This is a genomic window from Afipia massiliensis, assembly GCF_014203115.1.
GTDB classification, from domain to species: domain Bacteria; phylum Pseudomonadota; class Alphaproteobacteria; order Rhizobiales; family Xanthobacteraceae; genus Afipia; species Afipia massiliensis.
Window position 1 is genome coordinate 55,948 of sequence record NZ_JACHIJ010000006.1, and the last position, 56,681, is coordinate 112,628.

Annotated in this window: 54 protein-coding genes (2 of these 54 only partly in view); 42 read left to right on the top strand and 12 right to left on the bottom strand. The window is 61.5% G+C overall.

Annotated features, from left to right (window positions below; translation table 11 throughout):
* The 11 genes from HNQ36_RS19875 to HNQ36_RS19925 form a co-directional block, all read left to right on the top strand.
* On the top strand, positions 1–365 hold the final stretch of the coding sequence (locus tag HNQ36_RS19875; RefSeq protein ID WP_184087912.1) for an amidohydrolase. It extends 1,267 nt beyond the left edge of the window; 365 of the gene's 1,632 nt are visible here — the last part of the coding sequence; its start codon lies beyond the left edge, outside the window; its stop codon occupies positions 363–365.
* Positions 365–1,231, top strand: a complete 867-nt coding sequence (locus HNQ36_RS19880) for a branched-chain amino acid ABC transporter permease (protein ID WP_184087914.1) — start codon at positions 365–367, stop codon at positions 1,229–1,231. Before HNQ36_RS19875 ends, HNQ36_RS19880 begins: the two co-directional genes overlap by 1 nt.
* A 1-nt stretch (position 1,232) precedes the next feature.
* Entirely contained in the window at positions 1,233–2,234 is a 1,002-nt protein-coding gene (locus HNQ36_RS19885) for a branched-chain amino acid ABC transporter permease (RefSeq protein ID WP_184087916.1), read from the top strand.
* Positions 2,231–2,995, top strand: a complete 765-nt coding sequence (locus tag HNQ36_RS19890; RefSeq protein ID WP_184087918.1) for an ABC transporter ATP-binding protein — start codon at positions 2,231–2,233, stop codon at positions 2,993–2,995. The genes HNQ36_RS19885 and HNQ36_RS19890 overlap by 4 nt, the downstream gene beginning before the upstream one ends.
* A complete protein-coding gene (locus HNQ36_RS19895) occupies positions 2,976–3,689 on the top strand; it encodes an ABC transporter ATP-binding protein (protein WP_184087920.1) in 714 nt (237 codons plus the stop codon). Before HNQ36_RS19890 ends, HNQ36_RS19895 begins: the two co-directional genes overlap by 20 nt.
* Before the next feature lie 43 nt (positions 3,690–3,732).
* Entirely contained in the window at positions 3,733–4,434 is a 702-nt protein-coding gene (gene pcaH / locus HNQ36_RS19900; protein ID WP_184087922.1) for a protocatechuate 3,4-dioxygenase subunit beta, read from the top strand.
* The gene (gene pcaG, locus HNQ36_RS19905) at positions 4,434–5,021 is read left to right on the top strand and encodes a protocatechuate 3,4-dioxygenase subunit alpha (RefSeq protein ID WP_184087924.1); all 588 of its coding nucleotides are present in this window, start codon (positions 4,434–4,436) and stop codon (positions 5,019–5,021) included. Before pcaH ends, pcaG begins: the two co-directional genes overlap by 1 nt.
* A gap of 148 nt (positions 5,022–5,169) precedes the next feature.
* Entirely contained in the window at positions 5,170–6,093 is a 924-nt protein-coding gene (locus HNQ36_RS19910) for a helix-turn-helix transcriptional regulator (protein ID WP_184087926.1), read from the top strand.
* Positions 6,094–6,322: 229 nt separating this feature from the next.
* Positions 6,323–8,602 (top strand): TonB-dependent siderophore receptor, encoded by a 2,280-nt coding sequence (locus HNQ36_RS19915; protein ID WP_246395476.1) that lies wholly within the window; start codon positions 6,323–6,325, stop codon positions 8,600–8,602.
* 12 nt (positions 8,603–8,614) lie between these two features.
* On the top strand, positions 8,615–9,781 hold the full coding sequence (locus HNQ36_RS19920; protein WP_184087930.1) for a PepSY-associated TM helix domain-containing protein: 1,167 nt from the start codon (positions 8,615–8,617) through the stop codon (positions 9,779–9,781).
* Positions 9,778–9,969, top strand: a complete 192-nt coding sequence (locus HNQ36_RS19925; RefSeq protein ID WP_184087932.1) for a hypothetical protein — start codon at positions 9,778–9,780, stop codon at positions 9,967–9,969. The genes HNQ36_RS19920 and HNQ36_RS19925 overlap by 4 nt, the downstream gene beginning before the upstream one ends.
* A gap of 3 nt (positions 9,970–9,972) precedes the next feature.
* On the opposite strand, the gene HNQ36_RS19930 is transcribed toward HNQ36_RS19925, so the two are convergent.
* Positions 9,973–10,434: an Lrp/AsnC ligand binding domain-containing protein gene (locus tag HNQ36_RS19930; RefSeq protein WP_184087934.1), complete on the bottom strand. Its 462-nt coding sequence runs from the start codon at positions 10,432–10,434 to the stop codon at positions 9,973–9,975.
* A gap of 134 nt (positions 10,435–10,568) precedes the next feature.
* Between HNQ36_RS19930 and HNQ36_RS19935 the strand changes: the two genes are divergently transcribed.
* The 18 genes from HNQ36_RS19935 to HNQ36_RS20020 all read left to right on the top strand — a co-directional run bounded on the left by HNQ36_RS19935 (position 10,569) and on the right by HNQ36_RS20020 (position 30,574).
* Complete coding sequence (locus HNQ36_RS19935; RefSeq protein ID WP_184087936.1) at positions 10,569–12,929, top strand: transketolase; 2,361 nt, start codon at positions 10,569–10,571, stop codon at positions 12,927–12,929.
* 108 nt (positions 12,930–13,037) lie between these two features.
* Complete coding sequence (locus tag HNQ36_RS19940) at positions 13,038–13,829, top strand: DeoR/GlpR family DNA-binding transcription regulator (RefSeq protein WP_184087938.1); 792 nt, start codon at positions 13,038–13,040, stop codon at positions 13,827–13,829.
* Positions 13,830–14,076: 247 nt separating this feature from the next.
* Positions 14,077–15,621 (top strand): glycerol-3-phosphate dehydrogenase, encoded by a 1,545-nt coding sequence (glpD, locus tag HNQ36_RS19945; RefSeq protein WP_184087940.1) that lies wholly within the window; start codon positions 14,077–14,079, stop codon positions 15,619–15,621.
* Entirely contained in the window at positions 15,618–16,697 is a 1,080-nt protein-coding gene (locus HNQ36_RS19950; protein WP_184087942.1) for an ABC transporter ATP-binding protein, read from the top strand. Before glpD ends, HNQ36_RS19950 begins: the two co-directional genes overlap by 4 nt.
* A gap of 9 nt (positions 16,698–16,706) precedes the next feature.
* Positions 16,707–17,777, top strand: a complete 1,071-nt coding sequence (locus tag HNQ36_RS19955) for an ABC transporter ATP-binding protein (protein WP_184087944.1) — start codon at positions 16,707–16,709, stop codon at positions 17,775–17,777.
* Positions 17,777–18,679, top strand: a complete 903-nt coding sequence (locus HNQ36_RS19960; RefSeq protein WP_184087946.1) for a carbohydrate ABC transporter permease — start codon at positions 17,777–17,779, stop codon at positions 18,677–18,679. Before HNQ36_RS19955 ends, HNQ36_RS19960 begins: the two co-directional genes overlap by 1 nt.
* The gene (locus tag HNQ36_RS19965; RefSeq protein ID WP_046827206.1) at positions 18,679–19,485 is read left to right on the top strand and encodes a carbohydrate ABC transporter permease; all 807 of its coding nucleotides are present in this window, start codon (positions 18,679–18,681) and stop codon (positions 19,483–19,485) included. Before HNQ36_RS19960 ends, HNQ36_RS19965 begins: the two co-directional genes overlap by 1 nt.
* Before the next feature lie 2 nt (positions 19,486–19,487).
* Complete coding sequence (locus tag HNQ36_RS19970; RefSeq protein WP_184087948.1) at positions 19,488–19,814, top strand: DUF2160 domain-containing protein; 327 nt, start codon at positions 19,488–19,490, stop codon at positions 19,812–19,814.
* Positions 19,815–20,038: 224 nt separating this feature from the next.
* Positions 20,039–21,817, top strand: a complete 1,779-nt coding sequence (locus HNQ36_RS19975) for an ABC transporter substrate-binding protein (RefSeq protein WP_184087950.1) — start codon at positions 20,039–20,041, stop codon at positions 21,815–21,817.
* Positions 21,778–21,960 carry a hypothetical protein gene (locus tag HNQ36_RS19980; protein WP_184087952.1) on the top strand — a complete coding sequence of 61 codons (183 nt, stop codon included), beginning with the start codon at positions 21,778–21,780 and terminating at the stop codon, positions 21,958–21,960. Before HNQ36_RS19975 ends, HNQ36_RS19980 begins: the two co-directional genes overlap by 40 nt.
* Positions 21,961–22,164: 204 nt before the next feature.
* Positions 22,165–23,040, top strand: coding sequence for a branched-chain amino acid ABC transporter permease (locus HNQ36_RS19985; RefSeq protein ID WP_046827203.1), 876 nt, complete (start codon positions 22,165–22,167; stop codon positions 23,038–23,040).
* 9 nt (positions 23,041–23,049) lie between these two features.
* Complete coding sequence (locus HNQ36_RS19990) at positions 23,050–24,201, top strand: branched-chain amino acid ABC transporter permease (protein WP_184087954.1); 1,152 nt, start codon at positions 23,050–23,052, stop codon at positions 24,199–24,201.
* Positions 24,198–24,956 (top strand): ABC transporter ATP-binding protein, encoded by a 759-nt coding sequence (locus tag HNQ36_RS19995; RefSeq protein ID WP_184087956.1) that lies wholly within the window; start codon positions 24,198–24,200, stop codon positions 24,954–24,956. The genes HNQ36_RS19990 and HNQ36_RS19995 overlap by 4 nt, the downstream gene beginning before the upstream one ends.
* Before the next feature lie 10 nt (positions 24,957–24,966).
* On the top strand, positions 24,967–25,746 hold the full coding sequence (locus HNQ36_RS20000) for an ABC transporter ATP-binding protein (RefSeq protein ID WP_184087957.1): 780 nt from the start codon (positions 24,967–24,969) through the stop codon (positions 25,744–25,746).
* Between the two features lie 141 nt (positions 25,747–25,887).
* A complete protein-coding gene (locus HNQ36_RS20005; RefSeq protein WP_184087959.1) occupies positions 25,888–27,726 on the top strand; it encodes an AMP-dependent synthetase/ligase in 1,839 nt (612 codons plus the stop codon).
* 117 nt (positions 27,727–27,843) lie between these two features.
* Positions 27,844–29,043, top strand: coding sequence for an ABC transporter substrate-binding protein (locus HNQ36_RS20010; RefSeq protein WP_184087961.1), 1,200 nt, complete (start codon positions 27,844–27,846; stop codon positions 29,041–29,043).
* Positions 29,044–29,135: 92 nt separating this feature from the next.
* Positions 29,136–30,125: a phosphotransferase family protein gene (locus HNQ36_RS20015; RefSeq protein ID WP_184087963.1), complete on the top strand. Its 990-nt coding sequence runs from the start codon at positions 29,136–29,138 to the stop codon at positions 30,123–30,125.
* A gap of 77 nt (positions 30,126–30,202) precedes the next feature.
* Entirely contained in the window at positions 30,203–30,574 is a 372-nt protein-coding gene (locus HNQ36_RS20020; protein ID WP_184087965.1) for a DUF6285 domain-containing protein, read from the top strand.
* Here the strand turns inward: HNQ36_RS20020 and HNQ36_RS20025 are convergent, their stop codons facing one another.
* Positions 30,575–31,354, bottom strand: a complete 780-nt coding sequence (locus tag HNQ36_RS20025) for an enoyl-CoA hydratase-related protein (protein WP_184087967.1) — start codon at positions 31,352–31,354, stop codon at positions 30,575–30,577.
* A 199-nt stretch (positions 31,355–31,553) separates the two neighbouring features.
* Here HNQ36_RS20025 and HNQ36_RS20030 point away from each other — a divergent pair, with 199 nt between their 5' ends.
* Positions 31,554–32,849 carry an acyl-CoA dehydrogenase family protein gene (locus HNQ36_RS20030; RefSeq protein WP_184087970.1) on the top strand — a complete coding sequence of 432 codons (1,296 nt, stop codon included), beginning with the start codon at positions 31,554–31,556 and terminating at the stop codon, positions 32,847–32,849.
* 94 nt (positions 32,850–32,943) lie between these two features.
* A complete protein-coding gene (locus tag HNQ36_RS20035; protein WP_246395464.1) occupies positions 32,944–33,723 on the top strand; it encodes a helix-turn-helix domain-containing protein in 780 nt (259 codons plus the stop codon).
* Here the strand turns inward: HNQ36_RS20035 and HNQ36_RS20040 are convergent.
* The 3 genes from HNQ36_RS20040 to HNQ36_RS20050 are packed head-to-tail and all read right to left on the bottom strand — an operon-like array spanning position 33,720 to position 36,789.
* Positions 33,720–34,382 (bottom strand): glutathione S-transferase family protein, encoded by a 663-nt coding sequence (locus HNQ36_RS20040; RefSeq protein ID WP_184087974.1) that lies wholly within the window; start codon positions 34,380–34,382, stop codon positions 33,720–33,722. The genes HNQ36_RS20035 and HNQ36_RS20040 overlap by 4 nt on opposite strands.
* A gap of 60 nt (positions 34,383–34,442) precedes the next feature.
* A complete protein-coding gene (locus tag HNQ36_RS20045; RefSeq protein WP_184087976.1) occupies positions 34,443–35,594 on the bottom strand; it encodes an acyl-CoA dehydrogenase family protein in 1,152 nt (383 codons plus the stop codon).
* Between the two features lie 28 nt (positions 35,595–35,622).
* Positions 35,623–36,789, bottom strand: coding sequence for an acyl-CoA dehydrogenase family protein (locus tag HNQ36_RS20050; RefSeq protein ID WP_184087978.1), 1,167 nt, complete (start codon positions 36,787–36,789; stop codon positions 35,623–35,625).
* 182 nt (positions 36,790–36,971) lie between these two features.
* Between HNQ36_RS20050 and HNQ36_RS20055 the strand changes: the two genes are divergently transcribed.
* Genes HNQ36_RS20055 through HNQ36_RS26500 form a run of 7 tightly spaced genes read left to right on the top strand, consistent with a single transcriptional unit; the run spans position 36,972 to position 44,783 of the window.
* Positions 36,972–37,835 carry a beta-keto acid cleavage family enzyme gene (locus tag HNQ36_RS20055; protein WP_184087980.1) on the top strand — a complete coding sequence of 288 codons (864 nt, stop codon included), beginning with the start codon at positions 36,972–36,974 and terminating at the stop codon, positions 37,833–37,835.
* 50 nt (positions 37,836–37,885) lie between these two features.
* Positions 37,886–39,490, top strand: a complete 1,605-nt coding sequence (locus HNQ36_RS20060) for an AMP-binding protein (protein WP_184087982.1) — start codon at positions 37,886–37,888, stop codon at positions 39,488–39,490.
* Between the two features lie 14 nt (positions 39,491–39,504).
* A complete protein-coding gene (locus HNQ36_RS20065) occupies positions 39,505–41,124 on the top strand; it encodes an acyl-CoA carboxylase subunit beta (protein WP_184087984.1) in 1,620 nt (539 codons plus the stop codon).
* Positions 41,121–43,115, top strand: a complete 1,995-nt coding sequence (locus tag HNQ36_RS20070; protein ID WP_184087986.1) for an acetyl/propionyl/methylcrotonyl-CoA carboxylase subunit alpha — start codon at positions 41,121–41,123, stop codon at positions 43,113–43,115. Before HNQ36_RS20065 ends, HNQ36_RS20070 begins: the two co-directional genes overlap by 4 nt.
* A 10-nt stretch (positions 43,116–43,125) precedes the next feature.
* A complete protein-coding gene (locus HNQ36_RS20075; protein ID WP_184087988.1) occupies positions 43,126–43,902 on the top strand; it encodes an enoyl-CoA hydratase/isomerase family protein in 777 nt (258 codons plus the stop codon).
* Positions 43,903–43,905: 3 nt separating this feature from the next.
* The gene (locus tag HNQ36_RS26495) at positions 43,906–44,226 is read left to right on the top strand and encodes a 3-keto-5-aminohexanoate cleavage protein (RefSeq protein ID WP_283814048.1); all 321 of its coding nucleotides are present in this window, start codon (positions 43,906–43,908) and stop codon (positions 44,224–44,226) included.
* An 11-nt stretch (positions 44,227–44,237) separates the two neighbouring features.
* Complete coding sequence (locus tag HNQ36_RS26500) at positions 44,238–44,783, top strand: 3-keto-5-aminohexanoate cleavage protein (protein WP_347339991.1); 546 nt, start codon at positions 44,238–44,240, stop codon at positions 44,781–44,783.
* A gap of 151 nt (positions 44,784–44,934) precedes the next feature.
* Here the strand turns inward: HNQ36_RS26500 and HNQ36_RS20085 are convergent, their stop codons facing one another.
* From HNQ36_RS20085 to HNQ36_RS20105, 5 genes are all read right to left on the bottom strand, one after another.
* On the bottom strand, positions 44,935–45,726 hold the full coding sequence (locus tag HNQ36_RS20085) for an enoyl-CoA hydratase (protein WP_184087990.1): 792 nt from the start codon (positions 45,724–45,726) through the stop codon (positions 44,935–44,937).
* Between the two features lie 18 nt (positions 45,727–45,744).
* The gene (locus tag HNQ36_RS20090; protein ID WP_184087992.1) at positions 45,745–46,929 is read right to left on the bottom strand and encodes a CaiB/BaiF CoA transferase family protein; all 1,185 of its coding nucleotides are present in this window, start codon (positions 46,927–46,929) and stop codon (positions 45,745–45,747) included.
* A 17-nt stretch (positions 46,930–46,946) separates the two neighbouring features.
* On the bottom strand, positions 46,947–47,378 hold the full coding sequence (locus tag HNQ36_RS20095; protein ID WP_184087994.1) for a GlcG/HbpS family heme-binding protein: 432 nt from the start codon (positions 47,376–47,378) through the stop codon (positions 46,947–46,949).
* 24 nt (positions 47,379–47,402) lie between these two features.
* Complete coding sequence (locus HNQ36_RS20100) at positions 47,403–50,387, bottom strand: FAD-binding and (Fe-S)-binding domain-containing protein (RefSeq protein WP_184087995.1); 2,985 nt, start codon at positions 50,385–50,387, stop codon at positions 47,403–47,405.
* Positions 50,388–50,557: 170 nt separating this feature from the next.
* Positions 50,558–51,301, bottom strand: coding sequence for a GntR family transcriptional regulator (locus HNQ36_RS20105; protein WP_184087997.1), 744 nt, complete (start codon positions 51,299–51,301; stop codon positions 50,558–50,560).
* A gap of 194 nt (positions 51,302–51,495) precedes the next feature.
* Between HNQ36_RS20105 and HNQ36_RS20110 the strand changes: the two genes are divergently transcribed.
* The 4 genes from HNQ36_RS20110 (at position 51,496) to HNQ36_RS20125 (ending at position 55,955) form a co-directional block, all read left to right on the top strand.
* The gene (locus HNQ36_RS20110; RefSeq protein ID WP_184087999.1) at positions 51,496–52,707 is read left to right on the top strand and encodes a pyridoxal-phosphate-dependent aminotransferase family protein; all 1,212 of its coding nucleotides are present in this window, start codon (positions 51,496–51,498) and stop codon (positions 52,705–52,707) included.
* Between the two features lie 106 nt (positions 52,708–52,813).
* Positions 52,814–53,794: a Bug family tripartite tricarboxylate transporter substrate binding protein gene (locus tag HNQ36_RS20115; RefSeq protein ID WP_184088001.1), complete on the top strand. Its 981-nt coding sequence runs from the start codon at positions 52,814–52,816 to the stop codon at positions 53,792–53,794.
* An 85-nt stretch (positions 53,795–53,879) separates the two neighbouring features.
* Positions 53,880–54,419, top strand: a complete 540-nt coding sequence (locus HNQ36_RS20120; protein WP_184088003.1) for a tripartite tricarboxylate transporter TctB family protein — start codon at positions 53,880–53,882, stop codon at positions 54,417–54,419.
* A 21-nt stretch (positions 54,420–54,440) separates the two neighbouring features.
* Positions 54,441–55,955 carry a tripartite tricarboxylate transporter permease gene (locus HNQ36_RS20125; RefSeq protein ID WP_184088005.1) on the top strand — a complete coding sequence of 505 codons (1,515 nt, stop codon included), beginning with the start codon at positions 54,441–54,443 and terminating at the stop codon, positions 55,953–55,955.
* 216 nt (positions 55,956–56,171) lie between these two features.
* Here the strand turns inward: HNQ36_RS20125 and HNQ36_RS26265 are convergent, their stop codons facing one another.
* On the bottom strand, positions 56,172–56,429 hold the full coding sequence (locus tag HNQ36_RS26265) for a GIY-YIG nuclease family protein (protein WP_430641387.1): 258 nt from the start codon (positions 56,427–56,429) through the stop codon (positions 56,172–56,174).
* A gap of 53 nt (positions 56,430–56,482) precedes the next feature.
* Positions 56,483–56,681, bottom strand: partial view of a hypothetical protein gene (locus HNQ36_RS20130; protein WP_184088007.1) — the 3' portion only. It continues 167 nt past the right edge of the window; only the last 199 of its 366 coding nucleotides appear in the window; its start codon lies beyond the right edge, outside the window — the gene reads right to left on this strand; the stop codon is at positions 56,483–56,485.

Sequence of the window (56,681 nt, forward strand, 5' to 3'; positions counted from 1 at the left end):
GTGTCACTTACGTCGGCAGTTCCGATGCACCGACGGGGCATGTGTCGCCGTGGGTCGGGATGGCGAATGCGGTGGATCGCGGGGCATCGCTGGGCGCGCCGATCGGTGCGGATGAGGCGCTGACCCGCCGTCAGGCCGTCGGAAGTTATGTCCACGGCGGCGCCTTCGCGATGAAGCAGGAAGAGTGGCGCGGAATGCTCGCGCCGGGAATGGCGGCAGACTTTATCGCCCTCGACCGCGACCCGTTCGACGCCTCCACCGATCTGGCTGCGACCGAGGTGCTGATGACGGTGCTTCGTGGTGTCGTGCGTCATAATACGCTGTCGGCCTCTCAGCCAGCGAAGACAAAGGCAGAGGTTCACTGATGCTGACCGCGCTGAGCATTCTGCTGGACGCGATTTCCTACGGGATGGTGCTGTTCACGATTTCCATCGGCCTGTCGATCATGATGGGACTGATGCGCGTTGTGAACCTCGCCCATGGCGCGTTCGCCATGATCGGCGGCTATCTCGCGTCCTATGCGCTGAAGACGCTCGGCGTCAGCTATCCGATTGCCATTATAATGGCGGTGGTGGGGACGATCATCATCTCGATCCCGTTCGAAGTTCTGCTGTATCGGCGCATCTATCGCCACTCCGATGCGCTGACCCAGCTTCTGCTCACGATCGGCATCACATTCGTCATCATCGGTTTGGCGAATTTCACGCTCGGCCCGACATCGAAACCGATCCCGTTGCCGGTCGCACTCAGCGGCCCGTTCGATCTCGGCTTCCGCATGATCGCGACGCATCGGCTGCTGGTGATCGCCTGCGGGCTTGTGACCGCGCTGGCGCTATGGCTGCTGATCGACAAGACGGAGTTCGGCGTGCGGATGCGCGCGGCCGTCGATAACGGCGACATGGCGGAATCGCTCGGCATCCGTACGCAGTGGATCTATTCGGCGACGTTCGCTCTGGCGGTCGGTCTGGCGGCATTCGGCGGTGTGCTCGGCGCGGAGATGCTGCCGATCGAACCGTTCTATGCACTGCGCTACATGGTGACGTTCCTGGTCGTTGTGTCGGTGGGAGGCGCTGGATCGATCCTCGGCGCGCTGTCGGCGTCGCTGTTTCTGGGGCTTGCAGATACAACCGGAAAATATCTGGCGCCGGAGTTCGGCGAGTTTTTCTTCTATCTCGCGGTGATCCTGACTGTGTTCCTGTTTCCGCGCGGACTTCTGGGGCGGGTTCACTGAGATGGCCGAAGAGATCATCAAATACGATGTGCCGCGGCGCGGTTTCCCGCTCCAGCAGGAGGTTTTCGGCCTGCTGACAGTCGCGGTCGTGGGCGCGATAGGATACTTCGCGTTTCCCGACGATCTCGCGTTCCTGACGCGACTGATCAGCATTACGCTGCTCGTGCTTTCGCTCGATCTTGTCACCGGCTATTGCGGCGTCGCCACGCTGGGGCAGGCGGCCTTGTTCGGCGTCAGCGCCTATGCGGTCGGTAACGCCTGTATCGCCGGGATTACAAATCCGCTGGTCCTGCTCGCTATCGGCGCTTTCACCGGCTCCATCATGGGCCTGATTTCCGGCGCATTGATCACGCGCTTTCAGGGGCTGCCGCAGCTTGTGCTGTCCATTGCCATCGGCCAGCTCGTCAGTTCGCTGGCAAACAAGCTGTCATCGTTGACCGGCGGCAGCGACGGCCTGTCGGGCATTACGCCCGCGCCGATCTTTGGCGTATTCACATTCGATATGTACAGCCGGACGTCGTATGTCTTTTCGCTGGCGACGCTTGCGGTCGTCATGGTGCTGCTGCTCAGGTTCGTCCGGTCTCCGTTCGGCCTGTTGTGCCGGGGCATCAAGGACGACAGCCTGCGCGCGCTGATGATCGGCGCTTCGGCCTATCCGAGACTCGTCGTGATGTATGGCGTGTCGGGTATCGTCGCTGGCCTCGGCGGCGCGCTGATGGCGATCAACACCGGCGTCGTCGGGCTCGACAGCGTCAGTTTCGAGCGATCAGCCGAAGTTCTGGTCATGCTGGTCCTGGGTGGGGCCGGGAACCTGTGGGGCGCGCTGGCGGGCGCGGTGATCTTCCAGATCTTCGAGCATATCGTGTCGGCGGCAAATCCATTCCACTGGATGACGCTGGTCGGATTGCTTCTGATCCTGATCGTGATCTTCGCCCCGCGCGGGCTTGGGCACAGTATCGCTTCGCTCTGGTCATCCTTCTCGCAGCGGAGGCCGGGATCATGACTTCGCTGCTCGAACTGCGGAATGTGTCGAAGTCCTTCGGCGGCCTTCACGTCAACCGCGACGTATCCTTCAGTCTTGGCAAGGGCGACCGCGTGGCGCTGATCGGGCCGAACGGCGCAGGCAAGACCACGCTGGTGAACGTCATTTCCGGTGATCTGGCTCCGTCCGACGGGAATATCTTCTTCGAAGGCAACGACTTGACGGCAGTCTCCATCCCCGGCCGCGTCCGGCAGGGGCTGGCGCGAACCTTCCAGATCACACGCTTATTCACCAGTCTGACGGTCGCCGAAAACGTCGCGCTGGCCGTCATGCAGCGCAAGGGTCTCACGCGCCGGTTCTTCTCGGTGGAGACTTTCGCTCCGCGGGTTCGCGACGAATGGATGCACATTCTGGGCATGCTCGGCATCGCGCACCTGTCGCAGCTACCGGTCGCGAAGCTTGCCTACGGCCAGCAGCGGCTGCTCGATCTTGCGATCGGCCTCGCGCTCACGCCGAAGGTTTTGATGCTGGACGAGCCGGCAGCCGGCGTTCCGCACGACGAAGCGCCGAAAATCCTTGAAGCGATCAATCGCCTGCCGTCCGACATTGCTGTTCTCATGATCGAGCACGACATGGACCTCGTATTCCGGTTTGCAAAGCGCGTGCTTGTGCTTGCCAATGGCCGCCTGATCTTCGAGGGCAGTCCGGAGGACGTCACAAAGGACGACGAAGTCCGCCGCGCCTATCTGGGGAGCTATGCCGATGCCAGCCGCACGGCTTGAGGTCGAACGTCTCAGCGCGGGCTATGGCCCGACGCAGATCGTCTCGGAGATGTCGTTCGAGGTGCCGGCCGGCGGCCGCCTCGCGATCCTCGGACGCAACGGCGTCGGCAAGACCACGCTGCTTGCGACGCTGATGGGGCTGTCAACGCGGCATCACGGCAAAATTCTTGCCGACGGGCAGGACATCAGCGCGATGCGAACCTCGGCGCGGGCGTTGTGCGGCATGGGGTATGTGCCGCAGACGCGTGATATTTTCCGCTCGCTGACAGTGGAGGAGAACCTGTCGACCGGCTTCAAGACGCGGGAGCGGAATGGGCTGGAGGAAATCTACCAGATGTTTCCGCGTCTGGCGGAACGGCGCCGCCACCTTGGCCTGCAACTCTCCGGCGGCGAACAGCAGATGCTGTCGATGGCGCGGACGCTGCTTGGAAAGCCGTCGATCCTGCTGCTGGATGAACCTCTCGAAGGGCTCGCGCCGGTGATCTGCGACCAGTTGATGGAGACTATCTCCCGGCTCGCCACAAGCGGGGACATGACCATTATCCTTGTCGAACAGCAGATCGAGCGCGCGTTGAATTTCGCGGACCGAGTCATGGTGGTCGAACGTGGCCGCGCGGTCTGGGAAGGTGTGTCGGCGGATTTGAAATCGGACCGGTCGCTGGTCAACCGCTTGCTCGGTGTAGGCATTCACTGATCGAATTGGTATTGTATCCGGGTCAGCAACAAGAAGACGCCCCATGACGTTGATCTATCCGCGAGAAAGCAACGCCGCGCATGCGCCGCGCCTGTCGCCGGCTTACAAGAGCACGGTGCTCCGCTCGCCATCGAAGCCGCTGGTGATTATTCCGCATACGCTGTCGGAACTGACCGGGCCGGTCTACGGCCACGAGACGGTGCGCGAAAACGACAACGATCTAACGATTCAGCACAAGGGTGAGCCACTCGGCGAGCGCATCATCGTTCACGGTCATGTTCGCGACGAGGACGGCCGCGGCGTGCCGAACACGCTGCTTGAGGTCTGGCAGGCCAACGCCTGCGGGCGTTACATTCACGTCGTCGATCAGCATCCGGCGCCGCTCGATCCAAATTTTACTGGAGCCGGGCGCGCGCAGACCGACAGCAACGGCTATTACAGGTTCGTCACCATCAAGCCCGGTGCGTATCCGTGGGGCAATCACCCCAACGCGTGGCGGCCCGCCCACATCCACTTCTCGGTGTTCGGACACTCGTTCATTTCGCGCATTGTGACGCAGATGTATTTTCCCGGCGATCCGCTGTTCACTTACGATCCGATCTTCAATTCGGTGACCGACGAGAAGGCGCGGATGCGGATGGTGTCGAGCTTCGATATCGAGAACACCAAGCCGGACTGGGCGCTGTGCTATCGCTTCGACATCGTATTGCGCGGACGTAACGCTACGCCACTGGATAACGACTGATGAGCAACATTACGCCTTCGCAAACTGTCGGTCCCTATTTCAAGTATGGCCTGACGCCGGGCGACGACTACGCGTGGAATGACGCGTTCGGCAACGATCTGGTGACAGCGGATGTCTCCGGCGAACGTATCCGCATCGTCGGGCAGGTGTTCGACGGCGACGGCAAGATCATTCCCGATTCGATGCTCGAGATATGGCAGGCCGATGCGCAGGGGCGCTTTGCCGATCCGCAGGATACGCGCGCGATGCCGAATGCCGCGTTCAAGGGCTTTGGCCGCTGCGGCACCGATGCCAAGGGTGGCTTTGAATTCCGCACCATCAAGCCTGGTCCGGTACCCGGGCCGGGCGGTAAGCTGCAGGCCCCGCATATTCTTCTGGCGGTGTTCGCGCGCGGCATGACGCAGCAGGCGATCACGCGGATCTATTTCGAGGACGAGGCTGCGAACGCTGCTGATCCGATCCTCGCGCTGGTGCCAGCGGACCGCCGCGCGACGTTGATCGCGAAGCGAGAGCAGGGCGATATCGTGACCTACCGGTTCGACGTCCACCTGCAGGGCGACAGGGAAACTGTGTTCTTTGATGTGTAACGCGATCTGAGGTTGATCACCGCGCGCGGTGTTCCGGAAGCACTTCGGTTCGCACTGCTGCTACTTTCTAATAGCTCTAAATACGCCCGCAACCCGTTGAGCACGTGGGGCGAGGCCGTCATAGTGGCAAGCTGGAAAAATTTGCCGAATGACAAGTCTCTACAATCTGATTGTCGACGACTACCGGATTCTCGATAGCGAGAATCGTCCGGTCGAAGACACTTTCTCCCAAAGCATGATCTGGCTGGACAACCCCGGCTGCGTTCTTCAGCCGGGCAATTTTCAGCTGCCCGGCGATCTTCGCACCCACGGGATCATGAAGCCCGGTCTCTATATGACCATCGTGCTGGAGGGCACCGGCGAGAGTTGCACCAACGACGGCCCGGAAAGAGTCCGTTATTCCGAAAACCAGCTACTTGGAATGGCGATACGCGAGCCGACCCCGTGCAGCGGTGAAGCTCCCCGCGGCCCGATCCGCGCTGTCGGTATTGCTTTTCCCCGTACATCGATTACGGCGCTGGGCCTGGAGCAGGAATTTGTCGATCTGTTCAAGACTACGGAGCGGCCTGTTCTGGTCTTCTCTGTACAGGCGCCACCGCGAATTCAAGCGATTGCGGCGGAGATCCTGTCGCCGACATTCGATGGTACGGCAGGAAAATTGTTGATGAGCGCTCAGGCGACCGAAGTTCTGGCGCGGGGAATGCACGCGTTACGTCGCAACGCCGAACTGGGCACTCCCGTCGACAACAAGCGTGCGCGCCTTCAGGTCGCGAAAGACATGATGGACGCCGACTTGCGCTATCCATGGAGCATTTCCGAACTGGCGCACCGGGCGGGAACGAGTCGCCGATCGTTCAACCTGCGCTTTCGCGCGGCTTATGGTGTCAGCGCTATCGACTATCTCAGGGCCAGGCGGCTTGAGATCGCGCGCGAGGCGCTGGTGTATCAGAACATGACAGTCACCGAAGCTGCCGATCTCGTCGGCTATACCAATCCTGCTAACTTTGCGACTGCGTTCCGAAAGCACTTCGGCTCGGTTCCAAGCCACTATCGCAGTCAGTCGCTGTCCTGAACGCAAGCCTGAACTGCAAGGAGCGCGATGCACTGCGTCGTAAATGCCGCACGCGCGAGCCAATGCGGCTACCTTTGAGAACGTCAACATAAGATCAAAGGGTTTTTGCGCGCACGCAAAGGCGTCTGCTGCATAAATCTGCTTTCTCCATCGCGGGGGCTGAAAAGCCTAGCAAGATGGGGAACTTGAGATGGGGCGGCAGTTTTCGAAGGATGTTTTGCGCGTGACGATGAGAAGCGCGCTGGGTGCGGCGATTTTGGGCGGCGCCTGTCAGGCAACGCCTTCGTTCGCGCAATCTTCGGCACCGCCGTCGGAAAAGCAGTCGGCGACGACTCTCCCAGAGGTCAGGGTGGCAGGCCAGCGTGCACGTCCGCGCCGCGCCGCGCGTGTCGATCCAGCACCTGCACCCGCACAGCCTGTTCCAGCTCAGGTCGGCGAACGCGGCACTGGGCCGGTTGTCGGCTATTCCGCCCGGCAAAGCGTGACGGCGACGAAGACTGACACGCCGTTGTTGGAGACGCCGCAGTCCATCTCTGTCGTGACGAAAGACCAGATCAAGGATCAGGGTGCGCAGACGGTTCAGGACGCACTTCAGTACACGCCGGGTGTCTCGATCCAGGGCTACGGCGCCAACGCTTTCTTCGACGGTTTCAAGGTTCGGGGATTCGATGCCCCTCAGTATCTGGATGGTTTGCGGCTGCCCAAAGACGGCCTGCAGTTCGGGATGCCGAAGATCGAGCCATACGGCCTTGAACGGCTGGAGGTGTTGAAAGGCCCATCCTCGGGTCTTTATGGGCAGACTGACCCAGGCGGCTTCATCAACATGATCAGCAAGCGGCCGACTGCGACGCCGCACTTTGAAGCTGCAGGCACGTTTGGCTCGTTCAACCGCATCCAGGGTGCGTTCGATTTCGGCGGTCCGATCGACAAGAACGGCGAGTTTCTTTATCGCGTGGTGGGTCTTGCCCGCCAGAGCGACACACAGACCGATTTCGTGCAGGACAACAAGGTCTTCATTGCGCCGAGCTTCACATGGCGGCCGACGACAGACACTTCGTTCACGATCCTCTCGCACTATCAGAAGATCGACAACAAGGGTTACCAGCAGTACGTGCCCGGACAGGTATCATTCCTGCCGAATCCAAATGGGCGCGTCCCCTACAGCCGCTACATTGGTGAACCGAGCCTGGACGGCTACAAACTCGAGCAGGCCGCAATCGGCTATGCGTTAGAACATCGCTTCGACAACAATCTGCAGTTCCGCCAGAATGTGCGTTACATGGAGGTGACCAACAATTTGCAGAGCGTGCGTTCGGAGGGGATGTTTTCAACTACCTTTCCTCCAACGCCTGCGACGACGAGCAACTCGCTCGTGAGCCGCAGCTATAACTACGTCAGCTCAAAGGCGCAGAATCTCACCGCCGACAATCAGCTACAGGCAGATTTCCGAACCGGCGCGTTGACTCACAAGGTTCTCGTGGGCCTGGATTATCTGAACCAGACAGGAAGCTCGGACTATCGAAGTCGGGGGATCGATCCGATCAATGCATATAATCCGATTTACGGAGTGACTTTTGTCCCTCCTGCGAGTTCGCTATCTCCCTTCATGCTGTTGAACAACAAGATCGATCAGGTCGGCTTGTATGCTCAGGACCAGATCAAGCTGGATCGCTGGACATTGTCGCTGACCGGCCGACAGGACTTCGTGAACACCGAGTTGGAGAGCCTCGCAGCCTATCCGAAACCGGGTACTTATCGTCGCAGCGATTCAGCGCAAACCGGCCGCGTGGGTCTGAACTATCTGTTCGATTTCGGCCTGTCGCCGTATGCCAACTATTCGACATCATTTGTCCCGAACGCCAACGCGAGCCGGAACGGACAGGCATTCAAGCCGACGACCGGTGAGGGCTGGGAGGCCGGCGTGAAGTTCCAGCCTGTCGGCACCAATCTGATGCTGACTGCCGCCTATTTCGACATCAAGCAGAATGACGTGCTGACAGCGGATCCCGTCGACTTCCTCTTCAGTGTACAGACTGATGCGGTTCGCTCGCGCGGTGTCGAGTTGGAAGCGCGTGGCAACATCACACGCGAACTCGAAATCATCGCGGGCTACTCACATACGGACGCCAAGATCACCGCGAGTGCTATCGGCGCTCAAGGAAAATATGTGAATGGCGTGCCGATCGATCAGGCCTCGTTGTGGGCGAAGTACACCTGGTTCGATGGTCCGCTCGCGGGTCTCGGTCTGGGAGCAGGTGTTCGCTATGCCGGCGAGAGCTATGGCGATCTTTACAACACGTTTGTTCTTCCCGACTACACGCTGTTCGATGCGAGTGTGAGCTATGACTTCGGCTACGTGCGGCCGGAGATGAAAGGTTGGACCGCGCAGGTCACCGCAAAAAACCTGACGAACCGCTACTATGTCGCATCGTGTTTGACCGGCCTGGCCTATTGCGGCCTTGGAACCGCCCGCACGATTCTCGGAACTCTCAGATATTCCTGGAACTAAGGGAGCACCACATTGGCAGGCACAGGCAAGTCATTGCGTCGATGGGGCTGGACGCACAAGTGGTCCAGCATCATCTGCACCGTGTTCATGTTGATGCTCTGCATCACCGGCTTGCCGCTGATCTTCCATCACGAGATCGATCATCTGCTGCATGAGGAAGTGCAGGCGGCACCGGTGCCGGAAGGGACGCCGCGCGCCAACCTCGATCTCGTTGTAAAGAACAGTCTGACAAGAGATCCGGGAATGGTGCCGCATTTCCTGATCTGGGATCCGGATGATGCCAATGCGCTGATGGTGAGCATCGGCAAGACGCTGGAGGCCAGCCCGGTCGACAACCGCATCGTCCGTGTGGACGCTCACACCGCGGCCTATCTCGATGCACCGGACGTCACCGGGCGTTTCACCTACATCATGCTCAAGCTGCACACCGACATGTTCGCCGGTCTGCCCGGAAAACTGTTCCTCGGGCTGATGGGAATCCTGTTCTGTGTGGCGATCATTTCCGGCATCGTCGTCTACGCGCCGTCGATGCGGAAACTGAAGTTCGGAACCTACCGGCGTGACCGGCTGCGCGTGGTCCGCTGGCTCGACATTCACAATATTACCGGCATCGTGCTGGTGATGTGGATGCTGGTGGTCGGATTCACCGGCGTCATCAATACCTGGGCCGAACTCGTCATCAAGGTCTGGCAGTTCGGGCAACTCGCGGAAATGACCGCGCAATACAAGGACAAGCCGCTGCCGGCGAATCCGTCGTCGATAGACGCTGCGGTGCAGGTGGCGATCAAGGCCGAGCCGAACATGAAGCCGGCCTTCGTGGCGTTTCCCGGCACCATCTTCAGCAGCAAGAGTCACTACGCTGTGTTCATGCGCGGCAACACGCCGCTCACGGCGAAATTGCTCAAACCGGCGCTGATCGATGCGGACACCGGCGTTCTGACCGACAGTCGTCCCCTGCCGTGGTATGTCGCGACACTGCTGATCTCGCAGCCGCTGCACTTTGGTGACTACGGCGGCATGCCGCTGAAGATCATATGGGCGATCCTCGACATCATCACCATCGCTGTACTCATCACCGGCCTTTACCTCTGGCTGCGCCGGCGTCAGTCCGGTGTCAGCATCGAGCGGGTCGTCGTCGATGCCTCGGCGTCGGATCATCGCCCGGTCTATACGTCATGAAGTACAAGCCACAGCCACGCCGGCAGTCCAACGGTCAGATTTTCGCGATCCCGATCGTGCTCGGTGTGCTGAGTATCATCGGACTCGTATCGGCGCTGGTCGGAGACGGCGTGTGGGACGGTGTGTCCTGGGTCACGCTGGCGATTCCGATCCTGCTGTGCGGATACTTCTTTGTCAGGCGTAGCTGAACGTCACACCGGCAGCGCGATCGAATACTTCACCTGGCTGAGCGCGAAGCTCGACTCGATCGAGGCGATGCCGTCGAGCCGAGTCAGCTTGGTCTTGATGAAGTTTTCATAGGACGGAAGGTCGGCGGTGACCACGCGGAGCAGGTAATCCCGGTTGCCGGTCATCAGGTAACATTCCAGCACCTCCTTCCACTTCGAGATCGCCTTGGCGAAGCGGTCGAGATCTTCTTCCTTCTGCCGTTCCAGCTTGATCGAAATGAACACGCTGACCGGCAGCCCGACGGATGTCTGGTCGACCATCGCGATGTAGCGTGAGATCACGCCGCGCTCCTCGAGCAGTTTCACGCGGCGGTGGCAGGGCGACACCGACAGACCGACTTGATCGGCGAGGTCCTGCATGGTGACGCGGCTGTCTGTCTGCAGAATCGTCAGGATCTTGCGGTCGATGGCGTCGAGGGCGGCCACTGGAATGAAATCTCGTGAGGATTACAATTATTAGTATGGTATACTAATATCGGCCGGCCAGTCGAGAAGATTTGAGATTTTAAAGCGCGAGGCGAGGAATAGCATTGGTCCCGAACCCCTTGCCGGTGACCGTCATGCCCATCGAACCCTCGCGTCTGGAGACCCTGTCGGCCCTCACCAAGAAGGTGCTGTGGCTGTCGTCGTGGACCATTCACCACGCCAATCATGTCAGGCCGGATTCGGACGGGCTGAAAGTTGGCGGCCATCAGGCCTCATCAGCCTCGCTGGCGACGATCATGTCGGCGCTATATTTCGGCGTGCTCAAGCCGGAAGATCGCGTCGCGGTGAAGCCGCATGCCAGTCCGGTGTTTCATGCGATTCAATATCTGCTCGGGCAGCAGACCCGCGAGAAGCTGGAGAATTTTCGCGGCTTCAAGGGCGCGCAGTCCTATCCGTCGCGTACCAAGGATATCGACGACGTGGATTTCTCCACCGGCTCGGTCGGGCTCGGCGTGGCGCAGACGCTGTTTTCGTCGCTGGTGCAGGACTATGTGAAATCGCATGGCTGGATGAAGGACAGACCTGAGGGGCGCATGATCGCGCTGGTCGGCGATGCCGAACTCGATGAAGGCAATATCTTTGAAGCGTTGCTGGAAGGCTGGAAGCAAGGCCTGCGCAACACCTGGTGGGTCATCGACTACAACCGCCAGAGTCTCGACGCGGTGATCCGCGAGGGGCTTTGGGAAAAGCTTGAGACCATGTTCCGCAATTTCGGCTGGGACGTGGTGATCGTGAAATACGGCAAGTTGATGCAGGCCGCATTTGCTGAACCGGGCGGTGAAGCGCTGCGAAAGTGGATCGATGGCTGTCCGAACCAGATGTATGCGGCGCTGTGCTTTCAGGGCGGCGCGGCGTTCCGCAAGCATCTGCTCGATGACATCGGCGATCAGGGCCCGGCAACGAAACTGATCGAGAAGCGCAGCGACGACGAGCTGCTGGCACTGATGTCGAATCTCGGTGGCCATGACATGGCGAGCATGCTGGAAGCGTTCGAGTCGGTCGATCATGACCGGCCGGTGTGCTTCATTGCCTACACCATCAAGGGCGTCGGCTTGCCGTTCCAGGGTCACAAGGACAACCACGCCGGGCTGATGACCGTCGCGCAGATGGAAACCTTTCGCGCGGCGCAGAACATTCGTCCTGGCCACGAATGGGACCGGCTGGAAGGCCTGCCGCTCGATCACGCGCGCATCGAAGCGTTCCTGAAGAACGTGACGTTCGCGCGCGATGGTGCGCGGCGGCTGGATGCACCGAAGATCGAGGTGCCAGCGAGCCTTAACGTGACACTGACGCCGCGGATGGCCACGCAACAGGGCTTCGGACTGGTGCTGAATGAACTTGCGCGCAGCGACACCAAGCTCGCCGAGCGCATCGTCACCACATCGCCCGATGTGACGGTCTCGACAAATCTTGGTGCATGGGTCAACCGGCGCGGGCTGTTTGCGGTTGCCGAAAAGGCCGATCTATACCGCAAGGAGAAGATTCCCTCGACGTTTGCATGGGATTACTCGCCGAAAGGCCAGCATATGGAGCTCGGCATCGCGGAGATGAATCTCTTCATCATGCTCTCCGCGCTCGGCCTGTCACATTCCATCAACGGCGAGCGGCTGCTGCCGGTGGGCACATTGTATGATCCTTTCATAGAGCGCGGCCTCGATGCGCTGAATTACGCCTGCTATCAGGATGCGCGCTTCATGGTGGCGGCCACGCCGTCGGGCATCACGCTGGCGCCGGAAGGCGGCGCGCATCAGTCGATCGCAACGCCTTTGATCGGCATGGCGCAGGATGGTCTTTCGTCATTCGAGCCTGCGTTCGTGGACGAACTCGCGGTGATCATGCGCTGGGGTTTCGATCACATGCAGCGCGACGATGATGGCGGATCGGTCTACCTGCGCTTGTCGACGCGTACGCTGGATCAGCCGCAACGGACGATGACGCCCGAGCTTGAAAGCGACATCGCGGCGGGGGCGTACTGGCTGCGCAAGCCGGGTCCGAATGCTGAACTGGTGATTGCATATACCGGCGCTGTCGCGCCCGAAGCCATCGAGGCAACGGGATTGCTTGGGGAGTCGCGCCGGGACATTGGCCTGCTTGCGATTACATCCGCCGACCGTTTGCTTGCGGGTTGGACGACGTCGCGCAAACAGCGCCGTACGGGCGGCCCGCGCGAGCAAAGTCACATCGAGCGGTTGCTTGCGCCGCTGGCACGCGATTGCGGGCTTATCACTGTGATCGACGGACATCCGGCGACACTGGGATGGCTCGGAAGCGTCCATGGCCATCGCGTCGAAGCGCTCGGCGTCGAGAAGTTCGGCCAGACCGGCACCATCGGCGATCTCTATGGCCACTATGGTCTCGACACCAACACCATCATCGACGCCGCGGCGAGCCTGACCTTCGGCTCGCCGATCCGGCATCGCAAGATGGCGATGTAAACGCAGCTCGCGCGGCGGTTTTTAACCACGCGCAGCATCCAGTGAAATGCCGAGTTGACCGGAAGCGGGAACATCATCACCATTGGCTCATACGGGTTTAGGTGCTGAATGACCGAGCTTTCCAACCGCCAATCCGACATTCTGAACATCGCGCGCGCCTCCGGGCGGGTGACGGTGGAGGATCTGGCGCGACGCTTTGAAGTCTCGGCGCAGACCATCCGCAAGGATCTGAACGACCTGTGCGACCGCCGCTCGATGACGCGGGTTCACGGCGGCGCGATCATCGCCTCCGGCGTGGAAAACCTCGCCTACGAAGCCCGCCGGTTCGTCGCGGCGGAAGAAAAGAAAGCCATTGGCATCGCGGCGGCGGCGCAGATTCCCAACGGCTGCTCGCTGTTCATCAACATCGGCACCACGACGGAAGAAGTCGCGAGCGCTCTGACGGCGACGCATGAGGACCTGCTGGTCATCACCAACAATCTGAACGTAGCGATGCTGCTGTACCGCCATCCGCGCATCGAGGTCATCGTGGCCGGCGGCACGGTGCGGCGCGCCGACGGCGCTGTGATCGGCTCGACCGCGAACAACCTGATCACACAGTTCAAGGTCGATTACGCCATCATCGGCGCATCTGCGATCGACGAGGAGGGCGCGCTGCTCGACTTCGATTATCGCGAAGTGCAGGCCGCGCAGGCCATTATCGCCAATGCGCGCAGCGTGATGCTGGTGGCGGACAGCACCAAGTTAAGCCGCAACGCGCCGGTGCGGATCGCGCATCTGAGCCAGATCCATACGTTTGTGACCGACCTGCCATTGCCGGCCGGGCTTCAGGCCATCTGCAACAGCCGCGGCATCGAGGTGATTGCCGCGATGCCGGACAAGCCTGCGGACGTGGCCTGACGGCTGCTCTTCCGCGCGGGCGGAGAGGGTGCGTTAGCCTTTCAGGTTGATCGTGCTGCTCGGGGCCGCAAGTCAGTCGGTTCCGCTATTAACATCTTAATTATTTGATTTTATGTGATTTTCTGCGCGCGGGGATGCGCCTGCCTGTAAAATCGTCACATTGCTTGCTTTCGTTTATGGTTGTGATTTAATCACAATCGAAAGCGAAATCGCTATAAGCGAAAATAGCGGGCGCTGGGGAGACGCGGTGGGACAGGTTTTCGACCTCGCAATCATTGGCGGCGGGATCAACGGCTGCGGCATTGCCCGCGATGCCGTGGGCCGCGGAAATTCCGTCTTCCTTTGCGAAATGAACGATCTCGCCAGCGGCACCTCGTCCTGGTCGAGCAAGCTGATTCACGGCGGTCTGCGCTATCTCGAATATTACGAGTTCCGTCTGGTTCGCGAGGCACTGCTGGAGCGGGAAGTGCTCTGGCAGATCGCCCCGCACATCATCCGTCCGCTGCGCTTCGTGCTGCCGCATCATGCCGGGCTGCGTCCGGCCTGGCTGCTGCGTCTCGGCCTCTTCATGTACGACCATCTCGGCGGGCGGCGTCTGCTTCCGGCCACGCGCACGGTCGATCTCAGCCGCGATCCGGTCGGCCAGCCGCTAGCGTCGGGCCGCTTCACCAAGGGCTTCGAGTATTCGGACTGTTTCGTCGACGACGCGCGCCTTGTGGTCCTCAACGCGCGCGATGCGGCGGATCGCGGTGCGGTGATCCGCACGCGGACGCGCGCCGTCGAGGCGAAGCGTCAGGGCGATTGCTGGCAGGTTCTGCTGGAGGACACTGTCACCGGTGCGAAAAGCAGTATCCAGGCGCGGGCGCTGGTCAACGCGGGCGGGCCGTGGGTCGAGGACGTGCTGAACGGGCGCGCCGGAATCAACGCCAAGGCCAAGGTGCGTCTGGTGCAAGGTTCGCACATCGTGGTGCCGCGGCTTTACGATCACGATCGCGCCTACACATTCCAGAACGCCGACGGCCGCGTGGTCTTTGTCATTCCGTTCCAGAACGTTTTTTCGCTGATCGGCACCACCGATCGCGACTACGATGGCGATCCGTCCAAGGTGAAAGCCTCGGTGGAGGAAATCGCCTATCTGTGCCAGTCGGTGAACGATTATCTCGCCAGGTCCGTGAAGCCAGAAGACGTGGTGTGGGCCTATGCCGGCGTGCGTCCGCTGTATGACGACGGCGCCAGCGAAGCCAAGGCGGCCACGCGGGATTACGTGTTCGAATACGATGCGCCGGGCGGGCTGCCGCTGCTGTCGATTTTCGGCGGCAAGATCACGACCTACCGCCGCTTGTCCGAAGAGGCGCTGGAGCGGCTCGAGCAATATCTTCCGGGAAAAGCCAAGCCTGCGGGCTGGACCGGCACCACGCCGTTGCCCGGCGGCGATCTCGACGTGTCCGCGATTCCGGCGCTGGCGGATGAACTGGTCCGCGACAATTCGTTCCTGTCGCGCTCCCTCGCGCTCCGGCTTGCGCACGCCTATGGTACGCGGGCCAGCAAGGTTCTCGACAGGGCGTCATCCGCTGCGGACCTCGGACAGGTGTTCGGTGACACCCTGACGGAACGTGAAGTCCGCTACCTGATCGCGCACGAATTCGCGCGCACCGCCGAGGACATTGTCTGGCGACGATCCAAGCTGGGCTTGCGTCTCTCCGCCGATGAAGTGAAGGCGCTCGATGACTGGATCGCCACGCATCGCAGCGGCTTCGATACGCCGCTGAAGGAAGCCGGAGGCCGCGGATGAGCGTCACCCTCGACCAGGTTTCGCGCGAGGTTAACGGCGTTCCCTGGATTCGAGACGTGTCGCTGACGCTTGAGCGCGGAACTTTGAGCGTGCTGCTCGGGCCGACGCTGTCGGGCAAGACCTCGATCATGCGGCTGCTGGCGGGGCTCGATAAGCCGACCTCCGGCCGCATCCTTGTGGACGGCAAGGACGTCACCGGCTTCGATGTGCGCAAGCGCTCGGTGGCGATGGTCTATCAGCAGTTCATCAATTACCCGACGCTGTCGGTCTACGAAAATATCGCCTCGCCGCTGCGGGTGCAGGGCGTGGCGCGCGACGAGATCGAAACCCGCGTGCGGGACGCGGCGAAGTTGCTCAAGCTGGAGCCTTATCTCAACCGCACGCCGTTGCAGCTCTCCGGCGGCCAGCAGCAGCGCACGGCAATCGCGCGTGCGCTGGTCAAGGGCGCGGACCTTGTGCTGCTCGACGAACCGCTCGCCAATCTCGACTACAAGCTGCGCGAGGAATTGCGCACCGAATTGCCGCGCATCTTTGAAGAATCTGGCGCGATCTTTGTCTATGCCACCACCGAACCCTCCGAAGCCTTGCTGCTCGGCGGCCGCACGGTCTGCATGGGCGAGGGACAGGCGCTGCAGGTCGGCGAGACGCCACAGGTTTATCGGCGTCCCGATACGGTGGAAGTGGCCGAGGTGTTTTCCGATCCGCCGCTGAACACTGTCAGCATCGAGAAAAAGAACGGCTCGATCTTCTATTCCGGCGGCGAGCGCGCCTCGGTAGCGGGTCTTTATGAAGGCCTCAGCGACGGCGCCTACAAGGTTGGCTTTCGCGCGCACCAGCTCAACGTCGCCGGTGCATCGCCCGGCCGGCACGCGTTCGTCACCACCGTCAGTGTCACCGAGATTACCGGTTCAGAGAGCTTCGTGCATCTCAAGCGCGAGGGCTACAACTGGGTTGCGGTGCTGCCGGGCATTCACGAATTCCTGCCGGGGCAGGAACTGGACGCGGTGCTCGACCCGAACGATCTCTTTATCTTCGATCAAGCCGGCCGGCTCGTCGCCGCGCCGACGGCAATGTGAGGGATTAGCATGGCCCGCATCGACCTCGTCGATCTGGCCCATTCCTACGGCGGCGATGCCTATGCGCTGAAGCCAATGACCATGACGTGGCGGCAGGGCGGTGCCTACGCTCTGCTCGGTCCCTCAGGCTGCGGCAAGACCACGCTCCTTAACATCATATCCGGCATCGTCACGCCGTCGCACGGCAAGGTGCTGTTCGATGGTGCGGACATCACGCGCTCGACCACACGCGAGCGCAACATCGCGCAGGTGTTCCAGTTCCCGGTGATCTACGACACCATGACGGTCGGCGAAAACCTTGCGTTTCCGCTCAAGAACCGCGGCCAGCCGCGCAACGTGATTGATGCGCGAGTCGCCGAGATCGCCAAGCTGCTCGATCTCACGCCCTTTCTCGACCGCAAGGCGGTGCGGCTCAGCGCCGACGCCAAGCAGAAGATTTCGCTGGGCCGCGGGCTCGTGCGATCGGACGTCTCGGCGGTGCTGTTCGACGAGCCGCTCACAGTGATCGATCCGCATCTGAAGTGGGAACTGCGCTCCAAGCTCAAGGCGCTGCATCAGGCGCTCGACCTCACCATGATCTACGTCACCCACGACCAGACCGAGGCGTTGACTTTTGCCGACACGGTGGTGGTGATGCACGACGGCAGCGTCGTGCAGAGCGGCACGCCGGAAGAACTGTTCGCCAAGCCCGCGCACACGTTCGTCGGCTATTTCATCGGCTCGCCCGGCATGAACATCGTGCCGGCGCAGGTGAAAGGCAACGAGGCGAGGATTGACGGCCATACCATCCGGCTGAACCGGACCTACGACAGCCTGCCGCTCGGCGCGAAAATCGAAATCGGCGTGCGGCCGGAATTCGTCCATGTCGCGGCGTCTGCACCCGGCCTGTTGTCGGCCCAGATCGAACGGATCGATGACCTCGGCCGGGTGCGTTTCGCGCGCGTGCGCATCGGTGACGTGAAGTTCGCGGCGCGCGTACCGAACGGGTTCACTGTTCCGGACAAAACCGCCGGTCTCGTTTTCGATCCTGCTCATATCCACGTCTATGCGGACAGTCTTCTGGTCGAGGGGCGCGCCTGATGGACAAGACGATCAACAACAAGGCCTGGTTTCTCGTGCTGCCGGTGTTCCTGATCGTGGCGTTCTCCGCGATCCTGCCGCTGATGACGGTGGTCAATTACTCGGTGCAGGACACGTTCGGAAACAATCAGTTTTTCTGGAACGGCGTCGGCTGGTTCAAGGAACTGCTCGATCCCTCGACCGATCTCGGCGACCGGTTCCTGGCATCGCTCGGCCGAAATCTGCTGTTCTCAGCGATCATTCTCGCCATCCAAGTGCCGCTTGGTATTCTGGTCGCGCTGTCGATGCCGCGCGAAGGCTGGCGGGTCGCGGCGTGTCTCGTCATTCTGGCGCTGCCGCTGCTCATTCCTTGGAACGTGGTCGGCACCATCTGGCAGATCTTCGGGCGTCCCGACATCGGATTGCTTGGCTATACGCTGAACAAGATGGGGCTGGACTACAATTACGTGTCCAACAGCTTCGACGCCTGGGCGACCATCATCGTCATGGACGTCTGGCACTGGACCAGCCTTGTTGCGTTGCTGTGTTACGCGGGGCTGAAGTCCATCCCCGACGCCTACTATCAGGCGGCGCAGATCGACGGCGCCTCGCGCTGGGCGGTGTTCACCGCCATCCAGTTGCCGAAGATGAAGCGCGTGCTGCTGATCGCGGTGCTGCTGCGGTTCATGGACAGCTTCATGATCTATACCGAGCCGTTCGTCGTCACCGGCGGCGGTCCTGGTAATTCCACCACGTTCGTCTCGATCGAACTCGTCAAGATCGCGCTCGGCCAGTTCGATCTTGGCAAGGCCGCCGCGTTGTCGATCGTCTACAATCTGGTCATTCTGATCGTGTGCTGGGTGTTCTACACGGTGATGACGAACGCCGACAACGAGCGCCCACAAACGACGGGAGGTGCGTGATGCATACCATTCCCGGCCGCCGCATCATTATGGTCTTGTTCCTGACGTTCCTGCTGTTGCCGATCTACTGGCTCGTCAACATGAGCTTCAAGACCAACACGGAAATCGTCACGACGATGACGTTGTGGCCGAATAATCCAACGCTGGCTCATTACAAGCGCATCTTTACCGATTCGAGCTGGTATTCCGGATACATCAATTCGCTGCAGTACGTTGTCATCAACACCGTTATCTCGATTTCCTTCGCGCTGCCCGCAGCGTACGCGTTCTCGCGCTATCGGTTCCTCGGCGACAAGCACCTGTTTTTCTGGCTGCTGTCGAACCGCATGGCGCCGCCGGCGGTGTTCGCGCTTCCGTTCTTCAATCTGTATTCGGCGATCAACCTGTTCGATACGCCGTGGGCGGTCGCGCTCGCGCATTGCCTGTTCAATGTGCCGCTGGCGGTGTGGATTCTCGAAGGCTTCGTGTCCGGCGTGCCGAAGGAGATCGACGAGACCGCGTTCCTCGACGGCTATTCGTTCCCGCGCTTCTTCGTGAAGATCCTGATGCCGCTGATTGCGAGCGGCATCGGCGTCGCGGCGTTTTTCTGCTTCATGTTCTCATGGGTGGAACTGCTGTTGGCGCGGACGCTAACGTCGGTCAACGCCAAACCGATCGCAGCGACGATGACGCGCACGGTTTCGGCGTCCGGAATGGATTGGGGCCTGCTGGCCGCGGCCGGTGTCCTGACCATTATTCCCGGCGCGCTGGTGATCTGGTTTGTCCGCAACTACATCGCGCGCGGCTTCGCGCTCGGACGGGTGTAACCATGGAACACATCGCATGGATGGCCTGGACGGTGCCCACGGCGATCTTCTTCTGCCTGCTGGGTGGAACGCTCGCGACCATGACCTGGCTCGCGCTGCGTTACCCGGAAGCAGAGCGCGTCGGAGTTTTACGTATTCCCACCACCCGCGGCGATCGCCTGTTCATTTCGCTGATCGCGGCTGCGGTCATTCATCTGTTGTGGATTGCATTTGCGGGCACCAACCCGATTGCAACGCTCCCGATAGGAGAGGGAGTCGAAGTATCGAGTTTGTGGATCGCCACCGTCATTTCGCTCGTCTCGGCTGTTGTCATATTTCGCAACGTCTAGCCAGTGATCCGGTTCTGACATTCGTGTGAGATCTTTTGCAGGCACTTTTACGAATGTCAGAACCAAAGGATCACTGGAATCATAGTTTACTGGCGTCCTTTCGAATCCGGCATTCGCACCGAAGTTGCTGCAGAATGAAGCGAATGCCGGATTCGGGACACCAGTGAAAAAGAGGCAGATCCGGGATCAACCCGGACCTGGAGTTGTGTTCAACGGAGGAAATCATGCGACCAGCTACAAAGAGAAATCGTCTTCTGACGATGGCAAGTGCAGTGGCATTGATGGCGGCATCGGCGGTGGTCAGCGGACCTGCTTTCGCCGATGAAGCGGCGGCAAAGAAGTGGATCGATGCCGAGTTCCAGCCTTCGACCCTGTCGAAGGACGACCAGATGAAAGAGATGCAGTGGTTCATCAAGGCTGCTGAACCCTTCAAGGGCATGGAGATCAACGTCGTGTCGGAAACGATCACGACGCATGAGTATGAGGCCGGAACACTGGCCAAGGCCTTCTCCGAGATTACCGGCATCAAGCTCAAGCACGACCTCATCCAGGAAGGCGACGTGGTCGAAAAGATCCAGACCCAGATGCAGTCGGGCAAAAACGTCTATGACGGCTGGATCAACGACAGCGACCTGATCGGAACGCATTTCCGCTATGGGCAGGCCATCGCGCTGTCGGATTACATGGCGGGCGAAGGCAAGGACGTGACGTCGCCGACCCTGGATATCAATGACTTTATCGGACGCTCGTTCACGACCGCGCCCGACAAGAAGCTGTATCAGCTGCCTGACCAGCAGTTCGCGAACCTGTACTGGTTCCGGTACGACTGGTTCACCAATCCGGACTACAAGGCGAAGTTCAAGGCCAAATATGGCTACGAACTCGGCGTGCCGGTGAACTGGTCCGCCTATGAAGACATCGCGGACTTCTTCACCAACGACATCAAGGAAATCAACGGCGTCAAGGTCTATGGTCACATGGACTACGGCAAGAAGGATCCGTCGCTCGGCTGGCGGTTCACCGACGCCTGGCTTTCGATGGCGGGCAACGGCGACAGGGGCATTCCGAACGGCCTTCCTGTCGACGAGTGGGGCATCCGCATGGAAGGCTGCCGTCCGGTCGGCTCATCGGTTGAACGCGGCGGTGACACCAACGGACCTGCGTCGGTCTATTCGATCGTGAAATATCTCGACTGGCTGAAGAAGTATGCCCCGCCGCAGGCGCAAGGCATGACTTTCTCCGAGTCGGGCCCGGTGCCGGCGCAGGGCGCTATCGCCCAGCAGATGTTCTGGTACACGGCGTTCACTGCGGACATGGTCAAGCCCGGCCTGCCGGTGATGAACGCGGACGGTACGCCGAAGTGGCGTATGGCTCCTTCGCCGAAGGGTGCCTACTGGAAGGAAGGCATGAAGCTCGGGTATCAGGACGTGGGCTCGGGTACGCTGCTCAAGTCGACGCCGCCGGATCGCCGCAAGGCAGCCTGGCTCTATCTGCAGTTCATCACTTCGAAGTCGGTGTCGCTGAAGAAGAGCCACGTCGGTCTCACCTTCATTCGTGAATCCGACATCTGGGACAAGTCGTTCACCGAACGGGCGCCGAAGCTCGGCGGTCTGATCGAATTCTACCGCTCGCCTGCGCGCGTGCAGTGGTCTCCGACCGGAAACAACATCCCGGATTATCCGAAGCTGGCCCAGCTCTGGTGGCAGAACATCGGCGATGCCTCGTCCGGTGCGAAGACCGCGCAGGCTGCGATGGATTCGCTGGCTGCGGCCCAGGACTCGGTGCTTGAACGCCTCGAGAAATCGGGCGTGCAGGGCGCCTGCGGCCCGAAGCTCAACAAGAAAGAAACGGCCGAGTTCTGGTTCGCGAAGTCTGAGAAGGACGGCAACGTCGCGCCTCAGCGCAAACTGGCGAACGAAAAGCCAAAGGGCGAAACCGTCGACTACGACACGCTGATCAAGTCGTGGCCGGCATCGCCGCCGAAGCGCGCCGAGGCGAAATAAGCGGCATCGAACAGATCAATATGACAAAGGCCGGGAGCGATCCCGGCCTTCTTCTTTTGATGCAGCGCACTCTGTCGGGTGTTGTTGACAGGCCGTCGCTGTTTGGCTGTACTTCACGCACTGATGACTCCAAGATTTTCTGAATTCAGGAGCAAGGAGATCCAGCGGGCGGCACAGGGCCACAACGAGGCTGCGCATTTTCAAGGCAGCCGTTGGCTGTTGCCGAAACTGTTCAAGCAAAAACGCATAGCTAATCGACACAAGATATGAGCGAGGCGATCGGTAGGATCGCGACGTGACCAAGGCGATCGTTAGAATCGCGGCACGTTGGGGGAGGGATACCTGGAATGCTGGACTTCGTTCAGCAGTTGGTGAGCGGTATTGCGCTCGGCTGTGTTTATGGCCTGATCGCACTTGGCTTTGTCCTTGTTTACAAAGCCACCGAGGTCGTCAACTTCGCGCAAGGCGATCTGATGATGCTGGGCGGGTTCTTCGCCTTCACCTTCATCAGTCTGCTTGGCTTCAACTACTGGCTTGGATTTGTCGCGGCGGTCGGCGCCATGGCGCTGTTCGGCATGCTGGCCGAACGCCTCGTGGTGCGGCCGATCCTCGGCTATCCGCAGTTTTCCATCATCATGGCGACCATCGGGCTCGGCTTTTTCCTGCGCTCGGTCGCCGGAATGGTCTGGGGCACCGACGATCTCAAGATCGAAACGCCGTTCAGCCAGGGTGTGCTGCGGCTGGGGAGCCTGGTGCTGGCCTATGACAAGCTCTCGGTAATTGCCGCGACGATCATCCTCTGCGGCGTCCTGTATCTGTTTTTCAACAAGACCACGCTCGGCACCGCGATGCGTGCCAGTTCCGAGAACATGCTCGCGGCCTACTACATGGGCATTCCCGTCAAGCGCGTGGTGTCGATCGTCTGGGCGATCAGTGCCGCCGTCGCGACCTGCGCCGGCGTCCTGCTGGCGCCGATCACCTTCGTCCACTCCAACGTCGGCCTTGTGCTGGGACTGAAGGCATTCCCCGCGGCTGTGCTGGGTGGATTCGGGTCGATCCCGGGGGCTGTGGTCGGCGGAATCCTGATCGGCGTGATCGAAAGCATGGCCGGCTTTTATCTGCCTCAGGGATGGAAGGATGTCGCGCCCTACATCGTGCTGCTCGCGGTGCTGCTGCTGAAACCCGAAGGCATCTTCGGGCTTCACACGCGCAAGAAAGTCTGAGGGGCGCCGATGCGGTTTCTTTTCAAGACAGATTATAACGACGACATCCGGCTGATCCCGCATAGCGGATACATCTGGTCCTACGGCGCGCTGCTGGTGCTGCTGGTGATCGCGCCGTTCGTTCTGAGCAGCTATCTCGTCAGCCAGCTTGTCTTCGTCTGCATCTATGCCATCGTCGGCGTCGGGCTGATGATCCTGACAGGATTCACCGGGCAGGCCTCGCTGGGACACGCGGCGTTCCTTGCCATCGGTGCCTATACCGCCGCCTATCTTCAGCAGATGGGCGTACCCTTCATCGTCTACTTTCTGGCAGCGGGCGTGCTGACCGGATTGATCGGCGCGATGGTTGGATTTCCGGCGTTGCGGTTGCAGGGCATCTATCTTGTCATCGCCACCATCTCGTTCGCGCTGATCGTCGAAGAGATTCTGGCGCGCTGGGAGAGCGTCACGCACGGCAACGACGGCATGCGCGTCCGTGCGATCCAGATGCTCGGCGGCAGCATCACGCGCGACAGCCCGACCTTCTATTATATGTGCCTCGGTCTCTTGATCCTGGTCATTGTCGGCACGCTCAACCTGATGCGCTCGCCGACCGGGCGCGCGTTCGTCGCCATCCGTGACAGCGAGACGGCGGCCAAGAGCATGGGCATCAACGTCGCGCGCTACAAGGTGAAGTCGTTCGCCCTCAGCGCGGCGATCACCGGCCTCGCGGGCGTACTCTTTGCCCACAAGATGTCCTTCATCAGCCCGGAGATGTTCACACTCCAGCTATCCATCGAATTTATCATGGTGATCATCATCGGCGGCGTGATCAGCCTGCACGGCGCGGTACTCGGCGCGATCTTCATCGTCATGGTCGATCCGTTCCTGACCTTCCTGAAAGATGACATTCCGGGTGTAGTTGCGGGTCTTGCCGCCACGTTCGGCGCCGGCGTCGAGCAGGTGGCCAGCATCAAGAACAACGTCGCGGCGATCGCCTCGGCCAACGGCCTTAAGGGCGCGATCTACGGCCTGATCATCATGCTGTTCATCCTGTTCGAGCCCTACGGCATCTATGGCCGCTGGCTGAAGATCAAGCTCTTCTTCCAGCTCTTTCCGCTCTACAAGCGCGCGACCTTCAAGCGGCAGAAGATCTACGTCAAATCGGAGCGGAACCGATGAGCTGTTTCCGCGCCGAAAATCTCTCGCTTCATTTTGGCGGGCTGAAAGCGGTGGATTCCGTCAGCTTCGCGGTGGAGAAGGGTGAAATCCTTTCGATCATCGGTCCCAACGGGGCCGGCAAAAGCTCGATCTTCAACCTGATCTCGCGCCTCTATGAGCCGACTTCTGGCCGTCTCTATTTCGAGGATCAGGACATTACCGAGGAGCCCGCTTACGGTATCGCCAAGCTGGGCATCGCGCGCACCTTCCAGAACATCGAACTGTTCGAAAATGCCACCGTTCTCAGCAACCTTCTGGTCGGGCGGCACCGGCACTCCACCACCACCCTCTGGCAGGAGTTGCTATTCCTGCCGAACGTCCGCCGCGACGAAAAAGCGCATCGCCGCCGCGTCGAGCAGGTCATTGATTTCCTTGACCTTGCCGCCCATCGGGACAAGCTCATCTCCGGATTGCCCTATGGCGTACGCAAGGTGATCGAGCTGGCCCGCGCACTGTGCACGGAGCCGAAGCTGATCCTGCTCGACGAACCCTCGTCGGGCCTGAATGTGGAGGAGACCGACGACATGTCGTTCTGGATCCGCGACATGAAGACCGAGCTTGGCATCACCGTGTTGATGGTCGAGCACGACATGACACTGGTCAACCGCGTCTCCGACCGGGTGATCGCGCTGAACTACGGCAAAGTGCTGGCCATGGGCACGCCGGCCGAAGTGCAGGCGCATCCCGATGTCGTCGCAGCCTATCTCGGCACATGAGGACGATGTCATGAGCAGTCCCGACATCATTCTCAAGCTGAGCAACATCGAAAGTTTTTACGGGCCGATCATGGCGATCCGCGGCATCAGCCTCGAGGTGCCGCGCGGCAAGATCGTCACGTTGCTGGGCGCCAACGGCGCGGGCAAGACCACCGTGCTCAAGACGATTTCCGGCATTCTCGATCCGCAGAAAGGCTCCATCGAATTCAAGGGGCAGCCGATTCAGCGCATGGAGGCCGACAAGATCGTGCGGCTAGGCCTCAGTCATGTGCCCGAAGGCCGCGAGGTGTTCCCGTTCCTCAGCGTGCGTGAAAACCTGATGATGGGAGCATATCCGCGCAAGGATCACGACGGTGTCGCCGCCGATCTGGAGCGCGTCTACGGCTATTTTCCGCGCCTGCGCGAGCGCATCAACCAGCCTGCGGGGCAGCTTTCCGGCGGCGAACAGCAGATGCTGGCGATCGGCCGCGCGCTGATGAACCGCCCGGCACTGCTGCTGCTGGACGAGCCGTCACTCGGGCTGTCGCCTATTCTGGTGAAGGAAATTTTCACCATCATCAAGCGCGTCAACGCGGAGCAGGGCATGTCGATCCTGCTGGTCGAGCAGAACGCGAAGGTGGCGCTGGAGACCGCGGATTACGGATACGTGCTGGAAATCGGCCGTGTGGTGATGAACGACACCTGCGAGCGCCTGATGATGTCGCAGGATATTCAGGAGTTCTACCTCGGCGCCAAGGAAGACGGCGCGCGGGGCGAGCGGCGCTGGAAGAAGAAAAAGACCTGGCGGTAAGTAGCCGGCGATAAAAACAAGAACCTGGCGATAAGCCGGGCAACACAAGCAGGAGAAAAAGACCGGCGTTTCAAGCCGCGCGAGAGGAACGACATGAGGCCGCGTAGCCGCTGCGCGGATACGGCGGAAAGGGAGCGAGAAATGGCGAGACCCGCAGTGATCACCGTCGCGGACACGATCGCGAAGAGCTTTCTGCTCGCGGTTGAAACGCGCGGCGACAAGGCAGCGATCCGGGAAAAGCATCTCGGCGTCTGGCAGTCGACAAGCTGGCGTGAATGGCTCCAGACCGCAAGAGAGATCGCTTATGCGCTTCATGCGGTCAGCTTTAAGCCGGGCGACGTCGCTTCCATTGTCTCGAATGCGACGCCGCAATGGGTGTTCGCCGATATGGGCGTGCTCTGCGCGGGCGGCGTCTCGTCGGGCATCTACCCGACGGACTCGGCGACCCAGGTCGAATATCTCATCAATGACTCGCGGACGCGGGTGATCTTCGCTGAGGACGACGAGCAGCTCGACAAGGTGCTGTCGTGCCGCGCCCGCTGCCCGACGCTTGAGAAGATCGTCGTATTCGACATGGAGGGCCTCAGCGGCTTCAGCGATCCGATGGTGATGTCGCTTGACGAATTCATGGCGCTCGGGCGCAACCACATGAACGGCCGCGACGCGCTGTGGGACGAGATGATCGCCAGCCGCGGCACGAACGATCTGGCCATTCTCGTCTACACCTCGGGAACCACCGGGCCTCCGAAGGGCGCGATGCATTCCAATCGCAGCGTCACCCATCAGATGCGCTACGCCGATTACCTTCTGGTGCCGACGGATCATGAGGAGCGGCTGGTGTTCCTGCCGCTGTGCCATGTCGCCGAGCGGATCGGCGGCTACTATCTGTCCATCGCCGTTGGCTCCATAATGAATTTCGCGGAAAGTCCGGAAACCGTGCCGGACAATCTGCGCGAGGTGCAGCCGACCGCGTTTCTGGCGGTGCCGCGGATCTGGGAGAAATTCTACTCTGCCATCACGATTGCCCTGAAGGATGCAACGCCGCTCCAGCAGTGGATGTATCGCCAAGCGCTCGGCGTTGGCCAGCGTCTGACTGAGTACAGACTTGAGGGGGAAACGCCGCCGCTGTCGTTGCGGCTCGCGGGCAAGGCGGCCTACTGGCTGGTGTTCCGCAACATCCGCCGCATGCTCGGACTCGATCGCGTCCGCATCGCGTTCACGGGCGCCGCGCCGATCTCGCCCGATCTGATCCGCTGGTATCTCGCCATCGGCCTCGACATGCGCGAGGTCTATGGCCAGACCGAGAATTGTGGCGTGGCGACGCTGATGCCGAATGACCGCATCAAGCTCGGCTCGGTCGGAAAGGCGGCGCCTTGGGGCGAAGTCATGATCTGCCCGAAGGGGGAGATCCTCGTCAAAGGCGATTACCTGTTCATGGGCTATCTGAACCAGCCCGAAAAGACCGCCGAGACCATCGACGCCAAGGGCTGGCTGCACACCGGCGACGTCGGCACCATCGACAACGAAGGCTTCGTCAAGATCACCGACCGGATGAAGGACATCATCATCACGTCCGGCGGCAAGAACATCACGCCATCGGAAATCGAGAACCAGCTCAAGTTCTCGCCCTATATTTCGGACGCGGTGGTGATCGGCGACAAGCGGCCGTTCCTGACATGCCTGGTGATGATCGATCACGAGAACGTCGAGAAGTTCGCGCAGGACTACAACATTCCCTTCACGAACTATGCGAGCCTGTGCCGCGCGGCTGAAATCCAGGATCTCATCAAGCGCGAGATCGAGGTCGTTAACCAGAACTTCGCCCGCGTGGAAACCATCAAGAAATTCCACCTGATCGAGCGGCAACTGACGCCCGAAGACGAGGAATTGACACCGACCATGAAGCTGAAGCGGAGCTTCGTGAACAAATCCTACGCAGCCGAGATCGATGCAATGTACCGGGCGGGCGCCATGGCGTAAGCTCCCGGCGATATTGCGTCACAAGAAGCGCATTCCGCGGCCCGCAAAGGCCGCTCAGCGGCGAAGGTAACAAGGCCCGGCCTTCGCTGAATATGGGCCAACAGAGAGGAGACCGTTATGTCGAAATCGTTCAAGGCGTTTGGCCTTGCGGTGGGTGCGTTCGCGCTGACCCAGTCGCCGGCCTTCGCGCAGACCAAGGTGACCAACGAGGGCATCTCGCCGGCCGAGATCGTCATCGGCTCGCATCAGGATCTTTCGGGCCCCATCAAGGTCTGGGGCGTGCCGGTGTCCAACGGCATGAAGATGGCGGCCGATGAGATCAATGCCGCCGGCGGCATCAACGGGCGCAAGATCAAGCTGATCATCGAAGACAGCGGTTACGATCCGAAGCGCTCGGTGCTGGCCTCCCAGAAGCTGATCGAGAAGGACAAGATCTTCGCCATGGTCGGCCCGATGGGCTCGCCGACGGTGCTTGCCGCGCAGGACATCCTGTTCGACGCGGGCGTGCTGCAGCTCTTCCCGCTGACGGCGGCGGAGTTCACCTTCAAGTTCGATCCGGCGAAGCCGCAGGAGAGATTGAAGTTCAACAACATCCTGCCCTATGTCGAAAGCACGCGGGCGGCGGTGAAATACATGATCGAGACCAAGAAGTTCACCAAGCCCTGCATCATGCATCAGGACGACGAGTACGGCAAAAGTGTGCTCGATGGCTTCACCCAGCAGGCCACTGCGATGAAGCTGACGCCGGCCTCGGTCACGAGCTACAAGCGTGGCGCATCCGATTTCAGCGCGCAGGTCGCCAAGATGAAATCCGACGGCTGCGATCTTGTTGTGCTCGGAACGGTGATCCGCGAAACTATCGGCGCGATGGGCGAAGCCAAGAAGCTCGGCTGGGATGTGACGTTCCTCGGCGCGACGCCCACCAACGTGCTCGAAGTGCCCGCGCTCGGCAAGGATATGGTTGAAGGGCTCTATGCGGCGTCCGGGTTCGAAATTCCCTATGAGGACACCGCAAAGGGCAAGGTGAAGGACTGGCTTGTGAACTACAAAAAGGCGTTTGGTTCCGACGCCAATACGCAGGCGATCATCGGTTACAACGCGATGATGACCTTCGCCTACTACGCCAACAAGGCAGGCAAGGATCTGACCGGCGCCAAGATGCTGGCTTCGCTCGAGTCCGGTGACGTGTTCCAGGATATATTTAGTTCGCCGCCGACCAAATTCTCGAAAACGAACCACCTTGCCACCACGGTGACGCAGGTTCAGCAGGTCAAGAGCGGCCGCTGGGTTCTGGTGAAGGATGGCCTGATGTTCTGAGCGTTTCGTTCTGAGCGACATCGCGTGTGCGGGTTGCCCGCGCACGCGATTTTCTTTACGGTCCGGCTCCCAACCGAGAGCCGACATTCCATATGAGCATTGAAAGTCCGGTCAAGGCCAGCATCGCGCGCTGGTTTCCTGGAGCCACGGGTATCGATCGCCTGGCTCAGTTGTCCGGTGGCGCCAGCCAGGAAACCTGGTCGTTCGACGTCCTGCATCCATCCGGAAACATCGCCGTCATTCTGCGCCGCGCTCCGTCAGGCTATGGCGCTGCGCCGGGCCGTGCCGCTGGCCTCGAGGCCGAAGCGGTTCTGATGCAGCAGGCGTATGAAGCGGGGATACCGTCGCCGCGTGTGCGTTATGTTTTGCGCGCAGAAGACCAGCTTGGCAGCGGCTTCATCATGGACCGCGTCGACGGCGAGACCATCCCGCGCAAGATTCTGCGCGATGCTCAGTTCGCGCAGGCGCGCAATGTGCTGGCCAGCCAGCTCGGCAAGGTGATGGCCGAGATTCATGCACTTGACAAATCCCGGCTTCCAAAACTGCGGCTGATGACGGTCGCAGGCGAGATCGACGATCTCACAACAGAATACAAATCATTCGACTGGCCGCGTCCGGTGTTCGATCTGGCCCTGCGGTGGCTGCGCGACAACGCGCCCGCGCCGTCGGATGCCGTGATGCTGGTTCACGGCGATTTCCGCCACGGCAATCTCATTATCGGCCCCGAAGGTGTCCGCGCGGTGCTCGACTGGGAACTGGCGCATCTCGGTGACCCGATGGAAGATCTCGGCTGGATTTGCGTGAACTCGTGGCGGTTCGGCGAGATCGACAAGCCGGTCGGCGGTCTCGGCACGCGCGAGGATCTGTTCGCCGCGTATGAGGCGGCGTCAGGCCGCCCGGTGAATGTGCGGCGCGTCATGTTCTGGGAAACGCTCGGCACCTTGCGGTGGGGCATCATGTGTTGCGGCATGATGCAGCGGTTTCGCGCCGGTCCGGATCATTCGATGGAACGCGCCATGATCGGCCGCCGCGCCTCGGAAACCGAAATCGATCTGTTGCGGCTGCTGGCGCCGCGCGCATGATGCCGAAAAGTGCGAAGCGGTTTTCGGATAACATCATGCGCAATGGAGCATGACGCCGATGACAAAGGACATGTGAAATGCAGGATCAACCGACGCCGGTCGAACTGATCAACGCGGTCGCGGAGTTTCTTCGCGCAGATGTCGCGCCGCAATTGTCCGGCCACGCCGCATTCAAGCTGCGCGTGGGGCTCAACGCGCTCGATCTGGTCGTGCGACAGCTTACGCATGAAGCATCCGGCGATGCCGCCGAGGCCGAGCGGCTATCAAAGCTGCTCGGCGCGTCGGGCTCGCTGGAAGACCTCAACCGGCTGCTGTCAGCGCGTATCGCGAGCGGCGAGATGGGCTTCCAGACGCCGGGACTTACCGAACACGTCTGGCAGACCACGATGGACAAGCTGGCCATCGACCAGCCGAACTATGCGTCCTATCGCCGCGAGCGCGATACTTAGCTATCTGCCCTTCCACTGCGGCGGGCGTTTTTCCGCGAACGCCTTGGGACCTTCGATGTAATCCTCGGACGCGGCCAGCGCCTTGACGGCCGGATAGTCGAACTGTTCCGCCAGCGCCTGCTCCAGCGACACGCCGAGGCCGCGATGCATGGCCTGCTTCGAGGCGCGGATCGACATCGGGCCGTTCTGCAAAATGAGATTCGCCCAGCGCTCCGCACCCGCCAAAGCTTCGCCCTTCGGCACGACTTCGTTGACAAAGCCAAGTTCAAGTCCCTCGCGCGCGGGAACGTGGCGTCCGGTGAGGATCATGCCCATGGCGCGCTTGAGGCCGATCAGGCGCGGAAGGCGGTGCAACCCGCCGGCGAGCGCGGCGAGGCCGACACGCGGTTCCGGCAGTGCGAAGGTGGCGTTTTCTGCTGCGATGATGAGGTCGCACGCCAGCGCAATTTCGAAACCGCCGCCCATGGCGACGCCGTTGACGGCGGCGATGATCGGCTTGTCGCAATCGAAGCGGTGGGTCAGTCCGGCGAAGCCGCTGGTATCCCAGCCGCGCTGGCCGCCCTGGGCCTGCCATTTCAGGTCGTTGCCAGCGGAAAACGCCCGGTCACCTGCGCCCGTCACGATCGCGATCCATTGATCCGGATCCTTGTTGAACTCGTCGAAAACGCGATGCATTTCAAAGTGCATCGGGGAATGCACGGCGTTCATCACGTCGGGACGATTGAGTGTGACGATGGTGAGCGGACCTTTGCGGTCCACCTTGGCGAATTCATAGGCCATGAGCGATTTCCTTACGCTGCGTTGCAACACTTGAGCGATGTTGTCGTGCCTTAATTAGACAGCAAAGAAGCCGCTTCACAAATTAATTAAGCGCTTGACTAACGCCCTCAGCCTTATCTTAATTCCCACCCATCGTCGGCTCTCGCGAGCACCGTGGCGAAAACAAAAAACCAAGTCCGGGGATGCTGGGAGTCGCGCGTTGGATTTTTCGCTGCCTGACGATTTGACCGCCTATTTGTCCGAGCTCGATCGTTTCATCGATCAGAAAATCAAGCCGCTCGAGCAGCGCGACGACAACATCCGTTTCTTCGATCATCGCCGCGAGTGGGCGCGGACGGATTTCGACAAGGGCGGCCTTCCTCGCCACGAATGGGAAGACCTGCTGCGTCAGGCGAAAAATCTTGCCGATGAAGCCGGGCATCTGCGGTTTGCTATTCCTTCGCGCTACGGCGGCAAGGACGGTTCGAATCTCTGGATGGCGGTGATCCGCGAGCATTTCGCCGCCAAGGGTCTTGGCCTGCACAACGATTTGCAGAACGAACATTCGATCGTCGGGAACTTTCCGCTCGTTACCATGCTGGATCGCTATGGCCGCGACGACCAGAAGGCGATGATCGAAGGTTCCCTTACCGGAAAATACCGCATTACTTTCGGTCTCACCGAACCCGACCATGGGTCAGACGCCACCCACATGGAAACGCGCGCTGTTCAGGCCACGCGTGATGGCGTCAGCGGGTGGGTCATCAACGGCGAGAAGATGTGGACGACCGGCATGCATGTCGCCACCCACTGCGCGACGTTCGTGCGGACATCGGGCAACGACGGCGATGCGCGGGGCATCACATGTTTTCTCGTGCCGGCAAACGCCAAGGGCGTGAAGGTCGAGGAATATCTGTGGACCTTCAACATGCCGACCGATCATCCACGTGTCAGCTTCACGGATGTGTTCGTGCCGGACGATGCGCTGTTCGGCGAGGTCGGGCGCGGGCTGTCGCTGGCGCAATGCTTCGTGCATGAGAACCGGATTCGTCAGGCTGCCAGTTCGCTTGGGGCGGCCGTCTATTGCATCAACGAGAGCGTGCATTACGCGCGCGAGCGCAAGCCGTTCGGTCACGCGCTGGCCGAGAACCAGGCGATCCAGTGGCCGCTGGTGGAACTTGCGACCCAGGCCGAGATGCTGCGGCTCCTGATCCGCAAGACGGCGTGGGAAATGGACCGCATGACCCAGCCTGAGGTCGAGCAGCGGCTCTCCGACAAGGTGTCGATGTGCAATTTCTGGGCGAATCGGCTGTGCTGCGAAGCGGCGGACCGCGCGATGCAGGTGCACGGCGGCATGGGCTACTCGCGGCACAAGCCGTTCGAGCACATCTACCGCCATCACCGGCGCTATCGCATCACCGAGGGCAGCGAGGAAATCCAGAAGCGCAAGGTCGCTGGATTCCTGTTCGGCTACATGGGTGCGGGAAAATTAGAGACGACGGAGAAGAGCCGCTAATTCAGGTTTCACAAGAGGCGAACAATCGTCCGTGGAAAAAATGTTTCTGGAGGAAACGATGCGCAGGTGTACGTCTGGCCGGTCCGACCGGTTCATGCTGATCAGTTCGGAGCGGGTGTTTTACGCCGGGCTGCACGGCAAGCCATCAGTGCGCACGCTCGGCGCGCTCGCGGTCTGTGTGCCCTTGCATGGGACAGCGCGTCTCGAAATCGAGGGACAGCCGCCGCGCGTTAGCGAAATCCTCGCCGTTCCCGCCTACCTGCCGCACAAGATCACGTCGGAGTCCCGCGAAATTCTCGGACTTCTGATCGAGCCCGAGTCGGTCTGCGATGAAGATCTCGCGGAGATCCTTCGCCAATGCGACGATCCGGCGGCGGCGAGCCATCTCGCGGCCCGGTTTCGCGAGATCTATGCGACCATGGCGCTGAGCGGCACGAGCGGTTTCACGTCGGCCGATTTCGACCAGATATTTCTCCAGCGCCGCCTGAAGCAGCGGGAACTGGATACGCGCATATCGACCGTCGTGTCGCGTTTTCAGGCCAAGCCGTCGAGCAGTATTTCGGGTGACGATTGCGCCAGCGGCGTCAAGCTGTCGCTGTCGCGCTTCCTGCATCTGTTCAAGGACGAGACCAGCATGAACTTCAAGACTTTCCGCGCCTGGAAGCGCGCGCGGAATATCCTGCATCACGTCAATGTCGAGCGAAATCTCGCGCATTTCGCGCTCGATGCCGGCTATCCGGACTCGACGCATTTCAGCCACTCGCTGCGCCGTATTTACGGGCTGCAGCCGAGTGCGCTGTTTTCCGGCTCGCGGCGCCTGCAGATCATCAACGGCAGGGATGTTGCGAGCGACGCAACGGGAATGCGGGCTTAAGTAGCAGCAGGGACTCTTGGCGCGACGCCTTGTTCGGCGCCGGCTTTGTCCTGCGCCGCGATCGCCTTGCGGAATCCCTCGCGCTGCTTGAGCCGCTCCCAATAGGCTGCGACAGCCGGCGTGAACTGTGCGGACAGTCCGTTGGACTGCGCGAACATCAGCGCATAGCCGACTGAGATGTCCGCTGCGGTGAAGCGGCCCGCGCAAACCGTCTCCGATTCGGACACCGCGGTTTCGAGCGAGCGCAGCCGCGCCAGAAACCAGCGCGCGTAGTCGGTGGCGGCCTGCGGATTTCTGCGTTCCTCCGGCTCAAGCTGCGCATAGCGGAAATAGATGGTCTGCGGGAACGTCAGCGTCGCTTCGCCGAAGAACAGCCAGTTCAGATATGCGCCATAGGCGGGTTCATCGACAGTGACGTTGAGGGGCGTGGGGCCGTATTTTGTCACGAGATAATGGCAGATCGCGGAGGACTCGGTCATCCGGGTCTCGCCGTCGATCAGCAGCGGAATCGTGCCGAGCGGGTTCAACTCAAGATACTCACGCTTCAGGAAACGCGGCGGGAACGGCAGCATTTTCAGGTCGTAGGGAATACCGACTTCTTCCAGCGTCCAGAGCGGACGGAAGGAGCGCGCGCTGGCGCAGTGAAATAGCGTGAGCATATTGAACTCGTCCTTGCTTCTCGATGTTATACAGCGCGGATCGTTGATTGACGCAAGCGCTTACTGCTCCGGCAAGGTACCCATGTATTTACACAGCACGCTGAGCATCACTTCGTCCGCGCCGCCGCCGATCGAGGTCAGCCGCCGGTCACGGTAGGCACGGCTGACGCGGGTCTCGTTCATGAAGCCCATGCCGCCCCAGTATTGCAGGCAGGCGTCGGGAATCTCTCGCCCGAGGCGACCGGCCTTCAGTTTTCCCATGGTCGCCAGCGGGGTCACGTCGTTGCCGTTGATGTATTCCTCGCAGGCGCGATAGAGCAGGGAACGCAGCAGTTCGACTTCCGTTTTCAGTTCGGCGAGGCGGAAGTGGATCACCTGATTATCGAGCAGCGGTTTTCCGAACGCCTTGCGGGCGCGGGTATATTCGATGGTTTCGTCGATGGTCTTTTCGTGAGACTTCAGGCATGCGGCCACCGCCCACAGCCGCTCCTCCTGAAATTGCAGCATCTGGTAGGTGAAGCCCTTGCCTTCCTCGCCGATGCGGTTGCGCTTGGGCACGCGCACGTCGGTGAACTTGATTTCAGCCGTGTCCGAGCAATGCATGCCGAGTTTGTCCAGCTTGCGCAGAATCTCGACGCCCTTGGTCTTCATCGGCAGGCAGATCAGTGATTTGTTGCGGTGAACCGGCCCTTCGCCAGTGTTGGCCAGGAGGCACATCCAGTCAGCCTGCGTGCCGTTGGTGATCCACATCTTGCCGCCGTTGATGACGTAGTCGTCGCCGTCGGAGCGGGCCGTGGTCTTGATTGAGGCCACGTCCGATCCGGCGCCCGGTTCGGAGACACCGATGCAGGCGACGTAATCGCCTGCGATAGACGGCGCGAGAAACTCGCGCTTCATCTCGTCCGACCCGAACCGCGCCAGCGCCGGCGTCGCCATGTCGGTCTGCACGCCGATCGACATGCCGACGCCGCCGGCATTGATGGCGCCGAGTTCCTCCGCCATCACCATGCCGTAGCTGTAGTCGAGACCGGCGCCGCCGTATTCCACGGGCTTGCACAGGCCGAGCAGGCCGAGGTCGCCCATCTTCTTGAACACCTGATGCGCCGGATAGATCTCGTCGCGCTCCCATTCATCGACAAACGGGTTGATCTCGTTCTTGATGAACTGCTGCATGGTGCGGCGGATGGCGTCGTGCTCTTGCGTAAACTGCATTGCGTTTCCTGATGTTTTTTTATGTTTCTCAGAGACCCATCTGGCGGCTCGCCAGATCTTTCATGATTTCCTCGGTGCCGCCGCCGATGGCGTTGACCTTCGCCTCGCGGTAGATGCGCTCGACCTTCGGCCCGCGCATGAAGCCCGCGCCGCCGAAAATCTGCACGGCTTCGGACGCACAGAAGGCCATGGTCTGCGTCGCCTGGTTTTTGCACATGCAGACTTCGGCGACGGGATTGTCGCCTTGCTCCAGCCGCCAGATCAGCATTTCCAGCATCGCCTGTGTTGCCGCCACGCGCTGCGCCATGTCCACGATCTTGTGGCGGATCACCTGATGATCGGCGAGGCGCTTGCCGAAGGTCTTGCGTTCGCGGGCATAGGCGATGGCTTCCTCGACGCAGACCCGCGCGAAGCCGGTACAACCGGCCGCAAGGCCAAGCCGCTCGCTGTTGAAGTTCTTCATGATCAGCTTGAAGCCCGCGTTCTCGGTGCCGATCAGGTTGCCCGCAGGCACGCGGCAGTCGTCGAAATAGAGCGTCGCGGTATCGGAGGCCCACCAGCCCATTTTCTTGAGCGGAGTGCGTGAGAAGCCCGGCGTATCGCGTTCGATCAAAAGGAGGCTGACGCCGCTGGCGCCGTCGCCGCCGGTGCGCACCGCCACGGTGTAGTAATCCGCGCGCATGCCGGAGGTGATGAAGGTCTTCTCACCCCTGACCACATAGTGGTCGCCGTCGCGCCGCGCGGTGGTGCGCAGATTGGCGACGTCCGATCCGCCGCCGGGTTCGGTGATCGCCAGCGCGGAAATCTTCCGGCCTGCAAGAATGTCCGGCAGCACGCGCGCCTTCAACTCATCCGACCCGCCGTAGACGATGGGTGGCGCGCCGATGGTATGGCTTTTCAGGCTCGCGCTGATGCCGCCTGCGCCGGCGCGGGCCAGCTCCTGCGCTGCGATCATCGACATGAAGCGGTCGCAGGGCACGCCGCCATATTCTTCCGGGAAACCGAGCTGAAGCAGGCCGATGGAGGCTGCTTTCAGGTAGAGCTCGCGCGGAAATTCGCCAGCCTCATCCCATTGCGCTGCAAAAGGCTCGATCTCCGTCGCCACGAAGCGCCGCAACATATCGCGGAACGCCAAATGTTCTGCGTTGAGAAAGGGGCTGACCGGTTCATCGGCGAACCGTTCCGGGGCGTTCATTGCGATCCTCCTTGGCAGGAGATTTATGGCCCGTTTGTGGGGTCAAGACTTGCGTTAAGCCGCCAAGTCTTCTGAAATTGTGCTTCCGGAAATTGTGGCAAGCCCAGCTAGTTTTCACAAGACGCTGGCGGTCCCGTCCTCCTACCGTTCGGAGCAATTCGCGATGAACCTGAGGGCCCAAAATGGATAAAGCCGTCGTCACCTGCGCGCTCAACGGCGTCCTGACCAATCCCAAGCAGCACCATGTCCCGGTGACCCCGGAGGAAATGGCGCGGGAGGCCAAGGCCGCGTTCAACGCGGGCGCGTCGGTGATGCACATGCATCTGCGCCAGCAGGAACCCGACAAGGGGCATATGCCGTCGTGGGACGTGAACCTGTCGAAGGAAGTCCAGCAGGCGATCCGCGAGGCGTGCCCCGGCGTCATCATCAATCACACCACGGGCGTCAGCGGACCGAACTATCAGGGCGCGCTCGATTGTGTGCGCGAGACCAAGCCGGAAATGGCCGCCTGCAATGCCGGTTCGCTGAACTACCTGAAGGTCAAAGCCGATGGCTCCTGGGCCTGGCCGCCGCATGTGTTCGACAACGCGCCGGACAAGATCCAGAAATATCTCGACGTGATGAAGGTGGCGAAGTCGCTCCCGGAATTCGAATGTTTCGACGTCGGCATCGTGCGCAGCGTGGCGATGTACAAACAGAACGGGATGTATTCCGGGCCGCTCGAATACAATTTCGTCATGGGCGTCGCGTCGGGCATGCCCGCCGATCCCGATCTGCTGCCGATTTTGCTCAAGCTGAAACTGCCGGACGCCAACTGGAGCGTCACCGCGATTGGCCGCGAGGAGATCTGGCCGCTGCATCTGCGCTGCGCCGAGCTCGGCGGTCATCTGCGTACTGGCCTCGAAGATACGTTCTATCTCGGGGACGGCACCAAGGTGACCTCGAACGGACAGTTGATCGAAGGCATCGTCGCCTGCGCGCGCAAGGCCGGACGCGAGATTGCCTCGCCTGACGAAGCGCGGAAGATTCTCAAGCTGATGCACTAACGACAGCCGAAACGGACTGAGAGCCGTGGCTGAGGCAGGGAGGTAACGTCATGAGCGATCTGACTGCAACGGGCGGCGTGCCTGGTCCCGGACGTATCGGGCGCGTGGCTGTCGGCGATATCCTGCGTCGTGCCGCCTGCCGATTCCCGAACCGCATCGCGCTGACCGATGGCGCGCGGCAGGTCACGTTCACCGAGATCGAGCACGACGCCAATCGCTTCGCCAACTATCTGGTGGCGCGCGGGCTCAAGCCCGGCGAGAAGATCTCGACCATCTGCAACAACTCGGTCGAATTCGTCAAAGCGTTGTTCGGCATTCACCGCGCGGGGCTGGTCTGGGTGCCGATCAACACCATGCTCGGCCCGGCGGACATGGATTATATCCTCGACCATGCCGGGGTTCGTTTCGCCCTGATCGACGACAACCTTCACGCGCAGCCGGACCGGTGCGCCGCGTTGGAAAAGCGCGGCGTCGATCTGATCGCGATTGACCTCGCCGGCCACGCCCGGGAGCAGGGGCTCGAGAATTTCAACGACCTGATCAAGGGACAGTCCATTATCGAGCCCGAGATCGCGTTCGACGACCGCGATCTGGCGATGATCATCTACACGTCGGGTACGACGTCCCGGCCGAAAGGCGCGATGCACTGCCATCTTGCAGTGGTGATGGCGGCGATGAGCAACGTCATCGAAATGCATCTCGACCGCAACGACGGCATCACCGGCCAGTTTCCGCTATTCCATTGCGCCGCTCATGTCCTGCTGCTGACGTACCTCTCGGTCGGCGGCAAACTCGCCATCATGCGCGGCTTCGATCCGGTGGCCTGCATGGAGGCGATCCAGCGCGACAAGCTGACGGTGTTCATCGGATTGCCGGCGATGTATCAGGCGATCCTCGATCATCCGCGCCGCAAGGAATTCGATCTCACCAGCCTGCGCACCTGCGTCTACACCATGGCGCCGATGCCAAGGCCGTTGCTGGAGCGCTGCATTGCGGAGCTTTGCCCGACATTCGTTCAGCCGAGCGGGCAGACGGAAATGTATCCGGCGACGACGATGTCGCAGCCGGATCGCCAACTCGCGCGCTTCGGCAACTACTGGGGCGAGTCGATGATCGTCAACGAGACCGCGATCATGGACGACGAGGGAAATCTGCTGCCGCCCGGACAGATCGGTGAAATCGTGCACCGCGGGCCGAACGTCATGATGGGCTATTACAAGGACCCGGACGCCACCGCGGCGGCGCGCAAGTTCGGCTGGCATCACACCGGCGATCTGGCCCTGATCGATGAGCACGGCGAGGTGCTGTTCATCGACCGCAAGAAGGACATGATCAAGTCCGGTGGCGAGAACGTCGCCTCGGTCAAGATCGAGGAAACGCTGCTGGCGCATCCGGCAGTGCTGAACGCCGCAGTCGTCGGCCTGCCGCATCCGCAGTGGGGTGAGGCGGTGTCGGCCTTCGTCAAGCTGAAGCCCGGCGCACAGACCGGCGAGGCCGATATCATCGAGCATTGCCGCAAGTCGCTCGGCGGATTCCAGATCCCCAAGCTGGTGCGAATTCTCGACGAGATGCCGATGACCGCGACCGGCAAGCTGCGCAAGGTCGAACTGCGCCAGAAGTTCGTCGATCATTTCAACGCGACCACGGCGGCGTGAAAGCAAAACCATCCATGACGGTGATTGAGAACTCCATTTCCCACGCCAGCGAGACCTATCAGGCCAATCGCGCGGGCATGCTCGCGCAGATCGCACGGGTCAACGCCGTGGTGGGGCGCACCAGCGCGGCATCCGAACTGTCCAAGAAGAGATTCCACGAGCGCGGGCAGTTGCTGCCGCGCGAGCGCATCGCGCTGCTGCTCGATCCGGGCGCGCCGTTCCTCGAACTCTCCGCGCTGGCCGGATATTGTCTTGATACGCCGGACCCCGAGAAGAGCATTCCCGGCGGCGGGACCATCGCAGGCATCGGATTTGTGTCCGGCGTTCGCTGCATGGTAACCGCCAGCGATTCCGGCATCGAGGCCGGATCGCTGCAACCGATGGGGCTCGACAAGCGGCTTCGGTCGCAGGAGATCGCGCTGGAGAACAAGCTGCCGTCGGTGCAACTGGTGGAAAGCGCCGGCGCGAACCTGATGCGTTACCGCGTCGAGGATTTCATCCGCGGCGGCACCACGTTTCGCAATCTCGCATTGCTCTCCGCAGCCGGATTGCCGGTGATCACCGTGACCCACGGCTCGTCCACGGCGGGCGGCGCTTACCAGACCGGTCTCTCGGACTACATCGTGATGGTGCGCGGTCGCACGCGCGCGTTCCTTGCCGGGCCGCCGCTGCTCAAAGCCGCGACGGGTGAAATCGCGACGGAAGAAGAACTCGGCGGCGCGGAGATGCACACCAGCATTTCCGGGCTCGGCGATTATCTTGCCGAAGATGACCGCGAGGCGCTCGGTATCGCCCGGCAGATCATGGCCGATCTCAACTGGGATCGCGCGCAGCCGGAAAGCGGTGAGCCGGCTCGTGAGCCGTTGTACGATACGGAAGAATTGCTCGGCATCATGCCGATGGACCACAAGCGGCCCGTCGACATGAAGCAGATCATTGCGCGTATTCTCGACGGCTCAGAGTTCCTCGAGATTGGCGCGAATTACGGCCCCGCGACCGTCTGCGGTCACGGCCGCATCGGCGGCCAGGCCGTCGGCATCATCACCAACAACGGTCCGCTGGACCCGAACGGCGCTAACAAGGCGACGCACTTCATTCAGGCCTGCTGCCAGTCGCGCACGCCGATCCTGTATCTGAACAACACCACGGGCTACATGGTCGGCAAGGCTTACGAAGAAGCCGGCATGATCAAGCACGGTTCGAAAATGATTCAGGCCGTGACCAACGCCACCGTGCCGCAGATCACAATCTACTGCGGCGCGTCGTTCGGCGCGGGCAACTACGGCATGTGCGGGCGCGGCTTTCATCCGCGCTTCTGTTTCTCGTGGCCCAACGCCAAGACCGCCGTGATGGGCGGCGAACAGGCCGCCGGAACCATGGCGATTGTCGCCGAAGCCGCCGCCGCGCGGCGCGGCAAGCCGCTTGAGCCGGAGAAGCTGGAAGCGATGAAGTCGCAGATCATCGATGTGTTCGAAAAGCAGATGGATGTGTTTGCCACCAGCGGGCGGCTGCTCGATGACGGCGTGATCGATCCGCGCGACACCCGCGCGGTGCTGATCAATGTGCTGGCGATCTGCCGCGAGGCGGAACTGCGTAATCCGCAGAAGGTCCAGTTCTCGGTGGCACGGCCATGAACCCAACTATGAGCGCGGTGAAGCTGACGCCGTTCCGCAAAATCCTGATCGCCAATCGCGGCGAGATCGCGCTGCGCGTCATGCGCACCGCCAAGCGCCTCGGCTACGAAACCGTTGCGGTCTATTCGACCGCCGATGCGAATGCGCGTCACGTTCGCGAGGCGGATCAGGCGGTGTGGATCGGCGAGTCACAGCCGTCGCAATCCTATCTGCGGATCGACGGCATTATCGAAGCGGCAAAGGCAAGCGGCGCGGATGCCGTTCATCCCGGCTACGGTTTTCTCGCGGAGAACGCGGAATTCGCCAAAGCCTGTCGCGCGGCGGGGCTGGTGTTCATCGGCCCGTCGCCCGAGGCGATCCATGCCATGGGCAACAAGGCCGGCGCCAAGGACATCATGCAGAAGGCGGGTGTGCCCTGCGTGCCCGGCTATCAGGGCGAGGACCAGAGCGACGCCACGATGCTCACCGCCGCGAAGCGCATCGGCTTTCCGGTGATGATCAAGGCCGTGGCGGGTGGCGGCGGGCGCGGCATGCGGCTCGTGCCGGACGAGGCGGCGTTTCCGGATTCGCTGCGTGCGGCGCGCTCGGAGGCGCAGAATGCGTTCGGCGATCCGCACGTCATCCTCGAACGTGCCATCGTTCAGCCGCGCCACATCGAAATCCAGGTGTTCGGCGATCGTCACGGCAACGCAATCCATCTCGGCGAGCGCGATTGCTCGGTGCAGCGGCGTCATCAAAAATTGATCGAAGAAGCCCCGTCGCCTGCGGTGTCGCCGGAGTTGCGCGCGCGAATGGGCGCGACGGCCGTCGCGGCGGTGAAGGCGATCAGCTATGAGGGCGCGGGCACGCTGGAATTCCTGCTCGATGCTGCTGGAAATTACTACTTCATGGAAATGAACACACGGCTGCAGGTCGAGCATCCAGTGACGGAGGCAATCACCGGCCTCGATCTGGTCGAGCTTCAGTTGCGCGTTGCGGGCGGCGAGCCGCTGCCGCTAACACAGGACGAGGTGAAGTTCTCCGGTCACGCCATCGAGGTGCGGCTCTGCGCGGAAGACGCCGCACATGGCTTCATGCCGCAGTCGGGGCGGATGCTGCGCTGGCGCGCGCCGTCGGAATTGCGAGTCGAGGATGCGCTCGAATCCGGCGGCGAGATTCCGCCGTTCTACGATTCGATGATTGCCAAGATCATTAGCCATGGCGCGACGCGGGACGAGGCTCGGCGCAGGCTGACGGCGGGTCTGGCGCAGATGAGCGCATTGGGCGTCACCACCAACCAGTCATTCCTCGCGTGCAGCCTCGATCATCCGGCCTTCGCCGCAGGGCAGGCGACCACGGCGTTCATCGATGAACATTCATCCGATCTGCTTGGCGTGAAAACCAGCGAGGGTCTGCACACAGCCGTCGCAGCGCTTCTGGTTCACGTCTCGGCCATTGGACCGGTTCATGCGCAGCAGCATCTGGGTCTGGCGCATGGCTATCCGATTCCGATGCGGCTCAACCTCGATGGCCACATCGTCGAGCCGACGGTGCGGCGCGAGCGCGGCGATGTGTTCCGGGTCGGGCTTGCGGAGTCCGAACACGCCCTGACGCTCGGGGCGCGCAATGGCGATGTGCTTCATTTCACCAGCGACGGCGTTCTCGACTCAGCGACGTTCGTGCGCGAGGGGGCGGATCTCTATTTCAACTTCGCCGGGGCGACGTCGCATGTGCGCGATCTGTCCCATGCGGCCGTGATGAAAGCGGGCGATGCCGGGTCGGACGGCAAGCTGCGGGCATCGATGAACGGGCGCGTGGTGTCGGTGCTGGCCAAGGCCGGGGACACTGTCGCGGCCGGCGCGCCGATCATTGTGCTCGAAGCCATGAAAATGCAGCATGTTCATGCCGCCCCGGTGTCGGGTAAGCTTGCCACGCTGAACGCTGCGGAAGGCGATCAGGTCACGACCGGATTCGTGATTGCGGAGATCGAGGCAACGCAAGACGCTGCCTAAGGAGTCATTCATGTCTGACGCACCAGTTTTGCACGAGAAGCGCGGCCACGCGTATTGGATCACGATCAATCGCCCCGACAAGCGCAACGCCCTGAACGCCTCGGTCATCGCCGGGATCGTCGATGGTTACCGCCGCGCCCATGAGGACAACGATGTGCGCGTGATCGTGCTGACCGGCGCGGGGACCAAGGCGTTCTGCGCCGGAGCGGACCTGCAGCCGGGGGCGGGCTTTGCATTCGACCTGTCGCAGCCCAATCTCGCCTATGCCGACATGCTGCGCATGGCGCAGAACGCGACCAAACCGACCATCGCGCGCGTCAACGGTGTCTGCATGGCGGGCGGGATCGGGCTGCTGTGCATGACCGACATGGCGGTGGCGGCGGATGATGTGGTGTTCGGCCTGCCCGAAGTGAAGGTCGGCGTATTCCCGATGCAGGTGCTGAGCCTGCTGCAGGCGATCGCGCCGCCGCGTCTGGTGCGCGAATGGTGTTTCACTGGTGAGCCGTTCACGGCATCGGAGGCGAAGGACGCGGGACTGCTTAATCATGTGGTGCCCGCCGCCGATCTCGATGCCAAGGTCGAATGGCTGGTGGGACGTCTGATTGACAAGTCGCCGACCGCGATTCGCCGCGGGAAGTATGCCATGCGCGCGCTGGCCTCGATGTCGTTCGATCAGGGCATTGCTTATACGGAGTCGCAGATCGCCGTGCTGGCCATGACGCAGGATGCGAAGGAGGGCCTCGCGGCCTTCGCGGAAAAGCGCAAGCCGGTGTGGACCGGGAAATAGCCGATGCCCAAGGTCTGGATCGAAGCCGCGCTGAACGGGCCATGGACCCGCGCGAAACAGCCAGGCATTCCCGTCGCGGTCGAGGAGATCGTCGCGGACGGTATCGCCTGCGCCGAGGCGGGCGCGGCGATTATCCATGCCCACGCCTATGACGTGACGACCGGACATCAGAAAGACGACTGGGAAATCTACGCGCGCATCATCGAGGGAATCCGCGCCAAGGCGGATGTCATCGTTTATCCGACGATTCCGAGCCCTGCATTGGGGCAGGCCGACACAGTCAAGCGCTTCGGGCATACGGCGGAGCTTGCCAAACGTGACTGATCGAATGGGCGGTGATCGATCCCGGATCGGTTCACTTCACGCGCTTCGATGATCTGGCCCACGGCGGGATTTACCAGAATCCGCACGCTGACATTCTTGAGGGCATGCGGATCGCGCGTGCACACAATGTCCATCCGAGCTACGCGATCTATGAGCCGGGCTTCACGCGGCTCGGCGCCGCGCTTACGGCCATCGCGCCGCCGTCACCCACGCCGGTCTATCGCTTCATGTTTTCGGAAGAGTTCGCCTGGGGCTTCCCACCACGCGAGACCTATCTCGACGCGCATCTGGCGTTGCTGGCGGAAGCGGCCCCCGGTGCGCCGTGGATGATCGCAGGCCTCGGTGTCGACATCACGCCATTGATTCCGCACACGGTGGCGCGCGGCGGTCACGTCCGCGTTGGGCTTGAAGACATCAACTGGGGAAGTACGCAGACCAACGAAGCGCTGGTGAAGGACGCGGTGCGGCGCGTTCGGAAAACCGGCGGCGAACCGGCCACGACGGCTGAAGTCAGAAATGCTCTGCGCGTGATGGATGCGGCGCGGGGACGATCATAGCGTGGGATGAGTTAAGGCCGATGCGATAGAGTCGTCATCCTGAGGTGCGAGCCTTTGCGAGCCTCGAAGGATGACGGGTTCACAATGCCGTCGCCCTTCGAGGCCTCCGCTTCGCTTCGGCACCTCAGGGTGACGGCGTGGAACGACGCTCCTAGCGCCCCTTGAACACCGGCTTACGCTTTTCCATGAAGGCGGCGCGGCCTTCCTTGTAGTCTTCGCTCTTGAAACACGCATTGACCAGCTCTTCGCAGCGCTTCATGTTGCGCATGAGCTCGTCCTTGCAGGCCTCGCCGACGATGAACTTGATTGAGTCCACCGTCAGCGGTGCATTGGCGGCAATCGTGGCGGCGTAGTTCTTCACAAAGAACTCGAGTTCGTGGTTTTCGACGATGCGGTTCACGAGGCCCATCTCGACAGCTTCCATCGCCTCGAACAGTCGCGCGGTGAAGAAAATCTCCTTGGTGAAGGACGGACCGACCACGTCCATCAGCCGCTTCACTCCGGGATAGCCGTAGCCGAGGCCGAGCTTGGCGGCGGGCACCGCGAAGCGTGCATCCTCCGAACAGATGCGCAGGTCGCAGCAGCTCGCCAGCCCCATGCCGCCGCCGACGCAGAACCCGCGGATCATCGCGATGGTCGGCTTCGGAAACTCGTGCACGCTGGCATAGGCGGCCTCGACCGCCTCGTTGTATTTCTTCACGCCAGCCTCGGTGGCGCGCTCGTCGCCGAATTTCGAAATGTCCGCGCCCGCGACGAAAGCCTTGTCGCCCGCGCCGGCCAGGACCACCACGCGGATGCTGTCGTCCTTGGCGTATTCGGTCATCAGCTGGGTGCAGGCTTCCCACATCTCCAGCGACATCGCGTTGCGGCGCTCGGGATTGTTGAAAATCACATAGCCGACGTTGCCGTCCTTGCGGGAGATCACCTTGTCGGTCGAAGCCATAGCCATGTTCCTTAAAATTCAGACGACCTTGCTCTCTTGAAGCGAGGTAATCTCCTGTTCACTGAAACCGAATTCCGTCAGCACCTCAAAGGTCTGCTCGCCGACAAGGGGCGGGCGCGCGGCCATGCGGCTCGGGGTGCGCGACAGCGTCACCGGCTGGGCGACGAGGTGCTTGCCTGCGTCCGGCAACCGCTGCGCGATGCCGAGGTGCCTGACCTGCTCGTCATCGAACACCTGATCGATGGAGTAGATGGGCCCGCACGGCACGCCAGCCTCGTTGAGGATAGTAACCCATTCGCCGGTGCTGCGCTTCGCCATATACGTGCCGATGGCGGCGTTCAGCGCGTCGCGGTTCTTCGAGCGCAGCGCGATCGTCGCATAGTCGGGATGCGTCAGCAGATCCGGTGCTTCAATGGCCTGCGCAAAACGCTCCCAGATCCGCCCGCCGGTGGTGGCGATATTGATGAAGCTGTCGCTGGTCTTGAACACGCCGGTCGGAATGCTGGTCGGGTGATTGTTGCCGGCCTGCTGCGGCACGTCGCCGTCCACCAGCCAGCGCGCGGCCTGGAAGTCGAGCATGAAGATCTGCGCCTGCAGCAGCGAGGTCTGCACCCACTGGCCTTCGCCGGAAACATCGCGCTCCAGCAGCGCCGTCATGATGCCGAGCGCGCAGAACAATCCCGCCGTCAGGTCAGCAACCGGAATTCCGGCGCGCACCGGACCTTGTCCCGGCAATCCGGTGATCGACATCAGGCCGCCCATGCCCTGCGCGATCTGGTCGAAGCCGGGGCGCTTGGAATAAGGGCCGTCCTGTCCGAACCCGGAAATGCTGGCATAAACGAGGCGCGGATTGATCGCACGCATGCTGGCGTAGTCGATGCCGAGCTTGTCCTTCACGTCGGGACGGAAGTTCTCGACGATCACGTCGGCCTTCGCGGCGAGACGCTTGAACACCTCAAGCCCTTTCGGGTCTTTCAGGTTCAGCGTCATCGCGCGCTTGTTGCGGTGAAGATTCTGGAAGTCGGGGCCGTGACGCGGACCGCCGGGCTGCTCGCTGTCGGCGAGATCGGTCGGCGCTTCGATCTTGATGACGTTCGCGCCCCAGTCCGACAATTGGCGCACGGCGGTCGGCCCGGAGCGAATCCGGGTCAGATCCAGCACCGTGAAGCGCGAAAGGGCGGACGAGGCGCGGGGAAACGTCATCGATTTCTCCGGCGAGATTACCCGGCGTTGCCGACGAGACCGGCAGCGGCGATGCCCGCGAGTGCGGCGGTTTCGTCGTTGTCGGAGGTGTCGCCGCTGATGCCGATGGCGCCGAGCAGGTTGCCGTCCTTGTCATTGATGAGGACGCCGCCCGGCACCGGCACCAGCGCGCCGCGCGCCATGGTGTTGATGGCGTCGACAAAATACGGCTGTTCGTTGGCGCGCTTGAAGATCGCGCGCGATCCCATGCCCAGCGCCAGCGCGCCGTAGGCCTTGCCGTGGGCGACTTCGCCGCGCAGCAGGCTGGTGTTGTCTTCCGCAATGAAAGTCTTGAGCGTGCCGCGTGCGTCGAGGATCGCGATGGCCATCGGCTTCAGCTTCAGTTCGCGGCACTTGGCGAGGGCGGCGTCGGAAATCTTGCGGGCAACATCAAGGGTCAGGTCAGTCATCAAATACGTCCTTTGTGGGGTAGTTTATGAAAGTGCAGGGGCTTTCGCCGCGCCGTTGTCCAGACTTATGGCAAGGACGCGGGCGACGTGCAATGCGCCACGACCCGAACCGTCCTTGATTTGATGGCGGCAGGACGTGCCGTCGGCCACGATCAGCGCATCATCGGCCGCCTTGCGTACAGCGGGCAGCAGGGATGCTTCAGCCATGTCCATGGAAACGTCGTAGGTCTCGGCTCCGTAGCCGAATGCGCCGGCCATGCCGCAGCAGCTGGATTCGATCTTTTCGACCTTCAGGCCGGGCACCAGCCGCAAAATCTTCTCGACCGGCGCGAAGGCCCCGAACGACTTCTGGTGGCAGTGGCCGTGCACCAGCGCGTTCTTCTCAATGGCGCCGAGCGGCAGTTTTAGCTGCCCGGTCTCGGCTTCGCGCACCAGAAATTCCTCGAACAGCAGGGCGTGGGCGCTGACTTGCTTGGCGGTGTCGTCAGAACGCAACGACAGCAGTTCGTCGCGAAGAGTCAGAAGACAGCTCGGTTCAAGCCCGACGATCGGCACGCCGCGCTCCGCAAACGGAAACAGCGTTTCGACCACACGCTTGAGTTCAGCCTTCGCGTTCTCAACCAGTCCCGCCGACAGGAACGTGCGGCCGCAACACAGCGCCCGGCCGCCATCCTTGGCGTGGGGCAGGTGGACGCGATAGCCGCCGTCAACGAGAACGCGCAGCGCTGCATCGAGATTTTCGCGCTCGTAGGCGCGGTTGAAGGTGTCGGCGAACAGCACGACCTCGCGGCCGCCTTCCGGTCCATAGGCTTCGCCCGCCGGCGCAAACACATCGCGCCGGAATTCTGGCAGCGCGCGGGCGGCGCTGATGCCCGCAATTTCCTCGAACAGCCAGCGCAAAATTTGGCTTCTGTTGCGCAGGTTGGCGAGCCACGCAAACCGTGACGCCAGCGCCGCGTAATGCGGCAGGTAACCCACCAGCCGGTCGCGTAGCGTCAGACCGTGTTTCGCGACGCGCGCCGCCAGTACCTCGATTTTCATTTTCGCCATATCGACGCCGGTCGGGCATTCGTGGCGGCAGGCCTTGCAGGAAACGCAAAGCTTCATTGTCTCCATCATCGCATCGGACGACAGCGCGTCGGGACCAAGCTGTCCGGAGATCGCCAGCCGCAGCGTATTGGCGCGGCCGCGTGTGACGTCCTTCTCGTTGCGCGTGGCGCGATACGACGGACACATCACGCCGCCCTCGAGCTTGCGGCACGCGCCGTTGTTGTTGCACATCTCGACCGCGCCCTGGAAACCGCCGGCGGCGCCGGGATATGCCGACCAATCCATCACCGTCTTGATGTTCTCGACTTTGTAACCGGGCGCGTAGCGAAACAGCGAGCGGTCATCCATCTTCGGCGGATGCACGATCTTGCCGGGATTGAGCGTGTTGTCCGGATCGAAGCGCTCCTTCACTTCTTCGAAGGCGTGAACGATCTGCGGGCCAAACATCTGGGCGTGGAATTCCGAGCGCACGATGCCGTCGCCGTGTTCGCCCGAATGCGAGCCTTTGTACTCGCGCACCATCGCGAAGGCTTCCTCGGCGATGGCACGCATCGCCTTGACGTCCTTGTCGAGCTTCAGGTTCAGGACGGGGCGCACATGCAGGCAGCCTTCGGAAGCATGCGCGTACATTGTGCCGCGTGTGCCGTGTTTCTCGAACACCTTGTTCAGGCGTTCGGTGTAGTCGGCGAGGTGCGGCAGCGGCACCGCGCAGTCCTCGACGAAGGAGACAGGTTTTCCCTCCTGCTTCATCGACATCATGATGTTGAGGCCGGAGGTGCGGAAATCCGTGATCGCCGCCTGCATCGCAGGCTCGACCACATCGACCACGCCGCCCCATTTGCGTCTCTGCTGACCCCAGCCGAAACCGAGATCGCCCATCAACTCGCCGAGCTGCTTCAACTTGGCGAGATTGGCGGCCTGATCCGCTTCGGCAAACTCCACGATAAGCAGCGCTTCCGGCTCGCCCTTCACCACGGCTTCGATGGTCGGCCGGAACATTGCGATGTCGCGGCCGAGCGCGACCATGGTGCTGTCGACCAGTTCGACCGCAATCGGTTTCAGCTTCACCAGATGCTGGGTGGCGTCCATTGCTTCGTAGAAGCTGCCGAAATGGCAGACGCCGAACACCTTCGAGCCGATCAGCGGCCACAGCTTCAGCTCGATGCGCGTGGTGAAAGCGAGCGTGCCTTCGGAGCCGACCAGCAGGTGCGCCATGTTGTTGATCGGCTGCGGTGTCAGCGCATCGAGATTGTAACCGCCGACCCGGCGCTGCACGTGCGGAAACCGTGTCGCGATCTCGGAGGCCTCGCGCTCGCCAATCGCCAGCAGGTCGCGAAACAGATCGCGGCCCGGCATTTCGGTGTTCTGCCACGCCATGTCGCGCGGCACTTCACCGAAATGCAGGAGCGTGCCGTCGGCCAGCGCGGCGTCCATCGAAATGGTGTTGTCGCGCATGGTGCCATAGCGCAGCGAGCGCCCGCCGCAGGAATTGTTGCCGGCCATGCCGCCGATGGTGGCGCGCGACGCGGTCGAGACGTCGACCGGAAACCACAGCCCGTGTTTCTTCAGTTGCCGGTTGAGATCGTCGAGCACGATGCCTGGCTCGACCACGCAGGTGCGCTTCTCGACATCGAGTGAGATGATCTTGTTCAGATACTTCGATGTATCGACCACAATCCCGCTGTTGACGGTCTGGCCGCATTGCGAGGTGCCGCCGCCGCGCGGCGTGACGATGCGGCCGTCGTCGCGTGCAATCGCCATCGCACGCAGGGCATCATCCATCGTGCGGGGCACGACCACGCCGAACGGCTTGATCTGGTAGAACGAGGCATCGGTGGCGTAGCGCCCGAGATCGAACGGATTGAACAGCACGTCGCCGGAAATCTCGCGCGAGAGCCGCGCGGCGAGGGCGCTGTCCTGCGCGGTGGCATTTCCGGTTGCGGCTTTCTGCTGAGCCATCATTTGGTTCTCGGGCCCAACTGTCAGGTGTTGCCTGCGTTTCTTCGACCTCTCCCCGGTGGGGAGAGGTCGGCGCGAAGCGCCGGGTGAAGGGGACTGATGTTCAACTCAAGCATTCATTGCCCCTCACCCCAGCCCTCTCCCCAACGGGGAGAGGGGGCTGTATCGCCTCAGGTGGTACTGTCGCGCAACGCCGAAACATCGGCCGCCGGGCGTCCGCTCGGCTGATGTTCGCGCATATACTCGCACACAGCCTCGCATTTGCCGCGCATATGGTCGAACATCAGCTTGCTGAGTTCTTCGCCGTTGCGGCGGCGCAGGGCGTCCACCATCGCTTCATGCTCGCGCATGGCGTCGCTCAGCCGGTCGCGCCGCAACAGGTTGGCCGAATAGCGCAGCCGCCGCACCATGGCGTTCGCGGCCGCATAGCTCGAACTCAGGAACGGGTTTTGCGCGGCGTCCACGATGGACTGGTGAATCTTCTGGTTCAGCCGGAAATAATCGGTCAGTTCCTGGCGGATATAGTGGCTGTACATCTCCAGATGCATCCGTTCGATCCGGGCGATGTCCTCGTCGGAAATGCGTTCGCAGGCGACGCGGCCCGCCAGCGCATCGAGCCCGGCAATTAGCTCGAACAGATGCCGGATGTCCTGTTCGGAAAACTGGCGCACCCGCGCGCCGCGGTTTGGCAGCAGCTCGATCAGGCCTTCCGACGCCAGCACCTTCAGCGCCTCGCGCAGCGGCGTGCGCGACACGTCGAAGCGTTCGCACAGTTCGCGCTCGGGAATGCGGCTGCCCGGCTCAAGGTGTCCCTCGACAATGAAGTCACGGATCTGCCCGAGCAGGTCGTCGTGCAGGGAAGCCGGGGAGGTCTCGACAACCTCAAGGGACTTGGCGCGCAAAAGATTATTCAAAATCCGAAGCCTCCGGAGGGGTGTAACGCTGAAAATCGATCAGCAGGACACGCTTTGCGGCGATAAACCGATTGGTATCGGATTTTTTGGTTGTGAAAAAGGAAAATCTGAATACAATTCAGCCAAAGAAATTCTTGCGATGCACAATTATTTGCATGCAAAAGCGTTAACAGGATCTTAGGGAGCGCCGATCGATGTCCAACGCCTCTGTCCACACCGGACGGCATTTCCTCCAGATTCCCGGACCGACCAATGTGCCCGACCGCGTGTTGCGGGCGATGGACATGCCGACCATCGATCATCGCGGGCCGGAATTCGCGCAGCTTGGGCTCGATGTGATCGAGGGCTCCAAGAAAGTCTTCAAAACCAGAAACCCGGTCATCATCTATCCCTCGTCCGGCACCGGCGCCTGGGAAGCCGCCATCGTCAACACGCTGTCGCCCGGCGACAAGGTGCTGATGGTCGAGACCGGCCACTTCGCGACGCTGTGGCGCGCGCTGGCCGACAGGTTGAAGATCGACGTCGAGTTCGTACCGGGCGACTGGCGCCACGGCGTCAACCCGGACGATATCGAACAGCGCCTCGGCAAGGACAAGCAGCACGCCATCAAGGCGGTGATGGTCGTCCATAACGAAACCTCGACCGGGGTGACCAGCCGGATTCACGAGGTCCGCAAGGCGATCGACCGCGCAAAACATCCGGCGCTGCTGATGGTCGATTCGATTTCGGGCCTTGGCTCGATCGAATACGATCACGACGGCTGGGGCGTGGACGTTACCGTGTCCTGCTCGCAGAAGGGGCTGATGCTGCCGCCGGGCCTCGGCTTCAATGCCGTTTCCGAAAAGGCGCTCGCGGCGTCGAAGGCCAACAGTTCGCTGCGGTCCTACTGGGACTGGCACGAGATCATCGCTGCCAACAAAAGCGGCTCGTGGTCCTACACGCCTGCAACGAACCTTCTCTACGGTCTGAAGGAAGCCGTCGCGATGTTGCTGGAAGAGGGGCTGGACAATGTGTTCGCCCGCCACAAGCGCTATTCCGCGGCGACGCGCGCGGCGGTGGAGACGTGGGGCCTCGAAAATCTCTGCCTCGACCCGCGCGAATATTCGCCAATTCTGACCGCGGTGGTGATGCCCGAAGGGCACGACGCCGATCAGTTCCGCAAGGTGACGCTCGACAATTTCGACATGTCGCTGGGCTCGGGCCTGAGCAAGGTGAAGGGCAAGGTGTTCCGCATCGGCCATCTCGGCCATTTCAACGATCTGATGCTGATGGGCACGCTGGCCGGTGTCGAAATGGCGCTCGATCTCGCGAAAGTGCCGCATCGCAAGGGCGGTGTGATGGCGGCGATGGATGTGCTGACCGGGCGCGAGGCGAAGTCCTCGCATGCAAAAACGGCGGTGGCGTAACGCCGCGCTGGCGGCGTCAATGATGAACTCGAAATCCGCAGCATAGCGGAAACACAAACAAGGTCCGGCGCAGCCGGGCTTCATAAAACACACAGGGAGAAACCGGATGAAGACTCTGATCAAGGCGACAAGTGTGCTTGCGCTGCTGGCGGCGACACCGGCAATGGCATGGGAGCCGGCCAAGCCGGTCGAGATCGTTGTCGCGGCCGGCGCCGGCGGCGCATCCGACCAGATGGCGCGCATGATGCAGGCCGCGATCCAGAAGAACAACCTGATGAAGCAGCCCGTCATCGTGTCGCTGAAGGGCGGTGCGTCCGGTGCGGAAGCGCTGATGTACATGAAGGGCAGCGACGGCGATCCCAACAAGGTGCTGATCGCCTATTCGCTGATCTACATGCTGCCGCTGTCGGCGAAGATTCCGTTCAACTGGCGCGATCTGACGCCGGTTTCGGTGATCGCGATGGACCAGTTCGTGCTGTGGGACAATGCCTCCGGTCCCAAGACCGTGAAGGATTTCATCGCTGCCGCGAAAGCCTCCAGTTCGCCGTTCAAGATGGGCGGCACCGGCTCGAAGCGCGAGGATCACGTTCTTACGGTCTTCATGGAAAAGAAGACCGGCGCGAAGTTCTCCTACCTGCCTTACAAGTCGGGCGGCGAGGCGGCGACCCAGCTCGTCGGTAACCACACCGAGTCCAACGTCAACAATCCGTCGGAGAATCTTGAAGTGTGGCGCGCCGGTCAGGTGCGTGCGCTGTGCGTGTTCGACAAGGAGCGCATCGCCTACAAGACCAAGGTCACCGAGACGCAGTCCTGGAACGACATTCCGACCTGCAAGGAAGAAGGCCTCGACATGCAGTACTTGATGCTGCGCGCGATGTTCCTTCCCGGCAAGGTCACGCCCGAGCAGACCGCATTCTATGACGATCTGTTCAAGAAGGTGACACAGACCACGGAATACAAGGAATACATGGAGAAGCAGGCCTTGAAGCCGGTCTATCTCAACGGCAAGGACATGCTCAAATTCCTTGAAGAGGACGATGCCCTGAACAAGGCGCTGATGACCGAAGCAGGCTTCGTCGCAAAATAACCTCGGCAACCGAGGTCTGGCGCCGTCGTCCAAGCGGCGGCGCCAATTTTTTATTTCCCTCACAACAGCGCCGGCGGACTCCGACATGGCCCAAGACATCGAAATCGTCGTCGAAGACCCGACCGCGCCGGACGAGAATTCGCCCGCGATCACCAACAATCGCACGGTCGAGATGGTGGTCATGACGTTGCTACTCGGGCTCGCAGTGGTGCTGGGCTTCGACAATTGGCGCACCGGCGCTTCATGGGATGCCACAGGCCCGGAGGCTGGCTATTTTCCGTTTTATCTCTCCGTGATCCTCGGCGGCGCGGCGCTCTACGGACTCGTTAGCGTCGTCATCAAGCGCACCCAAGGATTGGAAACCTTCGTCACTCGTTCGCAGCTGCGCCGTGTGCTGCAGGTGTTCGTGCCGACGCTGATGTTCTGTCTCGCGATGCAATGGCTCGGCCTTTATGTGGCGAGCTTCCTGCTGATCTCGGGCTTCATGGCGATTATCGGCAAGATCGCATGGTGGAAGTCGCTGCTCACCGCATTTATCTTCGTCGCGATCATGTTCGGGACGTTCGATGTCGCCTTCGACGTCATCATGCCGAAGGGTCCGCTCGAAGCGGCCATCGGACGCTAAGACAGAACCGGGGATACGATCATGGAAGCACTCGGTCTGTTGTTTCACGGCTTCGCGGTTCTCTTCACCTGGAAGATTCTTGCGCTGATGATGGTCGGGCTGGTGCTCGGCATCTTTGTCGGTGTGCTGCCGGGGCTCGGCGGACCCAATGGCGTCGCGATCCTGTTGCCGCTCACGTTCTCGATGGATCCGACATCGGCCATCGTGATGCTGTCGTGCATCTATTGGGGCGCGCTGTTCGGTGGCGCGATCACCTCGATCCTGTTCAACATTCCCGGCGAAGCATGGTCGGTGGCGACCACCTTCGACGGCTATCCGATGGCGCAGCAGGGCAAGGCTGCGGAAGCGCTGACCGCGGCGTTCACCTCGTCGTTCATCGGCTCGCTGGTCGCGGTGATGCTGATCACATTCCTGGCGCCGAGCATTGCTGGCTTTGCACTCAAGTTCGGGCCGCCAGAATTCTTCGCGGTCTATCTTCTGACGTTCTGCTCGTTCGTCGGCCTCGGCCGCGAAGCCAAGCACAAGACCGTCATCTCCATGGCGCTGGGCCTGTTGCTTGCGGGCGTCGGCCTCGACACCGTGTCGGGCCAGTTGCGCATGACCTTCGGCTCGAACGACCTGCTGCGCGGCGTCAACTTCCTTGTCGCGGTGATCGGCCTCTTCGGCATCAGCGAAATCCTGCTGACCATGGAAGAGCGCCTTGCGCTGCGCGGTCATGCAGCACGTATCAGCCTGCGGACAGTCTGGAGCGTCTGGAAGGATCTGCCGAAGTACTGGGCGACACTGGTCCGCTCGTCCGTCATCGGATGCTGGCTCGGCATCACGCCGGGCGGCGCCATTGCAGCCTCGTTCATGGGCTACAATCTCGCCAAGCGCTTTTCCAAGGACAAGGAATCCTTCGGCAAGGGCCGCATCGAAGGCGTGTTCGCGCCGGAAACAGCCGCCCACGCATCGGGCACGGCGGCGCTGCTGCCGATGCTGGCACTCGGCATTCCTGGCTCCGGCACCGCGGCGATCCTGCTCGGCGGCCTGATGGTGTGGGGACTCAATCCCGGCCCGCTGCTGTTCGTGGAGCACAAGGATTTCGTCTGGGGCCTGATCGCGTCGATGTATCTCGGCAACGTCGTCGGCCTCGTGCTGGTGTTGACGACCGTGCCGATCTTCGCCTCGATCCTGCGCGTGCCGTTCGCCGCCATCGCGCCGATGATCGTGGTGTCGTGCGCGATTGGCGCTTACGCCATCCAGAACGCGATGTTCGACATCTGGCTGATGCTGCTGTTCGGCGTGGTCGGCTACGTGTTCAAGAAGATCGGCATTCCGCTGGCGCCGTTCACGCTGGCGCTGGTGCTCGGCAGCCGCGCCGAGGATGCGTTCCGCCTTGCCATGATCGGATCGGGCGGGGACGTGAAGGTGTTTTGGTCGAACGGTCTCGTCGGCTCGATCACGACGCTGGCGTTCGTGCTATTGTTCTGGCCGCTGATCGACAAGGCGTTCGAAGGCATCGGACGCCTGCGGCGGCGGCCAGCGAGCGCGTAGCGACTATTTGGGGGCGTCGCCATCCTTCGAGGCTCGCAAGAGCTCGCGCCTCAGGATGACGGAATCCGCATCCACCAATATTTATCCACGCAAGGAACGTCATCCTGAGGTGCGAGCCGCCTTTTGCGGCGAGCCTCGAAGGATGAAGGAAGAGAGCATTAAACCTGCTTCGGCTGCCCGCCACGTCGGCTTGCGAAATTCTGGACTGTCTCCCAATCAGATCGTATGAGTGCCTGCTTCTTCGCGCGGCCCCCAACCTTTGATCTGTCTTTCGGCTGCGATCGCATCGGTGATCCGATCGAAATATTGAGACCAAGCCAGTTCAACCGGTCGTCTCGAATGAGTGTAACCGGGAAAATATCTCTGATTGTGCTGATTGACCCTGATGGCGAGATCGCCTCCGTCGCGCAACCGACGTAAAACGACTTGTCCGCGCACAAGAGAATGTAGACGTGCGCCCCCATCGCTCGCCATCCTTCGAGGCTCGCAAGAGCTCGCACCTCAGGATGACGAGCTTGTTTTCCGTGTTACGCCTGCGCCGCGCTGATCACCTTGCACGCGCCTTCGGCGGCTTCAGTGTCGATGAAGGGGAATTTCGTTTTCTTGAACAGCTTCGTGGTCTTCGGCTTGACCTTCAGCGCCAGCTTCTGCTCGGTTTCGATCTTCCGGCCGCCGGTCTTCGACATGTAATCGCATTTCACGCGGATGTCCTTGACCGCGAAATCA

Excerpts from the sequence above, each read along its gene's own strand:
- HNQ36_RS20025 (WP_184087967.1), bottom strand. The coding sequence starts at position 31,354 with ATGGCCTATGAATTCGCCAAGGTGGACCGCAAAGGTCCGCTCACCATC.
- HNQ36_RS19990 (WP_184087954.1), top strand. The coding sequence starts at position 23,050 with ATGCGGTTTCTTTTCAAGACAGATTATAACGACGACATCCGGCTGATC.
- HNQ36_RS19890 (WP_184087918.1), top strand. The coding sequence starts at position 2,231 with ATGACTTCGCTGCTCGAACTGCGGAATGTGTCGAAGTCCTTCGGCGGC.
- HNQ36_RS20070 (WP_184087986.1), top strand. The coding sequence starts at position 41,121 with ATGAACCCAACTATGAGCGCGGTGAAGCTGACGCCGTTCCGCAAAATC.
- HNQ36_RS20000 (WP_184087957.1), top strand. The coding sequence starts at position 24,967 with ATGAGCAGTCCCGACATCATTCTCAAGCTGAGCAACATCGAAAGTTTT.
- HNQ36_RS20065 (WP_184087984.1), top strand. The coding sequence starts at position 39,505 with ATGACGGTGATTGAGAACTCCATTTCCCACGCCAGCGAGACCTATCAG.
- HNQ36_RS19935 (WP_184087936.1), top strand. The coding sequence starts at position 10,569 with ATGCCCATCGAACCCTCGCGTCTGGAGACCCTGTCGGCCCTCACCAAG.
- HNQ36_RS19955 (WP_184087944.1), top strand. The coding sequence starts at position 16,707 with ATGGCCCGCATCGACCTCGTCGATCTGGCCCATTCCTACGGCGGCGAT.
- HNQ36_RS20095 (WP_184087994.1), bottom strand. The coding sequence starts at position 47,378 with ATGACTGACCTGACCCTTGATGTTGCCCGCAAGATTTCCGACGCCGCC.
- HNQ36_RS19915 (WP_246395476.1), top strand. The coding sequence starts at position 6,323 with ATGAGAAGCGCGCTGGGTGCGGCGATTTTGGGCGGCGCCTGTCAGGCA.
- HNQ36_RS20110 (WP_184087999.1), top strand. The coding sequence starts at position 51,496 with ATGTCCAACGCCTCTGTCCACACCGGACGGCATTTCCTCCAGATTCCC.
- HNQ36_RS19995 (WP_184087956.1), top strand. The coding sequence starts at position 24,198 with ATGAGCTGTTTCCGCGCCGAAAATCTCTCGCTTCATTTTGGCGGGCTG.
- HNQ36_RS20010 (WP_184087961.1), top strand. The coding sequence starts at position 27,844 with ATGTCGAAATCGTTCAAGGCGTTTGGCCTTGCGGTGGGTGCGTTCGCG.
- pcaH (WP_184087922.1), top strand. The coding sequence starts at position 3,733 with ATGACGTTGATCTATCCGCGAGAAAGCAACGCCGCGCATGCGCCGCGC.
- HNQ36_RS19960 (WP_184087946.1), top strand. The coding sequence starts at position 17,777 with ATGGACAAGACGATCAACAACAAGGCCTGGTTTCTCGTGCTGCCGGTG.
- HNQ36_RS20020 (WP_184087965.1), top strand. The coding sequence starts at position 30,203 with ATGCAGGATCAACCGACGCCGGTCGAACTGATCAACGCGGTCGCGGAG.
- HNQ36_RS19925 (WP_184087932.1), top strand. The coding sequence starts at position 9,778 with ATGAAGTACAAGCCACAGCCACGCCGGCAGTCCAACGGTCAGATTTTC.
- pcaG (WP_184087924.1), top strand. The coding sequence starts at position 4,434 with ATGAGCAACATTACGCCTTCGCAAACTGTCGGTCCCTATTTCAAGTAT.
- HNQ36_RS20035 (WP_246395464.1), top strand. The coding sequence starts at position 32,944 with ATGCTGATCAGTTCGGAGCGGGTGTTTTACGCCGGGCTGCACGGCAAG.
- HNQ36_RS20055 (WP_184087980.1), top strand. The coding sequence starts at position 36,972 with ATGGATAAAGCCGTCGTCACCTGCGCGCTCAACGGCGTCCTGACCAAT.
- HNQ36_RS19885 (WP_184087916.1), top strand. The coding sequence starts at position 1,233 with ATGGCCGAAGAGATCATCAAATACGATGTGCCGCGGCGCGGTTTCCCG.
- HNQ36_RS20120 (WP_184088003.1), top strand. The coding sequence starts at position 53,880 with ATGGCCCAAGACATCGAAATCGTCGTCGAAGACCCGACCGCGCCGGAC.
- HNQ36_RS19940 (WP_184087938.1), top strand. The coding sequence starts at position 13,038 with ATGACCGAGCTTTCCAACCGCCAATCCGACATTCTGAACATCGCGCGC.
- HNQ36_RS20085 (WP_184087990.1), bottom strand. The coding sequence starts at position 45,726 with ATGGCTTCGACCGACAAGGTGATCTCCCGCAAGGACGGCAACGTCGGC.
- HNQ36_RS19985 (WP_046827203.1), top strand. The coding sequence starts at position 22,165 with ATGCTGGACTTCGTTCAGCAGTTGGTGAGCGGTATTGCGCTCGGCTGT.
- HNQ36_RS26495 (WP_283814048.1), top strand. The coding sequence starts at position 43,906 with ATGCCCAAGGTCTGGATCGAAGCCGCGCTGAACGGGCCATGGACCCGC.
- HNQ36_RS19975 (WP_184087950.1), top strand. The coding sequence starts at position 20,039 with ATGCGACCAGCTACAAAGAGAAATCGTCTTCTGACGATGGCAAGTGCA.
- HNQ36_RS20060 (WP_184087982.1), top strand. The coding sequence starts at position 37,886 with ATGAGCGATCTGACTGCAACGGGCGGCGTGCCTGGTCCCGGACGTATC.
- HNQ36_RS20050 (WP_184087978.1), bottom strand. The coding sequence starts at position 36,789 with ATGAACGCCCCGGAACGGTTCGCCGATGAACCGGTCAGCCCCTTTCTC.
- HNQ36_RS20015 (WP_184087963.1), top strand. The coding sequence starts at position 29,136 with ATGAGCATTGAAAGTCCGGTCAAGGCCAGCATCGCGCGCTGGTTTCCT.
- HNQ36_RS20115 (WP_184088001.1), top strand. The coding sequence starts at position 52,814 with ATGAAGACTCTGATCAAGGCGACAAGTGTGCTTGCGCTGCTGGCGGCG.
- HNQ36_RS20005 (WP_184087959.1), top strand. The coding sequence starts at position 25,888 with ATGGCGAGACCCGCAGTGATCACCGTCGCGGACACGATCGCGAAGAGC.
- HNQ36_RS26265 (WP_430641387.1), bottom strand. The coding sequence starts at position 56,429 with ATGGCGAGCGATGGGGGCGCACGTCTACATTCTCTTGTGCGCGGACAA.
- HNQ36_RS19970 (WP_184087948.1), top strand. The coding sequence starts at position 19,488 with ATGGAACACATCGCATGGATGGCCTGGACGGTGCCCACGGCGATCTTC.
- HNQ36_RS19965 (WP_046827206.1), top strand. The coding sequence starts at position 18,679 with ATGCATACCATTCCCGGCCGCCGCATCATTATGGTCTTGTTCCTGACG.
- HNQ36_RS19950 (WP_184087942.1), top strand. The coding sequence starts at position 15,618 with ATGAGCGTCACCCTCGACCAGGTTTCGCGCGAGGTTAACGGCGTTCCC.
- HNQ36_RS19895 (WP_184087920.1), top strand. The coding sequence starts at position 2,976 with ATGCCAGCCGCACGGCTTGAGGTCGAACGTCTCAGCGCGGGCTATGGC.
- HNQ36_RS20090 (WP_184087992.1), bottom strand. The coding sequence starts at position 46,929 with ATGACGTTTCCCCGCGCCTCGTCCGCCCTTTCGCGCTTCACGGTGCTG.
- HNQ36_RS20100 (WP_184087995.1), bottom strand. The coding sequence starts at position 50,387 with ATGGCTCAGCAGAAAGCCGCAACCGGAAATGCCACCGCGCAGGACAGC.
- HNQ36_RS20040 (WP_184087974.1), bottom strand. The coding sequence starts at position 34,382 with ATGCTCACGCTATTTCACTGCGCCAGCGCGCGCTCCTTCCGTCCGCTC.
- HNQ36_RS19880 (WP_184087914.1), top strand. The coding sequence starts at position 365 with ATGCTGACCGCGCTGAGCATTCTGCTGGACGCGATTTCCTACGGGATG.
- HNQ36_RS19910 (WP_184087926.1), top strand. The coding sequence starts at position 5,170 with ATGACAAGTCTCTACAATCTGATTGTCGACGACTACCGGATTCTCGAT.
- HNQ36_RS20075 (WP_184087988.1), top strand. The coding sequence starts at position 43,126 with ATGTCTGACGCACCAGTTTTGCACGAGAAGCGCGGCCACGCGTATTGG.
- HNQ36_RS20045 (WP_184087976.1), bottom strand. The coding sequence starts at position 35,594 with ATGCAGTTTACGCAAGAGCACGACGCCATCCGCCGCACCATGCAGCAG.
- HNQ36_RS20125 (WP_184088005.1), top strand. The coding sequence starts at position 54,441 with ATGGAAGCACTCGGTCTGTTGTTTCACGGCTTCGCGGTTCTCTTCACC.